Annotated in this window: 58 protein-coding genes, 1 tRNA gene and 1 other RNA gene (2 of these 60 running past the window's edge); 26 read left to right on the top strand and 34 right to left on the bottom strand. The window is 71.3% G+C overall.

Annotation, left to right across the window (positions count from 1 at the left end):
- Positions 1-655, top strand: the 3' portion of a protein-coding gene (locus tag AOM06_RS05585) for an SDR family NAD(P)-dependent oxidoreductase (protein WP_062303839.1). The gene continues 23 nt to the left of window position 1, outside the view; only the last 655 of its 678 coding nucleotides appear in the window; the start codon falls outside the window, past its left edge; it ends in the stop codon at positions 653-655.
- 47 nt (positions 656-702) lie between these two features.
- Here AOM06_RS05585 and AOM06_RS05590 read toward each other — a convergent pair whose 3' ends face one another.
- The gene (locus AOM06_RS05590; protein WP_062303755.1) at positions 703-1,158 is read right to left on the bottom strand and encodes a MarR family winged helix-turn-helix transcriptional regulator; all 456 of its coding nucleotides are present in this window, start codon (positions 1,156-1,158) and stop codon (positions 703-705) included.
- Between the two features lie 91 nt (positions 1,159-1,249).
- Here AOM06_RS05590 and AOM06_RS05595 point away from each other — a divergent pair, with 91 nt between their 5' ends.
- The 4 genes from AOM06_RS05595 to AOM06_RS05610 are packed head-to-tail and all read left to right on the top strand — an operon-like array spanning position 1,250 to position 5,188.
- On the top strand, positions 1,250-2,197 hold the full coding sequence (locus tag AOM06_RS05595; RefSeq protein ID WP_062303756.1) for an SDR family oxidoreductase: 948 nt from the start codon (positions 1,250-1,252) through the stop codon (positions 2,195-2,197).
- Between the two features lie 8 nt (positions 2,198-2,205).
- A complete protein-coding gene (locus tag AOM06_RS05600) occupies positions 2,206-3,090 on the top strand; it encodes an amidohydrolase family protein (protein ID WP_156163594.1) in 885 nt (294 codons plus the stop codon).
- A 49-nt stretch (positions 3,091-3,139) separates the two neighbouring features.
- A complete protein-coding gene (locus AOM06_RS05605) occupies positions 3,140-3,595 on the top strand; it encodes a MaoC family dehydratase (RefSeq protein WP_062303757.1) in 456 nt (151 codons plus the stop codon).
- A 42-nt stretch (positions 3,596-3,637) separates the two neighbouring features.
- On the top strand, positions 3,638-5,188 hold the full coding sequence (locus AOM06_RS05610; RefSeq protein ID WP_062303758.1) for an acyl-CoA synthetase: 1,551 nt from the start codon (positions 3,638-3,640) through the stop codon (positions 5,186-5,188).
- Here the strand turns inward: AOM06_RS05610 and rnpB are convergent.
- The 3 genes from rnpB to AOM06_RS05625 all read right to left on the bottom strand — a co-directional run bounded on the left by rnpB (position 5,182) and on the right by AOM06_RS05625 (position 8,974).
- An RNA gene (gene rnpB, locus AOM06_RS05615) (RNase P RNA component class A) lies at positions 5,182-5,557 on the bottom strand. The two genes, AOM06_RS05610 and rnpB, sit on opposite strands and share 7 nt — an antisense overlap.
- Positions 5,558-5,566: 9 nt before the next feature.
- A complete protein-coding gene (locus AOM06_RS05620; protein WP_062303759.1) occupies positions 5,567-8,299 on the bottom strand; it encodes an HAD-IC family P-type ATPase in 2,733 nt (910 codons plus the stop codon).
- Between the two features lie 24 nt (positions 8,300-8,323).
- Positions 8,324-8,974, bottom strand: a complete 651-nt coding sequence (locus tag AOM06_RS05625; protein ID WP_062303760.1) for a universal stress protein — start codon at positions 8,972-8,974, stop codon at positions 8,324-8,326.
- 112 nt (positions 8,975-9,086) lie between these two features.
- Here AOM06_RS05625 and AOM06_RS05630 point away from each other — a divergent pair, with 112 nt between their 5' ends.
- Positions 9,087-9,860, top strand: coding sequence for a YaaA family protein (locus tag AOM06_RS05630; protein WP_062303761.1), 774 nt, complete (start codon positions 9,087-9,089; stop codon positions 9,858-9,860).
- Positions 9,861-9,885: 25 nt separating this feature from the next.
- Positions 9,886-11,061: an aminotransferase class I/II-fold pyridoxal phosphate-dependent enzyme gene (locus AOM06_RS05635; protein ID WP_062303762.1), complete on the top strand. Its 1,176-nt coding sequence runs from the start codon at positions 9,886-9,888 to the stop codon at positions 11,059-11,061.
- Here AOM06_RS05635 and AOM06_RS05640 read toward each other — a convergent pair.
- Positions 11,054-11,839 carry an SDR family NAD(P)-dependent oxidoreductase gene (locus AOM06_RS05640; RefSeq protein ID WP_062303763.1) on the bottom strand — a complete coding sequence of 262 codons (786 nt, stop codon included), beginning with the start codon at positions 11,837-11,839 and terminating at the stop codon, positions 11,054-11,056. The two genes, AOM06_RS05635 and AOM06_RS05640, sit on opposite strands and share 8 nt — an antisense overlap.
- A gap of 119 nt (positions 11,840-11,958) precedes the next feature.
- Between AOM06_RS05640 and AOM06_RS05645 the strand changes: the two genes are divergently transcribed.
- Positions 11,959-12,810: a formate/nitrite transporter family protein gene (locus AOM06_RS05645; RefSeq protein ID WP_062303764.1), complete on the top strand. Its 852-nt coding sequence runs from the start codon at positions 11,959-11,961 to the stop codon at positions 12,808-12,810.
- A gap of 10 nt (positions 12,811-12,820) precedes the next feature.
- Here the strand turns inward: AOM06_RS05645 and AOM06_RS05650 are convergent, their stop codons facing one another.
- The 14 genes from AOM06_RS05650 to AOM06_RS15060 form a co-directional block, all read right to left on the bottom strand.
- On the bottom strand, positions 12,821-13,168 hold the full coding sequence (locus tag AOM06_RS05650) for a type II toxin-antitoxin system PemK/MazF family toxin (RefSeq protein WP_228372866.1): 348 nt from the start codon (positions 13,166-13,168) through the stop codon (positions 12,821-12,823).
- Positions 13,162-13,407, bottom strand: coding sequence for a hypothetical protein (locus tag AOM06_RS05655; protein ID WP_062303765.1), 246 nt, complete (start codon positions 13,405-13,407; stop codon positions 13,162-13,164). Before AOM06_RS05655 ends, AOM06_RS05650 begins: the two co-directional genes overlap by 7 nt.
- A 56-nt stretch (positions 13,408-13,463) precedes the next feature.
- Positions 13,464-14,294: a histidine phosphatase family protein gene (locus AOM06_RS05660; RefSeq protein ID WP_062303766.1), complete on the bottom strand. Its 831-nt coding sequence runs from the start codon at positions 14,292-14,294 to the stop codon at positions 13,464-13,466.
- A complete protein-coding gene (locus tag AOM06_RS05665; RefSeq protein ID WP_062303767.1) occupies positions 14,291-15,028 on the bottom strand; it encodes a zinc ribbon domain-containing protein in 738 nt (245 codons plus the stop codon). The genes AOM06_RS05660 and AOM06_RS05665 overlap by 4 nt, the downstream gene beginning before the upstream one ends.
- 16 nt (positions 15,029-15,044) lie before the next feature.
- A complete protein-coding gene (locus AOM06_RS05670) occupies positions 15,045-15,857 on the bottom strand; it encodes a Nif3-like dinuclear metal center hexameric protein (protein WP_082105342.1) in 813 nt (270 codons plus the stop codon).
- A 10-nt stretch (positions 15,858-15,867) separates the two neighbouring features.
- Positions 15,868-16,719, bottom strand: coding sequence for a potassium channel family protein (locus AOM06_RS05675; RefSeq protein ID WP_062303769.1), 852 nt, complete (start codon positions 16,717-16,719; stop codon positions 15,868-15,870).
- A gap of 56 nt (positions 16,720-16,775) precedes the next feature.
- Positions 16,776-17,516: a hypothetical protein gene (locus AOM06_RS05680; protein ID WP_156163595.1), complete on the bottom strand. Its 741-nt coding sequence runs from the start codon at positions 17,514-17,516 to the stop codon at positions 16,776-16,778.
- A 204-nt stretch (positions 17,517-17,720) separates the two neighbouring features.
- Entirely contained in the window at positions 17,721-18,149 is a 429-nt protein-coding gene (locus tag AOM06_RS05685) for a hypothetical protein (protein ID WP_062303771.1), read from the bottom strand.
- On the bottom strand, positions 18,146-18,565 hold the full coding sequence (locus AOM06_RS05690) for a hypothetical protein (RefSeq protein ID WP_062303772.1): 420 nt from the start codon (positions 18,563-18,565) through the stop codon (positions 18,146-18,148). Before AOM06_RS05690 ends, AOM06_RS05685 begins: the two co-directional genes overlap by 4 nt.
- On the bottom strand, positions 18,562-19,560 hold the full coding sequence (locus AOM06_RS14720; RefSeq protein WP_169747724.1) for an uL30 family ribosomal protein: 999 nt from the start codon (positions 19,558-19,560) through the stop codon (positions 18,562-18,564). The genes AOM06_RS05690 and AOM06_RS14720 overlap by 4 nt, the downstream gene beginning before the upstream one ends.
- A gap of 60 nt (positions 19,561-19,620) precedes the next feature.
- A tRNA-Val gene (locus tag AOM06_RS05700) sits at positions 19,621-19,697 on the bottom strand.
- Between the two features lie 41 nt (positions 19,698-19,738).
- Positions 19,739-20,392, bottom strand: coding sequence for a hypothetical protein (locus AOM06_RS05705; protein ID WP_062303774.1), 654 nt, complete (start codon positions 20,390-20,392; stop codon positions 19,739-19,741).
- On the bottom strand, positions 20,389-21,009 hold the full coding sequence (locus tag AOM06_RS05710) for a SatD family protein (protein WP_062303775.1): 621 nt from the start codon (positions 21,007-21,009) through the stop codon (positions 20,389-20,391). The genes AOM06_RS05705 and AOM06_RS05710 overlap by 4 nt, the downstream gene beginning before the upstream one ends.
- A 56-nt stretch (positions 21,010-21,065) precedes the next feature.
- On the bottom strand, positions 21,066-21,278 hold the full coding sequence (locus tag AOM06_RS15060) for a hypothetical protein (protein ID WP_062303776.1): 213 nt from the start codon (positions 21,276-21,278) through the stop codon (positions 21,066-21,068).
- Between AOM06_RS15060 and AOM06_RS14375 the strand changes: the two genes are divergently transcribed.
- A complete protein-coding gene (locus AOM06_RS14375) occupies positions 21,279-21,488 on the top strand; it encodes a GrpB family protein (protein ID WP_062303777.1) in 210 nt (69 codons plus the stop codon). It abuts the gene before it with no gap.
- Positions 21,489-21,528: 40 nt separating this feature from the next.
- Here AOM06_RS14375 and AOM06_RS15065 read toward each other — a convergent pair whose 3' ends face one another.
- Together AOM06_RS15065 and AOM06_RS15070 are read right to left on the bottom strand one after the other, a co-directional pair.
- A complete protein-coding gene (locus tag AOM06_RS15065; RefSeq protein ID WP_228372867.1) occupies positions 21,529-21,993 on the bottom strand; it encodes a redoxin domain-containing protein in 465 nt (154 codons plus the stop codon).
- On the bottom strand, positions 21,990-22,415 hold the full coding sequence (locus AOM06_RS15070) for a DUF3052 domain-containing protein (RefSeq protein WP_062303778.1): 426 nt from the start codon (positions 22,413-22,415) through the stop codon (positions 21,990-21,992). Before AOM06_RS15070 ends, AOM06_RS15065 begins: the two co-directional genes overlap by 4 nt.
- A 243-nt stretch (positions 22,416-22,658) precedes the next feature.
- Between AOM06_RS15070 and aceE the strand changes: the two genes are divergently transcribed.
- Positions 22,659-25,373: a pyruvate dehydrogenase (acetyl-transferring), homodimeric type gene (gene aceE, locus AOM06_RS05735; RefSeq protein ID WP_062303779.1), complete on the top strand. Its 2,715-nt coding sequence runs from the start codon at positions 22,659-22,661 to the stop codon at positions 25,371-25,373.
- Here aceE and AOM06_RS05740 read toward each other — a convergent pair.
- A complete protein-coding gene (locus AOM06_RS05740) occupies positions 25,370-26,857 on the bottom strand; it encodes an ICP22 family protein (protein ID WP_156163597.1) in 1,488 nt (495 codons plus the stop codon). The genes aceE and AOM06_RS05740 overlap by 4 nt on opposite strands.
- 251 nt (positions 26,858-27,108) lie before the next feature.
- Between AOM06_RS05740 and AOM06_RS05745 the strand changes: the two genes are divergently transcribed.
- From AOM06_RS05745 to AOM06_RS05770, 6 genes are all read left to right on the top strand, one after another.
- Positions 27,109-28,278 carry a PucR family transcriptional regulator gene (locus AOM06_RS05745; RefSeq protein ID WP_062303781.1) on the top strand — a complete coding sequence of 390 codons (1,170 nt, stop codon included), beginning with the start codon at positions 27,109-27,111 and terminating at the stop codon, positions 28,276-28,278.
- A gap of 78 nt (positions 28,279-28,356) precedes the next feature.
- Positions 28,357-29,271 (top strand): ACP S-malonyltransferase, encoded by a 915-nt coding sequence (locus AOM06_RS05750; RefSeq protein ID WP_062303782.1) that lies wholly within the window; start codon positions 28,357-28,359, stop codon positions 29,269-29,271.
- Positions 29,268-30,269, top strand: coding sequence for a beta-ketoacyl-ACP synthase III (locus AOM06_RS05755; protein WP_062303783.1), 1,002 nt, complete (start codon positions 29,268-29,270; stop codon positions 30,267-30,269). The genes AOM06_RS05750 and AOM06_RS05755 overlap by 4 nt, the downstream gene beginning before the upstream one ends.
- Positions 30,270-30,354: 85 nt before the next feature.
- On the top strand, positions 30,355-30,597 hold the full coding sequence (locus AOM06_RS05760) for an acyl carrier protein (RefSeq protein WP_062303784.1): 243 nt from the start codon (positions 30,355-30,357) through the stop codon (positions 30,595-30,597).
- Positions 30,598-30,646: 49 nt separating this feature from the next.
- The gene (fabF, locus tag AOM06_RS05765) at positions 30,647-31,882 is read left to right on the top strand and encodes a beta-ketoacyl-ACP synthase II (RefSeq protein ID WP_062303785.1); all 1,236 of its coding nucleotides are present in this window, start codon (positions 30,647-30,649) and stop codon (positions 31,880-31,882) included.
- A 187-nt stretch (positions 31,883-32,069) separates the two neighbouring features.
- Complete coding sequence (locus AOM06_RS05770; protein WP_062303786.1) at positions 32,070-33,338, top strand: aryl-sulfate sulfotransferase; 1,269 nt, start codon at positions 32,070-32,072, stop codon at positions 33,336-33,338.
- 37 nt (positions 33,339-33,375) lie between these two features.
- Here the strand turns inward: AOM06_RS05770 and AOM06_RS05775 are convergent, their stop codons facing one another.
- Genes AOM06_RS05775 through AOM06_RS05785 form a run of 3 tightly spaced genes read right to left on the bottom strand, consistent with a single transcriptional unit; the run spans position 33,376 to position 34,852 of the window.
- Positions 33,376-33,957: a TetR family transcriptional regulator gene (locus AOM06_RS05775; protein ID WP_062303787.1), complete on the bottom strand. Its 582-nt coding sequence runs from the start codon at positions 33,955-33,957 to the stop codon at positions 33,376-33,378.
- A gap of 33 nt (positions 33,958-33,990) precedes the next feature.
- Entirely contained in the window at positions 33,991-34,353 is a 363-nt protein-coding gene (locus AOM06_RS05780; RefSeq protein ID WP_062303788.1) for a nuclear transport factor 2 family protein, read from the bottom strand.
- A 1-nt stretch (position 34,354) separates the two neighbouring features.
- Positions 34,355-34,852, bottom strand: coding sequence for a DUF3145 domain-containing protein (locus AOM06_RS05785; RefSeq protein ID WP_062303789.1), 498 nt, complete (start codon positions 34,850-34,852; stop codon positions 34,355-34,357).
- 147 nt (positions 34,853-34,999) lie between these two features.
- Here AOM06_RS05785 and AOM06_RS05790 point away from each other — a divergent pair, with 147 nt between their 5' ends.
- On the top strand, positions 35,000-35,677 hold the full coding sequence (locus AOM06_RS05790; protein ID WP_062303790.1) for an NAD(P)H-hydrate epimerase: 678 nt from the start codon (positions 35,000-35,002) through the stop codon (positions 35,675-35,677).
- 3 nt (positions 35,678-35,680) lie between these two features.
- Here AOM06_RS05790 and def read toward each other — a convergent pair whose 3' ends face one another.
- The gene (gene def, locus AOM06_RS05795) at positions 35,681-36,181 is read right to left on the bottom strand and encodes a peptide deformylase (protein ID WP_062303791.1); all 501 of its coding nucleotides are present in this window, start codon (positions 36,179-36,181) and stop codon (positions 35,681-35,683) included.
- Positions 36,182-36,226: 45 nt separating this feature from the next.
- Between def and AOM06_RS05800 the strand changes: the two genes are divergently transcribed.
- Positions 36,227-36,784 carry a GNAT family N-acetyltransferase gene (locus AOM06_RS05800; RefSeq protein WP_062303792.1) on the top strand — a complete coding sequence of 186 codons (558 nt, stop codon included), beginning with the start codon at positions 36,227-36,229 and terminating at the stop codon, positions 36,782-36,784.
- A gap of 5 nt (positions 36,785-36,789) precedes the next feature.
- Positions 36,790-37,635 (top strand): ADP-dependent NAD(P)H-hydrate dehydratase, encoded by an 846-nt coding sequence (locus AOM06_RS05805; protein ID WP_062303793.1) that lies wholly within the window; start codon positions 36,790-36,792, stop codon positions 37,633-37,635.
- Between the two features lie 3 nt (positions 37,636-37,638).
- Here the strand turns inward: AOM06_RS05805 and AOM06_RS05810 are convergent, their stop codons facing one another.
- Genes AOM06_RS05810 through AOM06_RS05820 form a run of 3 tightly spaced genes read right to left on the bottom strand, consistent with a single transcriptional unit; the run spans position 37,639 to position 39,019 of the window.
- Positions 37,639-38,211 (bottom strand): hypothetical protein, encoded by a 573-nt coding sequence (locus AOM06_RS05810; protein ID WP_062303794.1) that lies wholly within the window; start codon positions 38,209-38,211, stop codon positions 37,639-37,641.
- A gap of 26 nt (positions 38,212-38,237) precedes the next feature.
- Positions 38,238-38,537 carry a DUF1905 domain-containing protein gene (locus AOM06_RS05815; RefSeq protein WP_062303795.1) on the bottom strand — a complete coding sequence of 100 codons (300 nt, stop codon included), beginning with the start codon at positions 38,535-38,537 and terminating at the stop codon, positions 38,238-38,240.
- The gene (locus tag AOM06_RS05820; protein WP_062303796.1) at positions 38,534-39,019 is read right to left on the bottom strand and encodes a gluconokinase; all 486 of its coding nucleotides are present in this window, start codon (positions 39,017-39,019) and stop codon (positions 38,534-38,536) included. Before AOM06_RS05820 ends, AOM06_RS05815 begins: the two co-directional genes overlap by 4 nt.
- 152 nt (positions 39,020-39,171) lie before the next feature.
- On the opposite strand from AOM06_RS05820, the gene AOM06_RS05825 reads away from it, so the two are divergent.
- The 5 genes from AOM06_RS05825 to AOM06_RS05845 all read left to right on the top strand — a co-directional run bounded on the left by AOM06_RS05825 (position 39,172) and on the right by AOM06_RS05845 (position 45,485).
- Positions 39,172-40,887, top strand: a complete 1,716-nt coding sequence (locus tag AOM06_RS05825; protein WP_062303797.1) for a hypothetical protein — start codon at positions 39,172-39,174, stop codon at positions 40,885-40,887.
- A 120-nt stretch (positions 40,888-41,007) separates the two neighbouring features.
- Entirely contained in the window at positions 41,008-41,622 is a 615-nt protein-coding gene (locus AOM06_RS05830) for a 2-oxoacid:acceptor oxidoreductase family protein (protein ID WP_062303843.1), read from the top strand.
- A gap of 1 nt (position 41,623) precedes the next feature.
- The gene (locus AOM06_RS05835; protein WP_082105348.1) at positions 41,624-42,853 is read left to right on the top strand and encodes a transketolase C-terminal domain-containing protein; all 1,230 of its coding nucleotides are present in this window, start codon (positions 41,624-41,626) and stop codon (positions 42,851-42,853) included.
- Positions 42,850-43,845, top strand: coding sequence for a thiamine pyrophosphate-dependent enzyme (locus tag AOM06_RS05840; RefSeq protein WP_062303798.1), 996 nt, complete (start codon positions 42,850-42,852; stop codon positions 43,843-43,845). The genes AOM06_RS05835 and AOM06_RS05840 overlap by 4 nt, the downstream gene beginning before the upstream one ends.
- Complete coding sequence (locus AOM06_RS05845) at positions 43,842-45,485, top strand: NAD(P)-binding protein (protein WP_062303799.1); 1,644 nt, start codon at positions 43,842-43,844, stop codon at positions 45,483-45,485. The genes AOM06_RS05840 and AOM06_RS05845 overlap by 4 nt, the downstream gene beginning before the upstream one ends.
- Positions 45,486-45,498: 13 nt before the next feature.
- Here AOM06_RS05845 and AOM06_RS05850 read toward each other — a convergent pair whose 3' ends face one another.
- The 3 genes from AOM06_RS05850 to AOM06_RS05860 all read right to left on the bottom strand — a co-directional run bounded on the left by AOM06_RS05850 (position 45,499) and on the right by AOM06_RS05860 (position 48,519).
- Positions 45,499-46,884, bottom strand: coding sequence for a nuclease-related domain-containing protein (locus tag AOM06_RS05850; RefSeq protein WP_062303800.1), 1,386 nt, complete (start codon positions 46,882-46,884; stop codon positions 45,499-45,501).
- A gap of 105 nt (positions 46,885-46,989) precedes the next feature.
- Positions 46,990-48,099, bottom strand: a complete 1,110-nt coding sequence (locus tag AOM06_RS05855; RefSeq protein WP_062303801.1) for an acyltransferase family protein — start codon at positions 48,097-48,099, stop codon at positions 46,990-46,992.
- Between the two features lie 216 nt (positions 48,100-48,315).
- A complete protein-coding gene (locus tag AOM06_RS05860) occupies positions 48,316-48,519 on the bottom strand; it encodes a cold-shock protein (protein WP_062303802.1) in 204 nt (67 codons plus the stop codon).
- A 471-nt stretch (positions 48,520-48,990) separates the two neighbouring features.
- Here AOM06_RS05860 and AOM06_RS05865 point away from each other — a divergent pair, with 471 nt between their 5' ends.
- The gene (locus tag AOM06_RS05865; RefSeq protein ID WP_062303803.1) at positions 48,991-50,418 is read left to right on the top strand and encodes a hypothetical protein; all 1,428 of its coding nucleotides are present in this window, start codon (positions 48,991-48,993) and stop codon (positions 50,416-50,418) included.
- A 305-nt stretch (positions 50,419-50,723) separates the two neighbouring features.
- Here the strand turns inward: AOM06_RS05865 and dinB are convergent, their stop codons facing one another.
- A complete protein-coding gene (gene dinB, locus AOM06_RS05870; RefSeq protein ID WP_062303804.1) occupies positions 50,724-51,920 on the bottom strand; it encodes a DNA polymerase IV in 1,197 nt (398 codons plus the stop codon).
- Between the two features lie 909 nt (positions 51,921-52,829).
- Here dinB and AOM06_RS05875 point away from each other — a divergent pair.
- A complete protein-coding gene (locus AOM06_RS05875) occupies positions 52,830-54,560 on the top strand; it encodes a hypothetical protein (RefSeq protein ID WP_062303805.1) in 1,731 nt (576 codons plus the stop codon).
- A 208-nt stretch (positions 54,561-54,768) separates the two neighbouring features.
- Here AOM06_RS05875 and AOM06_RS05880 read toward each other — a convergent pair whose 3' ends face one another.
- Positions 54,769-55,652, bottom strand: partial view of a hypothetical protein gene (locus AOM06_RS05880; protein ID WP_156163600.1) — the 3' portion only. 103 nt of this gene lie beyond the right edge of the window; only the last 884 of its 987 coding nucleotides appear in the window; the start codon falls outside the window, past its right edge; its stop codon occupies positions 54,769-54,771.

Genomic DNA, 55,652 nt, shown 5'->3' on the forward strand with positions numbered 1-55,652 from the left:
GGTGCTGATCGCGGGCGCGACCAGCACCGTGGGGCTGGCCGCGACGCGCACGTTGCTGGCCGCCGGCGCCCGGGTGGTCGCCACGGGCCGCGACGCGGGCCGGCTCGCGCCGCTCGCCGCGCTCGGCGCCCGGACGGAGGTGGTGGACCTTGCGGACGAGGCCGCTGTCGCACGTCTCGCGGAGCGGCTGGGCGGCGACGGCACGGCGATCGACGGCGTGCTGCACCTGGTGGGCGGATGGCGTGGCGGCGGCGGGCTCGCGGGCCAGACCGAGGAGGACTACCGGGTCCTCGAGACGTCGTTCAGCGCGCTCCGCCATGTCTCCCGTGCCTTCGACGAGGACCTGCGCCGCTCCCCCGCGGGCCGGCTCGCCATCGTCTCCTCGACGACCGTCGCACGTCCCCTCGCGGGCGGCGCCAACTACGCGGCGGTCAAGGCCGCGAGCGAGGCGTGGGTGCTGGCGGTGGCGCAGGGATATACGAAGACGGCGCGCGACGCCGGCGCACCCTTGCGAGCCGCCGGCGTCATCTTCCGCGTCGCGAGCCTCGCCGGACTTGAGGACGCTGTCGCGCGGGCGTATGCCGAGCTGTGGGACGCGACCGCCGAGGACGCGAACGGCTCGGTGATCGAGATCCATGGCGACGGGGTTCGATGACCGAGCCTGTCGCCAACGCGGAGACCCTCACCGAGCGCTGACGCGCCTCACTGCAGGTCCGCGTACGCGAGCCTGCGCAACAGGTCGCCCAGCGCCACCTGCTCCTCCTCGGTGAGCGGCGCGTGCGTCTCGCGCTGCGCCCCCGCGATCGCCTCACGTGCCCGCGCGAACAGCGCGAGGCCCTCGGGCGTGGCCACGACGATGCGGGCGCGCCGGTCGGACGGATCGAGCCGGCGCTCCACCAGCCCGCGCTCCTCGAGCCCGTCGACCAGAGCGACCACCTGGCTCGGGTCCAACCGCAGCCTCTCGGCCAGATCGCGCTGGGACGGACCGACCTCGGCAGCGAGCGCGAGCACCGAGTAGGACCGCACCTTGAGGCCGAGACCGGACAGCGCGCGGTTGCCGGCGGTCGCCGCGAGCGCGCTGGCGCGTGCGAGCAGGAAGCTCGTGTCCGCGTCGAGCGCAGGCGAGACGCGCACCGGGGCATCGTCTGCGGTGGCCATGCCGCCATCCTGCCACGAGACGTGAGAAATTCAATCATTGACATTCTCAACGACCGGTGCTGTGCTGAGTCCTGAACAAAGGAGTTCTGCGATGTCCTCACAGCTTGCCCCGCTCGCCGGCCGCGCCGCGATCGTCACCGGCTCCGGCCGCGGCCTCGGCCTCGCCTACGCCCTCGAGCTCGCCCGCCAGGGCGCGTCCGTCGTGGTGAACGACGTCGATGAGACGGCCGCGCACGACGCCGTCGCCGCGATCGAGAGCGCGGGAGGCGCCGCCGTCGCCGTGGTCGCCCCGGTGGGGCCGACCGAGACGGCCGATGCGCTGCTCGCCGCGGCGCTCGACAGCTTCGGTCGCCTCGACATCCTCGTGACCAACGCGGGCGTGCTGCGCGACACCGTGCTGTGGAAGATGTCCGACGACGACTTCGACACGGTGATCTCCGTGCACCTCAGGGGGACGTTCACATGCGTGCGTGCGGCCGCCACCTACTTCAGGGAGAACGGGGTGCCCGGGCGCATCGTCTGCATCGGCTCCCCCACCGGGCAGCGCGGCAACTTCGGCCAGACCAACTACGCCGCCGCCAAGGCGGGGATCGTCGGCATGGTGCGCACGTGGGCGATGGAGCTCAAGCGCGCCGGCGTCTCCGTCAACGCGGTGATCCCCGTCGCCGCGACCGCGATGACCGCGACGGTCCCGTACTTCGCCGCCGCGGTCGAGGCCGATGCCGCGGGCGAGCCGATGCCGGAGTTCTTCCGCCACGATCTCGGATTCGGCACGTCGGACGACGTCGCGGGGCTCGTGGCGTATCTGGCCTCGGACGCCGCTGCGGACATCACCGGGCAGGCGCTCGGCATCGGCGGCGACCGCATCCAGGTGTGGTCGCACCCCGAACCCGTGGCGACCGCGTATCGCGACGGCGGGTGGAGCTTCGAGGCGCTCACGGCCGACCTCCCGGGGCTGCTCGACGGGAACCTCCAGTCGGTGGGCGAGCGCTTCCCCCCGCTGCCCGAGTCGCTCGTGCGGCCGGCGCCCACCGCCTGAGCGCCGCCATGACACGCTACGAGCCCGCGATCGATCTCGATGCGATCGAGGCGATCGACGTCCACGTCCACATCGAGGTCGACGGTCACGGGCACACGTCCCTGCCGCCCGACCTGGTCGAGGCCGCCTCGCGGTACTTCCGCACCGACGGGCCGCGCCCCGAGCTCGAGGCGATCGCGACGTACTACCGCGAGCGCCGCATGGCCGCCGTGGTCTTCACCGTCGACGCCGAGACGCAGCTGGGCCACCCGACGCTCGACAGCGCCGCAATCGCGTCGCAGGCCGCCGACCACGCGGACGTCCTCATCCCCTTCGGCTCGGTCGACCCGCATCGTCCCAATGCGGTGGACCGGGTGACGAGCCTGGTCGAGGACCACGGCGTCCGCGGCTTCAAGCTCCACCCCACCGTCCAGGGCTTCGACCCGTCGGACGAGCGCTGGTACCCGCTCTACGCGGCGATCCAGGACGCGGGCGTGCCCGCGCTGTTCCACACCGGGCAGACCGGGATCGGGGCCGGCCTTCCCGGCGGCCGCGGGCTCCGGCTCGGGCTCTCGAACCCGATGCTGCTCGACGGCGTGGCCGCGGACTTCCCCGACCTCGACATCGTGATGGCGCACCCGAGCGTGCCGTGGCAGGACGAGGCCCTCGCGGTCGCGACCCACAAGCACCGCACCTGGATCGACCTCTCGGGCTGGGGGCCGCGGTACTTCCCCGAGCAGCTGGTCCGCGCCGCGAACTCGTACCTCAAGGACCGCATCCTGTTCGGCACGGATTATCCGCTGCTCACCCCCGACCGCTGGCTCGAGGACATCGGCCAGACCGCGCTCAAGCCCGAGCGCCTGCCCGCGATCCTCAAGGACAACGCCGTCCGACTGCTGAGGCTCGGCTCGTGACAGCGCCGACCCGCCGCATCGTCCCCACCTCCGAAGAAAGGCACCGCCCATGACCACCACCGTCCCCTACGCCGAGGTCCCGTCGCTTGTGGGCCGCGACCTGGGCTGGTCCGACTGGCTCGAGGTCACGCAGGACCGCGTGAACGTGTTCGCCGATGCGGTGGACGACCACCAGTGGATCCACGTCGAGCCCGAGCGGGCGCGCGCGGAGAGCCCGTTCGGGGGCCCCATCGCGCACGGCTTCCTGTCGCTGTCGCTCACCACCAGGTTCTGGACCGAGCTGCTCGAGGTCGACGGCGTCACCACCAAGGTCAACTATGGGTTGGACAAGGTGCGCTTCATCTCCCCCGTGCAGGTGGGCGCGCGGGTCCGGATGAACGCCGTGATCGCGGAGGTGGCCGAGATCCCCGGCGGCTTCCAGCTCACGGTCGACCAGACCATCGAGATCGAGGGCGGCACCAAGCCCGCGGTCGCGGCGCGGGGGCTCTACCGCTTCTACGCCTGAACCACGGCAACACCCCACCCCCATTGCATCAGCGAGGATGACATGAAGAACCAGGGGCTCGGCGACTGGATCGCGCGGCGACGCATCAAGTCCGAAGGCGACACGGCGCTCATCTGGCCGGGCGGCACCTACACCTACGACGAGTTCGCGGACAGGGTCGCGCGGCTCACGCAGGCCCTCGCCGACCGCGGGCTCGCCAAGCGCGACCGGCTCGTGTATCTGGGCAACAACACCCCGGACTTCCTCACCACGTTCTTCGCGTGCGGCGCGCTGGGCGCGGTCTTCGTGCCGCTCAACACGCGCCTCGCACCGCGCGAGCTCGAGTACATGATCGAGGACTCGGGGGCGGTGTTCCTGGTGACGCACGAGTCGGTCCGCTCGCTCGCGCGGGCGGCCGCGTGGTCGAGCGGTATCCGCAAGCGCCTGGTGGTCGACGGGGAGGCCGACCTCCCGGCGGTGGAGAGCCTCGACGAGGTGGTCGCGGCGACGGAGCCCTGGACGCTCGACGTCGAGGTCACGCTGGAGGACCCCGCGATGATCCTCTACACCTCCGGCACCACCGGACGCCCCAAGGGTGCGGTCCTCACCCACGGCAACCTCACGTGGAACGTCATCAACGCGATCGTCGACTACGACGTCACGCGGGACGAGGTCGCGATGATGATGTCACCCATGTTCCACGTCGCGGCGCTCAGCATGGGCGCGCTGCCCACGCTGCTCAAGGGCGGCGCGGTGGTGCTCCACGAGCGCTTCGACGGAGGCGACGTGCTGCGCGCGGTCGCCGAGCACGGCATCACCAGCCTCTCGGGCGTCCCGACGACCTTCCAGTTCCTCTCGGAGCACCCCGACTGGGAGTCGACCGATCTGTCGAGCATCCGCAAGCTCACGTGCGGCGGATCGGCGATGCCGGCGCGCGTGGTCGAGGCGTACGAGGCGCGCGGGCTCGCGTTCTCGAGCGGCTACGGGATGACCGAGGCCTCCCCCGGCGCGACGTCCCTGCCGGTGACCAAGACGCGGGACCACGTGGGCACGTCCGGCCTCGCGCACTTCTTCACCGACGTGCGCATCGTCGGCCCCGAGGGCGATGTGCTGCCGCCCGGCGAGGCGGGCGAGATCCAGATCAGCGGACCCAACGTCATCCGCGAGTACTGGCGTCGCCCCGAGGCGACGGCCGAGGCGCGCGACGGCGAGTGGCTGCGCACCGGCGACGTCGGCCGGCTCGACGAGGACGGCTACCTCACCGTGACCGACCGCCTCAAGGACATGATCATCTCGGGCGGCGAGAACGTGTACCCCGCCGAGATCGAGCAGCTGGTGATGGAGATGCCCGAGGTGCGGTCGGTCGCCGTCATCGGCGTCCCCGACGAGCGCTGGGGCGAGGTGCCGCTCGCGGTCGTCGCGCTCCACGAGGGCGCCGAGGTCACGCCCGACGACATCCTGGGGCACGTGCGCGGACGCGTCGCGAAGTACAAGCTGCCGCGCGCGGCGATCCTGGTGGACGACCTCCCCCGCACCGCGAGCGGCAAGGTCCGCAAGATCGAGCTGCGCCAGCAGTTCCCGGCGCTGCCGGACACCGCGGCGCGGGGCGGATGAGCTGGCCGATACGCCGGGTTCTGTCTCTCGCACCCGTTGCCGGGAACGAGGGGCGACCATCCATCTAGGCCCTGGATTGCTCCAGGGCTCAAGCAACCTACCCGCATGCTCGGGCGAGCAGCCCTCGAACGCATGCTGTCTGGTCTTGCTCCGGGTGGGGTTTACCTTGCCGCTCCTGTCACCAGTCGCGCGGTGAGCTCTTACCTCACCCTTTCACCCTTACCCCGCTCCCTAAGGAACGAGGCGGTCTGCTCTCTGTGGCACTGTCCCGCGGGTCACCCCGGGTGGCCGTTAGCCATCACCCTGCTCTATGGAGCCCGGACGTTCCTCGGGACCCTTGTGGGGTCACGCGGCCGCCTGGCCAGCTCATCCGCGCTCCTAGGGTACCGGCGGCGCGGCCCGCCGCGCACGCGCCCTGATCCACTTCTCGGCGCCCACTACCAGGCTCGCGAGCGCCGCCACCGCGAGGATCCGGACCCATGCCTCCCCGCCGATCGGCACCGTCCCGAACACCCGGTTCATGATCGGCAGGTACGTGAACAGGGCCTGCGCGCACGCCTGAACCGCGATCCCGACCACCACCCACGGGTTCGACAGCAGGCCGATGCGCCACACCGAACCCTCGAGCGAGCGGCAGTTGAGCAGGTAGAAGGCCTCGACCGCGACGAACAGGTTCGCCGCCACGGTCCGCGCCTCGGCCAGGCTCGCGCCGTTGGCCACCTCCCACTCGAACAGCCACCAGGAGCCGCCGACCAGGATCGCGGACACCAGGACGATGCGGGCCATCAGCGTGGGGGTGAGGAGCGCCCGGCGCGGGTCGCGCGGGGGACGCGTCATGATGCCGCGCTCCTTGGGCTCGAACGCGAGCATGAGGCCGAGCGCGACGGCCGTGGTCATGTTGATCCACAGGATCTGGGTGGGCTGGATCGGCAGCGCTGTCCCCAGCAGGATCGCGATGAGGATCACCAGCCCCTCCGCCAGGTTCGTGGGGAGCGTCCACGTGATGAACTTGGTGAGGTTGTCGAAGATCCCGCGCCCCTCCTCGACCGCCGCCTCGATGGTCGCGAAGTTGTCGTCGGTGAGGACCACGTCAGCGGCGTCCTTGGCGACCTCCGTGCCGATGCGCCCCATGGCGATGCCGATGTCCGCGTGGCGCAGCGCGGGCGCGTCGTTGACGCCGTCCCCGGTCATCGCCACCACGTGGCCGCGCGCCTGGAGCGACTCGACCAGGCGCAGCTTCTGCTCCGGGGAGACGCGCGCGAGCACGGTGGCCCGCGCGACGGCGTCCGCGCGCTCCTCGGGGGCGAGCCGCGCGAGCTCCGGCCCGGTGAGCACGGTATCCCCGTCCCGCGCATCGTCCACCAGCCCGACCCGCCGGGCGACCGCCCACGCCGTCTCCGCGTGGTCGCCCGTGATCATCTTGACGTCGATCCCGGCGGTGCGGCACGCGCGCACCGCGTCGACCGCCGCGGCGCGCGGCGGGTCCCACATGCCGTGCAGCCCGGTGAAGACCAGGCTCCCCTCGAGCGCCTCCTCGCTGAACCGTGAGGGCGCGACGTCCGTGAGCACCGCGGTCGCGAGCACGCGCAGGCCCCGCTGGGTGAGGCTCGCGACGGCCGCCTCGACCGCGTCGGCGTCGAGCGCGGCGAGCGTGCCGTCGGGCTCCAGCTGGGCCGCGCACAGGGAGACGATGCGCTCGGCGGCCCCCTTGGCGAGCACCACGTGGCGCGCGTCGCGCTCGGCGGCCACGTGGAGCGTCGCCATGTACTGCCGGCGCGAGTCGAACGCGATGGTCGCCACGCGCGGATAACGCTCCTTGACGTGGCGCTGATGAAGTCCCGCCTTGGCCGCGACCACCAGCAGCGCGGCCTCGGTGGGGTCGCCCACGGCGCTCCAGCGGCCCTCCTCCTCCTGCAGGCCGGCGTCGTTGCACGCGGCCCCCACCAGGATCGACCACCGCAGGGCGCCGTCCCGTCCCAACTGCTGCTCGAGCCCGCCCGCGACCTCGATGGTGCCGCGGTCCGCTGCGTAGCCCGTGCCGCTCACCGCGAGCTCGCCGATGCCGGGCACCCAGATCGCGTGCACCGTCATCTGGTTCTCCGTGAGGGTGCCGGTCTTGTCCGAGCAGATGACGGTGGTGCTGCCGAGCGTCTCCGCAGCGGGCAGGCGCCGGATCACCGCCCCGCGCCGCGCCATGCGCGTCACGCCGATCGCCATGACGATGGTGATCGCCGCGGGCAGGCCCTCCGGGATCGCGCCCACCGCAAGCGCGACCGCGGCGGTGAAGGTGTCACCCAGGTCCTGACCATGCAGCCAGCCCGCGCCGAACGTCGCCGCCGCGAGCGCGAGGATCACCGCCGTGAGGTCGCGGCTGAAGCGCGCGAGCTTCCTGGTGAGCGGCGTCGCGAGCGTCTCGCCCGTGCCGACCAGCCGATGGATCTCCCCGAGCTCGGTGTGCTCCCCGGTCGCGACCGCCACGCCCGTGCCGGTGCCGGTGGTGACCAGCGTGCCCGCGAAGATCATGTTGCGGCGGTCGGCGACGATGGTCTCGACGGGCAGCGTGAGGTCCTCCTTCTGTGCAGGCACGGACTCGCCCGTCAACGCCGACTCGTCCATCGCGAGCTCGGCGCAGCGCACGATGCGCAGATCCGCAGGGGCGAGGTCGCCGGCCTCGAGCAGCACCAGGTCGCCAGGGACCACCTCCTCGGAGTCGACGATCACCGCGGCTCCCGACCGCACCACCCGCGCCCGCGTGCGCACCATCGACTGCAGCCCCCGCAACGCGGCCTCCGCCTTGCGCTCCTGCACGAACCCGACCGCCGCGTTGACGAGCACCACCCCCATGATCACCGTGGAGTCCACCACCTCTCCCAGGAGCAGCGTGACCGCCGCGGCCCCGAGCAGCACGTAGACGAGCGGGTGGTGGAACTGCAGCAGGATGCGCATGACCACGCCGGGCCCCGGCGCGTCGGGCAGCGCGTTGCGCCCGAAGGCCTCGAGCCTTCGCGCGGCCTCGTCCTCGCCGAGCCCGCGCTCGCGGTCAGCCTCGAGGAGCGCGAGCACGTCCTGCGCCGCGAGCCCGTGGTGCGCCTCACCCCACCCCGCCACCATGCCGGACCTCCGTGGGGACCCGCGCTACCGCACGCGCGGCGACGGCACCGCGCGGCCCACGCCGTGCCGCGGCTCCACCACGAGCACCGGCACGTCGCTGTGGTGCACCAGATGGTCTGAGACGGTCCCGAGCACGCGCCGGGAGAGCCCGTGACCCCGCCGCCCGACCACCAGCAGGTCGACGTCGTTGTCCGCGGCGCACCGCAGCAGCGCCTCCCCCGGCGGCCCGGCGAGCACCTCGATGTTGACCGGGGCGTCCGGCGCGAGGGCCCGCGCGCGCTCGAGGTGCGCCGAGGCCGCCTCCATGTCCTCGGGCTCCTCGGGGTCGGTGGCGTCGTATCCCACCACCTCGGCGAGCACCACCTGCCCGCATCGGTCGCCCATCGCCGCCATCGCGAGCTCGAGGGCGCGCTCCGCCTCCGGAGATCCGTCGACGCCCACGAGCACCCGGAGCCCCGGGCTCGCGTCGCGCGACGCGGGCGGGCCGTCCGGCGACGCATCGGCCACGCGAGGCGTGCGCTCGACCCGCTCGAGCGCCATCGGCACGAACAAGGGACCCAGCGCGATCGCGACGACGATCCAGCGACGGTCGTGCCCGCGGCGCACCATCCACGCACCGGTGATGACCCCGGTGCCGACCCACACCGCGGCCGCGATCAGTGGCCATGCGTCCACCTCTCCACACTATGCCGATCCATGCGATGCCGAGCGCCCAGCGTCCGCCGTACGCCGGGCCTGCGACCTCCGTCGGGGGGACCGGTGCCGCGCAGCCCCTACCCTTGTCCCCGTGCTGATCCTGCTCCCGCCCTCCGAGGGCAAGACCGCTCCCCCGTCCGGCGGCCCCGTCGACCTGACCACGCTCTCCCACCCCGAGCTGGCGGACGCCCGCCGCCGCGTGGGCGATGCGCTCGCGAAGGTCAGCGGCCAGCGCAACGCGATGGACGTCCTCGGCGTGGGCGCCTCCCTCACGGCCGAGGTCGAGCGCAACCGCACCGTGTGGGACAACGCCAGCGCCCCGGCGGGCCAGGTGTACACCGGCGTCCTCTACGACGCGGCCGGCATGGCCGCGTGGGATGCCGCGACGCTCGACAAGGCGGCCGGCAGCGTGCGCATCGTGTCCGCGCTCTGGGGCGCCGTCTCCCCCGCCGACCGCATCCCCGCCTACCGCCTCAGCATGGGCACCACCCTGGGCCGCCTCGGCGGCCTCGCCACGTACTGGAAGAAGCACCTGCCGGCCGAGCTCGACGCCCTCGCGGACGGCGGCCTGGTCATCGACTGCCGCAGCGCGTCCTACGTCGCCGCCTACAAGCCTGCGGACACCGCCTGGGTGAGCGTGAGCGTCCAGCGCGAGCTGAACGGCAAGCGGGCGGTGGTGAGCCACATGGCCAAGCACACGCGCGGCCTCCTCGCGGCGCACCTCGTGAGGGACGATGCGCGGCCCGGGTCCGCGCAGGACCTCGCCGACGCCGCGGCCGGGATGATCGGCGAGGCGCTCGTCGACGTCACCCTCACCCCCAAGGCGAAGGGCCCGGACGAGCTCACGCTCGTGATCGCGGGCTAGCCTCGAACCCTGGAGAGGAGCCACCATGCAGCTCTCGCAGCGGGCCGGCACCGTCGAGCCCTTCCACGCGATGGCGTTCAGCGACATCGCCGCCGGGATCGAGCGTTCCGGGCATCGCGTGGTCCGTCTCAACCTCGGCGAACCGGACTTCGGAGCGCCGGCCGCGGTGCGGCTCGCGATGATCGATGCGATGGACGGGCGCCCGCTCCCCTACACCTCGGCGCTCGGCACGCGCGCGCTGCGCGAGCGCCTGTCCTGGTTCTACCGGACCCGCCACGGCGTGGACGTCGACCCGGCGCGCATCGCGGTGACGATGGGCGGCTCCGCGGCGCTCGACCTCGCGGTCGCCGCGACCGTGGATGCCGGCACGGACGTCCTCATGGCCGACCCGTCGTATCCGTGCAACCGGCAGATCGTCACCACGTTCGGCGGCAATCCCGTCACCGTCCCGACGTCTGCACGGACCGGCTTCCAGCTCACCGCGGACCTGGTGCGGGACGCGTGGACGCCGAGGACGCGCGCCGTGATGATCGCGTCGCCGTCGAACCCGACGGGGACCTCGCTGTCCGCGGCGACGCTCGCGTCCGTCTGCGCCGTCGCGCGTGACCGTGGCGCATGGCGCATCGTCGACGAGATCTACCTGGACCTCGCGGACGTCGACCGGGCAGGGCGCCGCCCGCGCAGCGTCCTCGCATGGGACCCCGACGCGATCGTGGTCAACTCCTTCTCCAAGTCCTTCGGCATGACGGGGTGGCGCCTGGGCTGGTCCGTGCTGCCCGAGGCGCTGGTCGACCCCGTCGAGCGGCTCGCGACGAACATGTTCCTCAGCCCGTCCGCGCCGGTGCAGCACGCCGCGCTCGCGTGCTTCACGCCGGGCTCGCTCGCCGAGGCCGAGGAGCGCCGGCTCGAGCTGCTCGCGCGCCGCGCGCTCATGCTCGACGGCCTCGCGCGCATCGGCCTCCCCGTGGCGTGCCCGCCCGACGGCGCCTTCTACGCGTTCGCGGACGTCTCCTCCACCGGCCTCGACGCGTGGACCTTCGCGGACCGCGCCCTGCGCGAGGCGCACGTCGCGATCACGCCGGGCCGCGACTTCGGCGCCACCCACGCCGACACGCACGTCCGGCTGTCCTACGCCGCGTCCCGCGAGGCCATCCTCGAGGGCATCGAGCGGCTCGGCAGGTTCGTCGCGTCGCTCAGGTGAGCGAGTAGCCACCGTCCACCGCGATGGTCTGGCCCGTGATGAACGTGCTCGTCATGAGGAACAGGTAGGCGCGCGCGACCTCGCGGATGTCCGCGGTGCGGCCCAGGGGGATGCGCGACTCCATCTCCTTGCGCATCGCGACCACGTCCGCGTCCGAGTGGTGGCGCCACAGCGGCGTCTGCGTCCAGGTCGGGGCGACCGCGTTGACGCGCAGGCGCGGCGCGAGCAGCACGGCCTTCTCGCGCACCAGCTCCTCGATCTCGGCGTTGCCCGTGACGGCGGCAACGCCGTCGTGCTCACCCGGCCGCCGCGTCGAGCCCGCCGTCAGCACGAACGACCCGCCGTCGCGCACGCTGTGCGCGAGCACCTCCATGAGCAGGCGGTTGTCCTCGACCTTGCGCGCCGCCACCTGGCGGAACGTCTCGTCGTCGACCTCCGGGACGTCGTCGGCGAGCCGCCCCCCGAGGGTCGAGACCACGTGGTCGACCATCCCGACGGCCTCGACCAGGCTGGTGCGGCCGCGGTCGTCGCTCACATCGATCGCGAGCGCGCTCGCCTTCCCGTGCGCGAGCGCGCCCGCCTCCTGAGAGGTCGCATGCGCCTTGGCGCTGTCGCGGCCGACCACGATGACGTCGGCGCCCGAGATCGCGGCGTCGAGCGCCACCTGGCGGCCGAACCCTGAGGATCCCCCGACCACGAGCACGCGCTTCCCGTCGAGCGAGTGGCGGGCCACGATCGGGTCCTCGTAGCTGGACGGCGGCTTCGGCGCGGGCGTCATCATCACTCCTTCTGTCAGGATCCCCCCATGCAACGTCCGGCGCGACCCGCAGGCTTCCCCGCGCCTCGCCACGGCTGAGGTCCCGCGCCGTCGACCCTGGTCTGTGGGAGCCTGGGGCCATGAGCGATCAGAGCGCACTGTTCCCGGGCAAGCAGTTCATCTCGACGGTCTTGGACGCGCTCGAGACCAAGACCGCGATGAGCGGCGGCCTCGCACGCGTCTACCTCATGCGTGCCGCGATGGCCGGCGTGATCATCGGCCTGATGTACCTCACCAACTTCGCCGTCGTCGCCGCGTTCGCCAGCTTCGGCGATGGCGGCCTCACCAGCATCGGCAAGATCCTGGGCGCCCTGATCTTCGGCTTCGCCCTGGTGTTCATCTACTACTCGAAGTCCGAGCTGCTGACCTCGAACATGATGGTCGTCACGGTCGGCTGGTACCACCGCCGCGTCAACGCGCTCCGCGGCCTGCGCATCCTCGCGATGTGCTACCTGGGCAACTTCATCGGCGGCCTCGCGATCGCCGTGCTCGTGCACTTCTCAAGCATCCTCGACGGCGGCGCCGGGGAGCAGTTCGACGCGACCATCGAGCACAAGCTCGCCTACCTCTCCGAGGGGGCGGCCGGGTGGGGCGACCTCTTCGTGCGCGCGATCCTGTGCAACTTCATGATCAACCTCGCGATGATCCTGGTCTACAACGGCATGATCAAGGATGATCTCACCAAGGCGATCGCGATGATCATGAGCGTGTTCGTCTTCGCGTTCGTGGGCTTCGAGCACTCGGTGGCCAACACCGTCGCCTTCACCGTCGCGGCCCTCCAGGGCGGCCTCGACTGGGGACCCGCGCTCGGGAACCTGGCCATCGCGCTGGTGGGCAACTTCATCGGCGGCGGGCTGCTCATCGGCTGGTACTACGCTTACGCCAACGACGACCGCAAGTACCTGCGCAAGCAGCTCGCGCGCGACGTCTAGCCGCGCCGGTCTACACCGCCAAGGCGAGCCGCACCCCGTCACTCACCGCACGCATCACGTGGCTGGGCAGGTGTCCCACCGCGAACGGATCAACGAACTCCCGCCCCACCGGCCCCACCTGCGACACCACCGCGATCGAGTCGCGGTCGAGCCCGCTCGCCGCGCGCGCGACCCGCACGTTGCCGGGGAAATCACCGAGATCGACGTTCGAGGTGAGCGGCACCACCAGCACGGTCGCGATGGCGGTGGCCAGCAGCCAGTCGGCCTGGAACACCACCGCCGGGCGCCTCTTCGCCGGCTCGGAGCCGCGCGGCGACCCGAAATCGACCCACACCACGTCACCTCGAGCGATCACCACTCGGATCCTTCGAGGACGATGCGCTCGGACTCCCGCAGGAAGGGCGCCTCGAGCGCGCGGACGCCAGCACGCTCGAGGACCGAGTTCGCGAGCGCGGTGAGCTCGGAGCCTCCCTCGAGATCATCCGCGAGCCGGCAAGCGGCCACCCGATAGAACTCGGACCGGCTCATGCCGTGCTGCGCGGCGACCCGTTCGAAGCGCTCGAAGTCACCGTCCGGCAAGGAGATCGCAGTCTTCACAACCTCGAGTATAACGAGTTATACCGGCAGGTCGTCGAAGAGATGAGGAATCGACGCTACTCGACCGGGACGCCCAGGCAGAGCAGGTGCGTCTCGGCGATCGATCCGTCCTTGCGGGGCCGCACCTGAAGGATGGTCGACGATGCGGGAGACGGCCAGATCGCGCCCCAGTGGGAGGCGGGCATGCCCAGCGCGACCCCGACCGTGGACTTGATGGCGACGGCGTGCGAGACCATCGCGACGGCGCGGGGCACGTCGCGCCCGCCCATGCACTCGGTCGCGTGCCCGCGGGCCAGGTCCGCGACGGCGGCGAACGCCCTCTCGCCGACCTGCGGGATCGACTCGCCGTCCGGGGCCACGCCCTCGGCACGGCGCCACGCGTGGATCGCGTCGCCGTCGCGCTCGATGATCTCCGGAACGGTGAGCCCCTCCCACGCGCCGAAGTCGACCTCGCGCAGCCGCTCCTCGGTCTCGACGTGCGCGCCGATGCGGCGGCCGATCGCCGCGGCGGTCTCCTGCGTGCGCACGATGGGCGACGCGAGCACGCGCGTCACGTGCGGCAGGTGGGTCCACGTGCGCCGGCCGATGCCGTAGAGGAGGTCGGCGGCCTTCGCCGCCTGGATGCGGCCGGCGGAGCTCAGCGACGGTCCCGGCACTCCCCCGCCGGACATCCGACGGGAGGTCGTCATCTCGGTCACGCCGTGACGGACCAGCACCACGAACAGCGGCGCGACCAGGTCCTCCTCGTCCGGGGAGAAGGGCGACTGGACGCGCGCGTTCGGGGCGGGAGCGGCGACCTCGGCTCCCGCATCGGCGCCCAGGTCGGTGCCGTCGTCGTAGCGGTGGCCGTGGTGCGGCACCGCGGGCTCGACCTGGGCGTCGCTCACTTCTTCGCGTCCCGCACTAGGATGCGGCCGCACTCCTCGCACCGCACGATCGCGTCGGCGGGGCGGTTCTCGATCGCGCGCAGGTCGCCGGGGTTGAGCTGGGTGCGGCACCCGAGGCACTGGCCCTGCGCGAGCGCGGCGGCGCCGATCCCGCCCTGGGCGTCGCGCAGCTTCTCGTAGAGCGCGACCAGGCCCGCGTCGAGGCCCGCCACCGTGGCGGCGCGCTCGTCGGCGATGGTCGCCAGCTCCGCGTCGACCTCGCGCCACGCCACGTCGCGCTCCGCCGTGAGCTCGGTGATCTGCGCGCTGATCGCGTCGACCTGCTCCTTCGCGGAGGCGAGCTCCTGCTCGGCGGTCTCGAGCGCGTCCATGGCCTCGAGCTCGATGTCCTCGAGAGCCTCCTTGCGGCGCGACAGCACCTCGAGCTCCGACTGGAGCGCCTGGAGGTCCTTCGCGGAGCCCTGGCCGGACTCGAGTCGCGCGGTGTCGCGCGCGGCGCGATCACGCACCGTCTGGACGTCGTCCTCCGCCTTCTGCACCGCGCGCTTGAGGTCGTTCACCTTGGTGTTCGAGGCGACGCGTGCCTCGTCGAGGTCGGTGAGGCGCCCGGTGAGCTCCTGGATCTGCACGATCACGGGCAGGTGGCCGCGGCGGTGGCGCGCCTGCTGCGCGCGAAGGTCGAGGTCCTGCACGTCGAGGAGTCGGATCTGGTCTGCTGCGGGTGCGTCGGGCACGTGATCTCCTTGCGCGTCAGAAGCGCGCGGTCCAGGGGTCGGTGGTGAGGGTCGAGACGAGGGTGTCGATTCCGGTCGCGTCGCCGAGGTACTCGGCGGCGGCCTCGAGCCACGTCCACTCGGATGCGTAGTGTGCCACGTCCACGAGGTACGGCCGACCGTCGCCCAGGAGGGCGGCCTCGCGCGCATCCGAGGTCGGGTGGTGGCGCAGGTCCGCCGTGAGGTAGACGTCGGCGCCCGCCTCGCGTGCGGCGGCCAGGAACGAGTCCCCCGATCCGCCCACCACGGCCACTGTCTGGACCACGCCGTCGAGGTCGCCGGCGACGCGCACCCCGTGCGCCGTGGCGGGCAGCACCTCCGCGGCGCGCTCGGCGAAGGCGCGCAGCGTCAGCGGGGCGTCGAGGCGGCCGATGCGGCCGGTGCCCTGCTCCGCATCGTCCCGCAGCGGGACGAGCGGGAGCGCACCCGAGACGCCGAGCACCGTGGCGAGCGCCTCCGCGACGCCGCTGCCCGCGTGGTCCGCGTTGGTGTGCGCGTTGTAGAGCGCGATGCCGTTCTCGATGAGCGCGTGGATGACGGCGCCCTTGGGCGTCGCGGCGTTGACCGTGGTCACCCCGCGCAGGAGCAGCGGGTGATGGGTGACGATGAGGTCGCATCCGGCCTCGATCGCCTCCTGGACCACGGCCATGGTCGGGTCGACCGCGAACAGCGCGCACGTGACGGGCGCATCGGGCCGGCCCACGGTGAGCCCGTTGACGTCCCAGTCCTCCGCGAGGTCCGGGGGGAAGCGCCTCTCGAGCGCGTCCATCACATCGGCCACAGAGGTCATGGGAGACAGGCTACTCGTTGGGAGGTCGCTCGGACCGCTCACGCCGGCGTCCCGCATCGGCAGCCGGCGGAGCCGTCTGATGAGGCAGTCCGGACACCCCCTGCGACGGCTGGACCAGGCCGTCGATCTTGGCCTCGAGGGCGTCGATCCGCTCGAGCAGCTGGGTCCGCGTGACCTCCTCGCGCTCCTGCTCCCGGGCCTCCTCGGCGCCCTGCGTCAGGCTCACGAACCACGCCGCCACCGTCGCGGTGACGATTCCGATGAGGGCGATGCCGATGAGCATGAGAAGCGTCGCGACCACGCGACCCTCGACCGTCACGGGGGCGAAGTCGCCGTAGCCGACCGTCGTGACGGTCACGAGCGACCACCAGATCGAGTCGCCGAAGTTGACGATCTGCGCGCCCTCGTGCCCCCGTTCGGCGTCGAGCATCGCCACCGCCGAGATCCACAGCAGGAGGAGCACCGCGATGACCACCGCCTGCGTGGACTTCACCACGCCCTTGCGGCTCGCGAGCATCGTCCCCGAGGCGAAGACCGAGAGGATCTTGAGCGGCCGCGCCGCGGGGATGATCACGGCGACCACGTCGAGCGGGTGGGTGAGGAGGAACCGCCAGCGCTGCTCGTGGAGCGCGACCCGGATGAGCAGGTCGACGAGGAAGATCAGCCACACCAGGCCCTGGATCGTGAGCAGCGTCGCGCGGACGCTGCCGGGCAGGTGCTCGCGGAACGCGATGCGTGCCGACCACACCACCAGGAAGACGAAGGCGAGCACGGCCATGGCGCCGTCGGCGCGCTTGGCGAAGGCCTCGTACCTCTGGCCCTTCTTCAGCCCGCCCTCGTGCTCATCGAGCTCGAACGACACGTGCGGCTCCCCTCGTCAGGTGTCCCGGCTGGTTCGAGGCTAGCGCGCGACGACGCCTACGAGGCGAAGTCCATCCCGTCGATGCCCGTGATGAGGGCGTCGGCGTGCTCGGGGCACACGGTGAACGCGAGCATCGTGCCCATGAGCTGCGACGTGGCGACGGCCACCTGCGCCTCCATCTCCTCCTCGGTGGCGTCCTCGTCGAGCCCCGTGAAGGCCGCGCCCATCATGAGGTCGGTGAAGGCCTCCTCGAGCAGGTCCTCGACGGGCGTGCCCTGCTCGACGGCCTGGCACGTGTCCCACGCGCCGGTGAGCGCGGCCGCCTCCATCTCGGGCGTCGCAGCGATCCCGAGGTCGAGGCCGTCCAGGGACGCCAGCAGCAGCACCTCGCGCTGCATGCGCGACAGGTCGCTCCCTGCGTCCACCAGGAAGGCGGTGAGGGGATCCTCCCCTGCGGTGGCCGCCTCGCCCTCGATCGAGCCCGCGAGAGCACCCTCGAAGCCCGCGTACACGTCCGGGTCGATCAGCGCCGTACGCTCCTCGGCGGTCATCCCCAGCACGGGCGAGTCCTCGCCGGCCCAGTCCTCGTCGCCGGCGGGTGCGGGGCTGGCACCGTCATCGGTGCCGGCGTCATCCGCGGTGGCCTCATCGGTCGGCTCGACGCTCGTCTCGACGGTCGCGACGGCCTCCGAGGCCGTGCCGGCGGGCTCAGGCGTGGCACCGGAGTCCTCACCGCTGCTCGAGCAACCCGCGACCAGCAGCAGCGCCGCGACGGCGACCGTCATCTTTCCACGCATGTGGTGAATCCCCCCTCGGATCAGGACGCCGCCGAGCGGCGGCTGGCCGTAGCGTATCGCCTGGTCCGCGGTAGTTCCGGTATCGACGCCGGGCCGATGCGGTCATGCGCCGCGCGAGCGTGCGCGTCGCGAGTTGCGTTGATGCCAACCGCGCGATTCTGTCGCACTCCCCAAGCCGCGTTCCGAAACCCTCGAGTGCGACGATCAGGACGTGGCCGCGGCGAGAACCCCCAGTATGTTTGCCGCGAGGAGCCCCCAACTCCATCCCGAGAGCGACACCGCTGTCCACATCGGCGGCCTCGAAGGCGCAGCGCGCGTGGTCGCGAAGATCGTGATGGATACGATCGCGACAATTAGTAGCGCGTGAGCAAGGTCGGACTCAAGAAGGCTCAAGTCAGCGAACGCGACGGCGGTGAGCACCATGGCGGGAAGGTTCGCGGCGACGTCTGTGAGACGTTCAAACCACGACGCCAACACCGCACGCGAGACGCCGTACGGGATGGCTGGCGGTTCGCTGCCGGTCCCGGTGCCAGTGACGCGCCGCTCGTACTCCTTCGCGAATCGGCTCACAAGGCTCGCGTTCAGCAATGACCCGAGCACCACCACGATGCCGGAGACGATGAAGAGTGTCACGTGAGCGGGACGTCCAGCGAACGCACATATGGCTTTGAGTAGGGCATCCGCGCACTCACGGAGTATTCGATCCGGCAAGATCCCGTCTGCATGCCGTCCGGGGCGTTGATCGCAGCCTTGGCGGATACAGGTGCCGTCGAGCCCGTCGCGGTCGTGCCTACGTGGCGCCACTTCTTGCCGTTCGAGATCACCTTGTCGGCGATCGCAGTCGCGGCGTAGGTCTGACCGGCCTCACGCAACTCTGAGGTGAACGAGAAGGTCAGTTGCTCTCCTAGGTGGTTGCGATAGAGCAACTCATGGTTGTGGGTGAGCAGAGTGTGTTCGCATCGCGACTCGGCTGCCGCCTGCCCCTCAAGACCGACAATCGTGATATCCGCACGCACGACTCGGAGCTTGTTCTTGTTGCCGCTTCTCATACGAGGAACTTCCTCCGCCGTCCCGATAGGAGAACTTCGATTGCGCACTGACCCTGCTCAAGCAGGGCGATGTTCCGCATCGTGCGCCGCGCCAGACTGCGTATTGCAGGGATTTCGCCGCGCGGGACGATGACTCCGACCGCGCCGACGAGGTGATCGCGATCGTGGAACCGCTGTTGCGGCGCACGCCACGTAGCCGCGATACCGTCCGACACGGGAATGCGCGCAGCAGTCGCGCGCGTCACGAGACCTCGCGCGGCTAACTCGTGCCACGTTCCTTCGTGATAGGCCACATATGGTTCGTCGACCTCGACGTGCTCCTCCGATGTACCGACGAACGCCGAGGAGTTCAGTTGCTCGACTCCCAGCCCCGCGCTCGGCATAGCCGCAATCAGCGTGTGAAGGTCCATGGCGGAAGACCAGAACGCGACGACCTTGTCGCGCCCAGTTTCGTATGCAAAGTACTCACCACGCGCGTCACGCCAGAGGTGCGCCGGCAGGCTCCTCGTTCCGTACTCGAAGTCCTCTACGTCGCCTCCATCTGCATCTGTCCGCTGCACTGCAGCAGATTTGTAGCGCGTCTCGGGAAGCGCGACTACCGCGATGAGGTCACGGACCTTGCGCACATTGCCCCACATCGCCGCATCTGAACTTGCCCGCAACGACGCACTGTGCGGATGCCTCAGCCCAAGGCTTCTGAGGGCAGCCGATCTCTCCGGTGTTTGACCGATAGCGCTGCGAAGCTGAATTAGCAGCAGGTCACCTTCGCGCCCGACAACTCTGTCGAACCCAGTCTCGCGATCGAGGGGGAGCACGTAGCCACGCGGCAGTACCGATGCACGCGGAGAGATCGCCGCAACAATCTCATCGCGCGCGGCAAGCGTCGAAGTCGCCAACTCAAGCCCCCCGAAATCGCCGTTTACCTCCGCCTGGCGATCGCGGCCCGCCGCGTGCCATGCGTAGAAGTCGAGGGTATAGCCCCTGGAACTTGCCATGCAAGGGCACCAGTAGCGACCATTCGAAGGCGCCCGTTGCAGCAGCATTCGGACGACCAGTGGTGGGCCCTGCCGGACTCGAACCGACGACACCTGCGGTGTAAACGCAGTGCTCTAACCAACTGAGCTAAGGGCCCGCGGACCATTGTGGCAGGCGCGTCGCGACCGCCGTGACAGGTCAGGGGCGCAGCACGGCGACGAGCAGCGCCGCCGCGCCCGCGAGCGCCCAGCTCACCAAGGATCCGACCAGGAACTCCTCCGCGGTGGAGCCGCGGCCGCGGTCGCCGGAGATCTCGGGGAACCGGCCGATGCCCTTCGCTGCCATGAGGCCCACGACCACTCCCTCCGCGCCCACGAGCGCGAGCGCCGCGATGAGCAGCCGCTCGAGCGGGCCGATGAACCGCCCGCCACGCAGGTGGGACGCCACGCCCGGCGGGTCCTCCTCCTCGTCTTCGGGCGCGGTGCGCGCCCGTGCGAGCACATCGCGGCAGACCTCGTTGCCCGTGCGCGTGAGCAGCACCACAGCGCCGAGCCCAGCGATGATCGCCGCGGCACGGTCCGGCCCGCCGTCGGCGAGCACGAGCAGCCCTGCGGCCGCGACGAGGAAGCCCATCGCGATGTCGGCTCCGTAGCGCCACCGCAGGATCAGCCATGCCGCGGAGCCCGCGCCCAGCGCGAACGCCCCCCATGCGCCGACAGCGTTCGCGACACCGGCCGCCACGAGCACGATGAGCAGCCACGCCGCGGACGAGGCAAGGAGCGTCCGGCCGCGGAGGAACCACCGGAGCACCTCGGTGCCGGCGATCATCGCGACGAGCACCGCCGCGGTCATCGCGCGCCTCCCGCGAGCTGGCCCAGCGCCTCGCGCAGCGCGATCGCCCCGGACCGGTGGGCCGACTGCGACACCGCGCCCTGGCTGATCGACTCACGTGCGGCGATGGCCTCCTGGCGCTCGCCGCGGATCACGCCTGCTGCGATGCGCCGCTCGCGCGCCTTCATGCGGCCGAGCACGTGGTCACGGAGGAGCAGCACCGAGGACGTCATGCCAGCATCGTCCCCCGGACCACCGACACACCACGCGCGCACCGCCGTCTGACCCGCATCCTCACGCCGATGCGCCTCCTCGATCGCGTCGCGCGCGCGCCACCACGCGCTCCCGTCGGAGATGTCGCCCTCGACCTCGACCACCTCGCCGAGGCCGATCCCGGTCCGCACCTCGACCTCGTCCGGCAAGGCCAGCACCGCCAGGGTGGTGGCACGGATCGCGTCGGCGACCGTCCGGTACACGCCCTGGAACTCGTCCCCCACCGTCGCGCCGAGCGGGCGCACCGCTGAGACGTCCCTCTCCGCGTCCGCGAAAGCCTCGAGCACCGCGGCCTGGCCGGCGACGCGGTCCTTCAGCTCGCGCGAGCGCACGATGTCCACGATCACTGCGGCGACGTGCTCCATGGGATCCACATTAACACTTATATGTAGAACATATAAGGCTATTCAAGCCCACTCCGTCACCCGGCTGCCGGGTAGCCTCGCACGATGCGCCCGACGCCCCGCCCCCGCCGTCGCCCCGACGTGACCGAGATCGAGCTGGTCGGCGGCGTGGAGAAGCGCAGCATCGTGGTGGCCGACCCGGACCCGACCTGGGCGGACGTGTACGAGGTCCAGCGCGATCGCATCGCCGGCGCGCTCGGACCGGTCGCACGCCCGCGCTCGACGTCCACGTGCACGTCCTCGAGGCGGGCGACCCCGCGGTCGAGAATCACCTGCTCCTGCGCGACCAGCTGCGCCGCAGCCGCGAGGACAGGGCGCTCTACGCGGAGGCCAAGCGCGCGCTCGCCGCGCAGGACTGGCCCGACATGAACGCCTACTCGGACGCCAAGACCGCGGTGATCGAGGAGATCAAGTCCCACGCTCGCGCCTATATCCGATAGATATCAGCGGTTCTGCGGGCCGGCTCCGACCGCTGGGGCCTCAGCCGAGCAGCTGCTGGACCGCGCCGCGATACTCGGCGACGTCCCGCGCCTCGCCCTCGGGGTTGACGATCGCCCAGCGCACCACGCCATCGCCGTCCACCAGGAACGAGCCGCGACCGGCCAGCCCCTTGTGCGGGTTGAACACGCCGTACTGACGCGACACCTCTCCGTGCGGCCAGAAGTCGGACAGCAGGTCCGCCTTGTAGCTGTGCGTGTCGGCCCACGCCTTGAGCGTGTAGATCGAGTCGCAGCTCACCACGATCACCCGGAGGCCGTCGTGCGTCAGCAGGTCCTCGGCCGCCCGCAGCTCGATGAGCTCGTTGGTGCACGTGTCGGAGAAGGCGAACGGCACGAAGACCAGCAGGTACGCGGTGCCGCGCAGGTCCTCGGTGCTCACCACCCTGCCGTGCGTGTCCGTCATGCGGAAGTCGGGGGCCTGATGGCCCACCAGGGGATGGCTCACTTGGAGCGGCCCTTCTCGACCAGGTAGGTCGCGGTCCACCGGGTACCGATCACGAACGTCGACGTCGCATGCAGGCCGGCGACCGAGGCGGCCTCCTGCACCTCGCGCGGCTGCACGTGGCCGGACTGGCCCGCCTTGGGCGTGCACAGGCACACCGCGGCGCCATCGTCGAGAAGGGTCTGCGCGTCCATAAGAAGGTCGGCGAGATCGTCCTCGCCGTCCCGGAACCACACGATCACACCGTCGGTGACGTCCCCATAGTCCTCGTCGACCAGCGCCTCGCCCGTCGCCGCCTCGACAGCGTCGCGGAAGTCCGCGTCGGTGTCGTCGTCGTAGCCGTATTCCTGGATGATCTGGCCCGTCTTCAGCGCGAGCCGCGCGACGACGGCGTCTACCGCCTTCGCGTCCTCCTGTGTCGCCACGGTGGCGGGACCCCCTTCGTCGGTTCGTCGTGCGCGGAAGCGCACGCTTGGCGTCCACACTAGAGGCACCCCGCGCCGGGGGGCAATTGCCCGCGCCGCGCATCGTGCCGGCCGCCGTGCGCAGCACGTGGCGCGTGACAGTAACCTGGTGCGTGGAAACTATGTGGAGCGCGCCTGCGTACACGCGTGGCGCGCCCTCCCCACACCCGGCGCGCCACCGCGCGCCCGAACGGAAGGTCACCTGTGGCACATCACGGCGAGGTTGACAAGGACCCGGGCGAGACCCAGGAGTGGCTCGAGTCCCTGGACGGCCTGATCGAGGCCGGCGGCGAGAGCCGCGCCGAGTACATCGTGGACCAGCTGGTCGAGCACGCGGCCAAGAAGCAGCTCAGCGTGCCTCTCAGCCTCAACACGCCGTACGTCAACACGATCCACAAGGACGACGAGCCCGAGTTCCCCGGCGACGAGGAGCTCGAGCGCCGCTACCGCGGCTGGATCCGCTGGAACGCGGCCGTCATGGTGACGCGCGCCCAGGCCGGCGGCAAGGGCATCGGCGGCCACATCTCGTCGTACGCGTCCGTGGCGACGCTGTACGAGGTGGGCCTCAACCACTTCTTCAAGGGCAAGGACCACCCGAGCGGTGGCGACCAGGTCTACTACCAGGGCCACGCCGCGCCCGGCGTCTATGCGCGCGGATTCGTCGAGGGCCGCTTCGGCGAGCAGGACCTCGACTCGTTCCGCCAGGAGAAGTCCGGCGAGGGCCGCGGCCTGTCGTCGTACCCGCACCCGCGCCTCATGGAGGACGTGTGGGAGTTCCCCACCGTGTCGATGGGCCTCGGCCCCGCCTCCGCGATCTACCAGGCGTGGACCAACCGCTACCTCCACCTGCGCGGCATCAAGGACACCTCCGAGCAGCACGTCTGGGCGTTCCTCGGCGACGGCGAGATGGACGAGCCCGAGAGCCGCGGCATGCTGCAGCTCGCGGCCAACCAGAACCTCGACAACCTCACCTTCGTGGTCAACTGCAACCTGCAGCGCCTCGACGGCCCCGTGCGAGGCAACGGCAAGATCATCCAGGAGCTCGAGGCGTTCTTCCGCGGCGCGGGCTGGAACGTCATCAAGGTCGTGTGGGGCCGCGGCTGGGACCCGCTGCTCGAGCGCGATGAGGACGGCGCCCTGGTCAACCTCATGAACACCGTCCCGGACGGCGACTTCCAGACCTTCCGCGCCGAGTCCGGTGCGTTCATCCGCGACCAGTTCTTCGGCGGCGACCCGCGCGCCAAGGAGCTCGTCAAGGACATGACGGACGACGAGATCTGGGCCCTCAAGCGCGGCGGTCACGACTACCGCAAGCTCTACGCGGCGTACGCGAAGGCCACCACCGAGAAGAACGGCAAGCCCACGGTCATCCTCGCGAAGACCGTCAAGGGCTACGGCCTGGGCTCGAACTTCGCGGCCCGCAACTCGACCCACCAGATGAAGAAGCTGGCCGCGGCCGACCTCAAGGTCCTGCGCGACACGTTCGACATCCCGTTCACCGACGAGCAGCTCGAGGCGGACCCGTACCACCCGCCGTACTTCCACCCCGGCTTCGACGACCCGGCGATCCAGTACATGCTGGACCGCCGCAAGCAGCTCGGCGGCTTCGTGCCCGAGCGCCGCGGCGACCGCAAGGAGATCACGCTGCCGGAGGCGAAGGCCTACGACCTGCTCGCGAAGGGCTCGGGCAAGCAGGAGGTGGCCACCACCATGGCGCTCGTGCGCCTGTTCAAGGACCTGGTCCGCGACAAGGAGTTCGGCCACCGCCTGGTGCCGATCATCCCCGACGAGGCCCGCACGTTCGGCCTCGACTCGATCTTCCCCTCCGCCAAGATCTTCAACACGCAGGGGCAGAACTACCTGCCGGTGGACCGCGAGCTCATGCTCTCCTACAAGGAGTCCGAGTCCGGCCAGATCATGCACACGGGCATCAACGAGGCCGGCTCCGCCGCCGCGTTCCAGGCCGTGGGCACGTCCTACGCCACGCACGGCGAGCCGCTGATCCCGTTCTACATCTTCTACTCGATGTTCGGGTTCCAGCGCACGGGCGACCAGTTCTGGGCGGCGGGCGACCAGCTCACGCGCGGCTTCATCGTCGGCGCCACCGCGGGCCGCACCACGCTCGCCGGTGAGGGCCTCCAGCACGGCGACGGCCACTCCCCGATCCTCGCGGGCACCAACACGTCGATCGTCCAGTACGACGCGGCCTACGGCTACGAGCTGCGCCACATCGTCAAGGACGGCATCGAGCGTTGGTACGGCCCCGACACCGGCCGCGACCGCAACGTCATGTACTACCTCACGGTCTACAACGAGCCGTACGTCCAGCCTGCCGAGCCCGAGGACGTCGACGTCGAGGGCATCCTCAAGGGCATCCACCGCGTGTCCGCGGCGCCCGAGGGTCCCGGCCCCGAGGCGCAGATCCTCGCCTCGGGCGTGGGCGTGCCGTGGGCGTACGAGGCGCAGGAGATGCTTCTCCGCGACTACGGCGTGCGCGCCGCGGTCTGGTCCGTGACGTCGTGGAACGAGCTCCGACGCGACGCCCTCGAGGCCGAGCGCCAGGCGTTCCTGCACCCCGAGCACGGCATCCGCGTCCCGTTCCTCACCCAGAAGCTCCAGGGTGCGGCGGGTCCGTTCATCGCGACCTCGGACTACGACCACCTGGTCGCGGACCAGATCCGCGCATGGGTCCCCGGCGACTACGCGACGCTCGGTGCGGACGGCTTCGGCTTCTCCGACACGCGCGCCGCCGCCCGCCGCTTCTTCAACATCGACGGCGCCTCCACCGCGGTGCGCGTGCTCCAGATGCTCGAGAAGCGCGGCGAGGTCCCCGCCGGCACCTACGCGCAGGCCATCCAGCGCTACGAGCTGCTCGACCCCCGCAAGGGCACGTCGGGCGGTGGTGGCGGCGAGGGCTAAGCAGACCTCACCGGCTCAGGGCCGGAGCCCTCGTCCTCGGACGTGGGCTCCGGCCCTTCGTCGTCCTCGGGCGACTCCTCGGCGACGACGCCGTCCTCGTGCTCCGCGTCCTCCGGGACGATGCGGTCCTCGTCGTCCGCGACGGGCTCGCCCTGCTCTTCGGCGGGCTCGGCGTCCGTGGACCCGGTCTCCCGCTCCTCATCCTCGGGCTCCTCACCCGCGGTCTCCTCGTCGGCGCTGAGCTCCTCGTCGACAGGCTCGACCTCGCCCGTCTCGTCCTCAGGCTCCTCGTCGAGCAGCTCGGGCTCGGCTCCGGCGTCCTCGTCGGCCACGAGCTCATCGTCGGCCGGCCCCTCCTCGCCGCTCGGCGATGCCGCCGCCTGGTCCGAGGACGCCTCGCCCGAGCCCGAGCCGTCGACCGCATCGTCCGCCGCCCAGGCACCGGCAGCGGGAGCGGTGCGGGACGCGCGCGAGCTCGTCGCGGTGTCGTCGGGCCCGGTGCGGGGGGACGCCGACGCGTCCGCACGCTCCTCGCGCGCAGCCGAGGGAGGCGCCGCGATCTCCTCGGCCGGCACCACGGGCTGGCCCGTGCCGGGCGTCCAGGCAGGCGCCGGCGCAACGTGCTCGATGGGACGCGTGTCCTGCTCCTCGAACGCGGCCAGCTCCGCCGCCTCGCGGTCCGCCGTGCCGTTCTCCACCGCACGACGCTCGTCGTCGCGGGCGCGGCGGGCGCCCCGGAAGGACCGCCACACCACGATCGCGGCCCACACGATGAGGACCACCAGCACGGCGAGCGCGGCCCACAGGATCACCAGGGTGTTGGTCGCGAACGCGCCCGCGGGCGCCACCGCGACGTATCCCTCGACCAGGCACGTCACGGAGCCTCCGGACATCTCGCCGTACGCGTGGTAGACGCCGGTGGGCTCGAGCCAGGTGCGGTCCGCGATCCAGTCGACCCCCGCGGCGACGTCCACCTGGCCCGAGATCTCCTGCCCCTCGACCGCACCCTGGCTCGTCACCGTACGGATGGGGATGGCGAAGCCACCGATCATCACCCCCGCGACCCGCTGCTCGACCGAGACGGGCGTCGCCGAGGTCGCGGTCCACTCGACCACCGCATCGGCGGGGACGTCGAGTGGCGTGAGCGCCGCGGTGCTCGCGGGCGCGTAGGTGGTGCCGTCGACCGTGGCCTCGAGCGTGCAGCCGTCCGAGATGGAACCAGCGCTCACCAGCTCGGGGATCCCCGTGAGCGCCACGCCGCCGAGCAGCCCCGCGAGCACCGCGACCGTGGTCACCCGGCCCCGTGCGGCTGCCGCCTCGCGCGTGAGGAGGAGCGTCACCAGGATCATGGCGATCGCGACCAAGCCGAACAGCACGGTGCGGCCCGGATCGATCACCGCGAGCTGCCACAGCAGCCCCACCACGACCAGCCCGAGCAGCAGCCCGAGCACCATCCCGGTCAACGGTCGCGGCCGTGGTGTCATCTCTCCTCCTGAGGGATCGCCTGGTGCCGACGCTACCGGGCACATCCCGGACAAGCGCGACGACTCTCGGAAGCCCCCCATTTCCGACACTCCGAACGGAAGGAGTCCCGGTTGACGCGCGTGTCGCGCCGGTGCCACCCGCCCACGCGGCGTGTCGCGTCCAGATCCGTTGCGGCTGTCGAATGGCGGGATTGTGCGGTGCCCACAACCGCATTGTCTTGATCCGACAAAGGCGCACTACGCTGACCCCCATGGTCAGCCCCGACATGCGCGCCGAGACGCTGCGCCGCCTCCGCGCCGGCACCGGTCGGCTCGCCACGATCGCGCTCAAGACGCTCGACGCGGACTACCCGTGGTTCCGCGAGCTCCCGGCGCAGGAGCGCTCCTGGGTCGGCTCGGTGGCGCAGGCGGGCATCGCCTCGTTCGTCGCGTACTTCGCGGACCCTCACGCGGGCCACCGCGGCACCGTCGAGATGTTCGCCTCCGCTCCCCCGGAGCTCACGCGCTCGATCTCGCTGCAGCACACCCTCACGATCGTCCGCACGTTCGTGTCCATCGTCGAGGAGCACTCCGACGAGTTCGCAGCGCCCGGCGCCGAGGCGCACCTGCGCGAGTCGATCCTGCGCTACTCCCGCGAGATCGCCTTCTCCGCCGCCGAGGTCTACGCGCGTGCCGCCGAATCGCGCGGCGCGTGGGACGCGCGGCTCGAGGCGCTCGTGGTGGACGCGCTCGTGCGCGGCGAGGTGGACGACGACCTCCCCTCGCGCGCCGCCGCCCTCGGCTGGAAGCCCGGACCCACGCTCGTCCTGGTCGGCCAGACGGACGGACCGCTCGGCGAGCTGCAGTCGGCCGAGCTGCGCCGCACGATCCGCCGCGCCGCGCATGGCGCGCTCGTGGGCATCCACGGCGAGGACCTCGTGGTGATCGCGCGGGCGGACGGCGACCGCGAGGAACTCGCGCAGACGCTGCTGCCGAGCTTCGGTCCCGGCCCCGTGGTCGTGGGGCCCCCCGCCGTCACGCTCGTCGAGGTCGCGCGCGGCACCCGAGCGGCGATGCACGGGGCGGCCGCCGCGCCCGCATGGGCGCTCGCGCCCCGGCCCGTCAGCGCCGACGACCTCCTGCCCGAACGCGTGCTCGTGGGCGATGCGGCAGCCAAGGAGCGGCTGATCGCGGTGGCGTACGACCCGATCGCCGCGGCGGGAGGCTCGCTCAAGGAGACCGTCGCGACGTTCCTCGACTGCGGGCGCTCGCTCGAGCTCGCGAGCCGCACGATGTTCGTGCACGCCAACACTGTCCGATACCGCCTGCGCAAGGTCGCCGAGCTCACGGGGTGGGACGTGCTCGCCACGCGCGACGCGCACGTGCTCCAGATCGCCTTCGCACTCGGCCGCCTCCGCGATGCCGCAGCCGCACCTTTGTAGGTTTCACACAAGAACTGGGGCCCGAATCGGTATCTTGATGCCGCAGAGCCCCCTCCGATGTGAGGCAGGCTATAACCCGTGATCGCCATTCTCTGTCCCGGCCAGGGCGCCCAGACGCCCGGGATGCTCGCCCCGTGGCTCGAGCTCCCCGCGGTGGCCGCGTCCCTGTCCGCGCTCTCCGACGCCGCCGGCGTGGACGTGGTGCGCCACGGCACGCAGTCCGACGCCGACACGATCCGCGACACCGCGGTCGCGCAGCCCCTGCTGGTAGCGACCGCCATCGCGACGGGACGCGCCCTGCTCGGCGATGCGGTCCCTGCCGTGGCCGCCGGCCACTCGGTGGGAGAGCTGGGCGCCGCCGCGCTGGCGGGCGTGCTCACCGATACCGATGCGATGCGGCTCGTGGCCGTGCGCGGGGCCGCGATGGCCGCCGCCGCCGCTGCCGCCGAGCCGACGTCGATGGCGGCGGTCCTGGGCGGCGATCCCGCCGATGTCGCCGCCGCGCTCGAGCAGCACAGCCTCACCCCCGCGAACGTCAACGGCGGCGGCCAGGTGGTCGCCGCGGGCACCAAGGCCGCGATCGAGGCGCTCGTCGCCGCTCCCCCGGCGCGCGCCCGCGTCATCGAGCTCCAGGTGGCCGGTGCGTTCCACACCACCTTCATGGTCCCGGCGGTCGCGGACCTCCACGACGCCGCCACGGCCGTGTCGCCCGCCAACCCGCGACGGGTCCTGCTGTCCAACGCCGACGGCGCCCCGGTGGCCGACGGCGCGGACGCCCTCGCGCGCATCGTCCGCCAGGTGGCCAACCCCGTGCGCTGGGACCTGTGCATGGAGGCGATGCTGCAGCTGGGCGTCACGGGCCTCATCGAGGTCGCGCCCGGAGGCGTCCTCACCGGCCTGGCGAAGCGCGCGATGAAGGGCGTTCCTGCCGTCGCCCTCAAGACGCCCGATGACCTGTCCGCCGCCCGCGAGCTCCTGGAGGCCGCCGCATGACCACCCTCAACGTCCGCCGCGGCGCCGAGTTCACCCGCATCCTCGGCCTCGGGGTCGCGCGCGGCGAGAACCTCGTGCCGAACGACGACCTCATCGAGCCGATCAACTCCTCGGACGAGTGGATCCGCAAGATGACCGGCATCGCGACGCGCGTGCGCGCCGGCAAGGACACGAGCGTCATCGACCTCTCCGAGCGCGCCGCCCGTGAGGCCATCGCGCAGGCCGGCCTCGAGCCCGCCGACATCGACGCGGTGATCCTGTCCACGATCACGTTCCCCCACATCACGCCCGGTGGGGCCCCCGTGCTCGCCGAGCGCATCGGCGCGACGCCCGCTGCCGCGTTCGACATCTCGGCGGCGTGCGCGGGCTACTGCTACGGCATCGGCCAGGCCGATGCGCTGGTCCGGTCCGGCGCGGCGCGCCACGTGCTCGTGGTGGGCGCGGAGAAGATGAGCGACTTCGTGGACCCCGCGGACCGCTCGATCTCCTACCTGCTCGGCGACGCCGCGGGAGCGGTCGTCATCGGCGCCTCGGACACGGCCGGCATCGGCCCCACGGTGTGGGGCTCCGACGGCGGCGGCGCCGAGCTCATCGGCCAGACGAGCTCGTGGCTCGACGTGCGCGACAACCCCGGCACCCCGTTCCCGACGCTGCGCCAGGAGGGCCCCAGCGTCTTCAAGTGGGCGTCGTTCAAGATGGCCCCGGTCGCGCTCCAGGCGATCGAGGCCGCGGGCGTCACGCCGGACGACATCCAGGTCTTCATCCCCCACCAGGCGAACGTCCGCATCATCGACCAGATGGTCAAGCAGATCGGCCTGCCCGAGCACGTGGTGGTCGCCAAGGACATCGTCGACTCGGGCAACACGTCCGCCGCGTCCATCCCGCTCGCCACCGAGCGCGTGCTGCGCGACGGCGATGCCAAGAGCGGCGATCTGGCCCTGCAGATCGGCTTCGGCGCGGGACTCGTCTACGCCGCCCAGGTGGTGGTCCTCCCGTAGCCGGGAGGCCCCCGCGTAAAGTTCACAATCGTTCACCACGAACACGGCGCGTCACGCGCCTCACATCCCCAACGAAGGAGCAGCAATGGCACTGTCCAAGGATGAGGTCCTCGCCGGTCTGGCCGAGATCGTCAACGAGGAGACCGACATCGACGTCGCCGAGGTGACCGTCGAGAAGTCGTTCACCGACGACCTCGACATCGACTCGCTGTCGATGATGACCATCGTCACGCTCGCGGAGGAGAAGTTCGACGTCCGCATCCCCGACGAGAAGGTCAAGGACCTCGTCACCGTCGGCGACGCCGTCGACTACATCGCGAACGCGTAAGACACCTCTTCACCGTCCACCCCTCATCTCACCCTCGGGAGACAAGCCCATGAACGTCGTGGTCACCGGACTCGGCACCACCTCGCCGCTCGGCGGGGACGTCGCCAGCACCTGGGAGGGCGCCCTCGCGGCGCGCTCCGGCGTGCGCACCCTGGAGAACGACTGGGCCGAGAAGTACGGCGTTCCCGTGACCTTCGCCGGTCAGCTCGCCGTGCGTCCCGAGGAGGTCCTCTCCCGCCCCGAGACCAAGCGCATGGACCCGTCCGCCCAGATGGCGATCGTGGCCGCGCGCGAGGCGTGGGCCGATGCGGGGCTCTCCGAGGATGCGGTGGACCCCGAGCGCCTGGGGAGCATCGTCTCCTCCGGCATCGGCGGCGTGTGGACCCTGCTGACGGCGTGGGACACGGTGAAGGAGCGGGGCGCCTCGCGCGTCCTGCCCCTCACCGTGCCCATGCTGATGCCCAACTCCCCCACCGCGTACGTCTCGCTCGAGTTCAAGGCGCGTGCGGGCGCCCACGCGCCCGTCTCCGCGTGCGCCTCGGGCGCCGAGGCGATCGGCATGGGCTTCGAGATGATCCAGTCCGGCCGCGCCGACGTGGTGATCTGCGGCGGCACGGAGGCCGCGATCCACCCGCTCCCCATCTCCGCCTTCGCGTCGATGCAGGCACTGTCCAAGCGCAACGACGACCCCGCCGGCGCGAGCCGCCCCTACGACGTCAGCCGCGACGGCTTCGTGCTCGGCGAGGGCGCGGGCGTGGTGATCCTCGAGTCCGAGGAGCACGCCGCCGCGCGCGGCGCGAAGGTCTACGCCCGCATGCTCGGCGTGGGCATGACCGCGGACGCGCACCACATCGCGGCCCCCGAGCCCAACGGCGCCGGCCAGACCAAGGCGATGGAGCTCGCCCTCGAGCGCGCGGGCCTGACTGCCGCGGACGTCGCGCACGTGAACGCGCACGCCACGTCCACGCCGGTGGGCGACATGATCGAGGCCCGCGGCATCCGCGGGCTGCTCGGCGCTCACGCCGATCAGGTGCTGCTGTCCGCGACCAAGTCGATGACCGGGCACCTGCTGGGCGGCGCCGGCGCGCTCGAGTCCGTCTTCACCATCAAGGCGCTCGAGACCCGCACCGCTCCCCCGACCATCAACGTCACCGAGCCCGATCCCGAGCTCGAGGTCGACCTGGTCCGCGACACCCCGCGCGCGCTGCCGGAGGGCCAGATCGCCGCGATCAACAACTCCTTCGGGTTCGGCGGCCACAACGTCGCGCTGGTGTTCGGGGCCTGATCCCAGCCTGACCCGCGCCCACGGCTCCGCCACACATCGCTCGCCCGCGGCTCCGCCACACCAGGCGGACCGCGGGCGCGGCGTTTCCACTGATATCGACGCGACTCGCCGACGCCACGCGAGGACCCGTGTGGCGGAGCCGCGTCGCCGTGTGGCGGAGCCGCGCGCCGGGCGGTTGAATCGGGGCATGAGCCGCCCCCAGGCGATCGGCATCGCCCTCGCGTGCACCGCCGCGCTGACGGCATGCACCCAGGCCCAGAGCACCTCTGCCGAGGAGCTGTTCGCGCCGTACGCGCTCGAGCGGGAGACGGTCGACGCCGAGCTCGCGCAGCAGGCGGTCGCGACCGGCGCGTCGATCTACATCGCGGCGCCGATGCTCACCTCGGGCACGCAGGCGGTCATCGAGCTCTCGGCGGACCTCGAGCCGCTCACGCTCGTGGACGTCTCGGGCGCGTCCGTGGGCGCGCTCGCCGAGACGGGTGGCGAGCTTGCCTTCATCGACCGCTCGTGCATCTCCGACAACGGCGGGTACACCTTCTGCAGCCGGACCGGCGTGGTCAGCACGGACGGCGTCGTGGTCGACGAGCCGACGCGCGAGCTCGACCTGGACTCCCACGCGCTCGCCTACGATGCGGACGGCGCGGGCTTCTGGGGAGTGCGGTACGCCTCGACGCCGTGCGACGGCTCGGTCCACGCATGCACGCTCGCTCCCGAGGACGAACCGCTCGACTTCGTCTACGACTGCCAGGTGGTCCATGTGCGCGACGGCGAGGCCGTGTGGGAGTGGTCCGCGCTCGAGCACACGGACCCCGCGATGCTCGACGCCGCCGTGACCACAGAGATCTACAACCCCGTCGACCCGTTCCACTGCAACTCGGCGCAGCCCGACGAGGCCTCAGGGCTGGTCTACGTGTCGATGCGGCACCCGAGCTCGGTCCTCGCGATCGAGCTCGGCTCGGGCGACGTGCGGTGGACCTTCGGGATCGACCGGTCCCCCGCGGCGCTCGCCGTCGACGACCCCGACGGCCTGCTCGGCGACCGGCAGATCCTCAGCGGCAACCACGACTTCCGGTGGCTCGGAGGCACCCGCTACTCCGTCTTCGACAACGGCTCGGGTGACGTGGGTGCCGCGCGGGCGATCGTGTTCTCCGTCGCGGACGGCACCGCGACCATCGAGAACGTGATCGAGGACCCTGCCGGCGTGAGCTCACGATGCACGGGCTCGGCCCGGCCGCTCGACGCCGACGAGGCCTTCTGGGTCATCGACTGGGGGTGCAGCGCGTCCGGCATGTCCGTCATGACCGCGGCAGGCGAGCCGGTCGCGCACCTCACCCTCGACTACGAACGGGCGGTCGAGATGGACCTGCTCATGGACACCGCCGCGGATCAGCCCGACGTGGGCAGCACGGTGACGTACCACGCGGTGGTCGCGGCGCCCGATCTGCTCGCCCGCTGAGGTGCGGCCCCTCCCCGGGGCACGCGACGCGAGAGGTCTAGGCGATCCCCTGCTCGAGCCTCGCGAGCGCCCGGTCGAGGACGTCGACCAACGCATCGTCCGAATGCTGGGCCCACCACACCGATGCCGCGAGGATGCAGCCCGTGACCGCCTGTCCCGCCGCCCGCGCCTCCACGCCGCCCTCGTCGAGGAGCCCGTCCCGCGAGAGCTGGTGCGCGAAGTCCGACGTCATGACGCCCAGGCCCCGGACGCCGGCCGCGAAGACCTCGTCCGACTCGCCGATGATGCGGAACCGCACCCGGTCCAGATCCGTGCCCGACGGCTGATCGGTGAGCACCTGGCGCACCGCGACGCGGAGCCCCGCCATGCCGGGACCCGTGCCCTCGCTCGCGAGCAGGGCGTCGAGCCGCCCGTAGGCGGCGAAGAAGTCGTGCCACACCAGATCTGCCTTGTTGGCGAAGTGACGGAACAGCGTGCGGCGAGAGACGCCGCTGCGGGCCGCGACATCGTCCATCGACACGGCGGCGTAGCCATGCTCGGCGAACAACGCGACGGCCTCCCGGCCGATCTTCTCCGGGTCGGCGATCTGCGGGCGCCCAGGACGTCGATGCTCAGTCACATCGCCCACCCTAGCGTGCGATGTTATGCGTGCTCAGATGGCGGTCGGTGTGGCCTGGTGGAAGACCAGCCGCCAACGGTCGGTCCGCACCCAGATCGAGGACCGCAACGCGGCGCCACGCGAGCCGTGCACGGGCTCCGATGTGTAGCGGACATGCGCGACGCCTGGCGCGAGCTCAGACGCGCTGAAGCCCGTCAGCGGCAGCCTCACGTCGATCTCGACGGGCTCGAGACCCACCTCGTCGTCGCGGCTCCAGACGCGTCCCGACTGGCCGATCTCGACGTACCCGGGCGCGAGGATCGCGTCCATGTACGCGTGGTCGAACCGTGTCTCCGGGCGCCACATCGACTCCTCCAACGCCTGGAGGGTCAGCTCGTCCAGGTGGTCGAGCGCCATGTCATCCCACGCGGTGCAGCCAGCGCACGGGTGCGCCATGACCGGCGTACCGGAACGGTTCGAGCTCCTCGTCCCACGCCGTGCCGAGCGCAAGGTCCATGGTGCGCTTGACGTCCGCGAGGTTGCCGGCGTTGTCGATCGCCGCGCGGATGCGGTCCTCGGGGACCACCGTGTTGCCGTGCGAGTCGATCACCGCGTGGAAGATCCCGAGCGACGGCGTGTGCGACCAGCGACCGCCATCCGAGCCGAAGGACGGCTCCTCGGTGACCTCGTAGCGGACGTGCTCCCAGCCGCGCAGGGCCGACGCGAGGCTGGCCCCCGTGCCCTGCTGGCCCTGCCACGACACCTCGGCGCGGAGCAGACCTGAGCCGGCGGGCTGATCGGTCCAGTCGAAGGAGGCGCGCGAGCCCAGCACTCCCTGTGCCGCCCATTCGATGTGCGGAGTCATCGCGCGGGTCGCGGAGTGCACGAAAAGAACACCACGGGTGATTGCGGCCATGTCCTTTCCTTCCTGTGAGGTGCGTCTTCCCCTACGACCTCGATGGAACCGTCCATGGCACCGGGTGTGCCACGATTCTGCCTCACCCGCGCGCATATCGCCAGCGACGCGCCCCGAGTGTCGGACCCTTGTGCGAGGGTGGCCCTCATGAGCACCAGCGAGAACATCGTCAGCGTCGCGGGGCTGCGCGAGGCCGAGCGGCGCACCATGCTCACGGTCCCGGAGGACACCCTCATGGATCGTGCCGCCACCGCGGTGGCCGATGCGGCCCAGGCCCTCGCGGCCGAGCGCGGGCTCACCGTCGAGGGCCTGCGGGTCTGCGTGGTGGCCGGGTCCGGGAGCAACGGCGGGGACGCGCTGCTCGCGGGCGCTCAGCTCGCGCGCCGAGGCGCCGAGGTGGTCGCGGTCGTCGCCGCCGACCGCGTGCACGAGCGGGGCATGCGTGCGCTCGAGGAGGCGGCGGGCACGGGCGCCGTCTCCGGGGTGGACTTCCCGCTGGGCCGCGAGCGCGTGCTCGACGCCCAGCTGGTGATCGACGGATTCGCCGGGATCGGCGGGAGGCCCGGGCTTCCGGACGACGCCTGGTCGCTGCTGGGACGCGCGGTCGAGGCCGGGCTGCCCATCGTCGCGGTGGACGTGCCGTCGGGCATCGCGGCGGACTCGGCCGCGCTGCCGGACGCCGTCGACGGCGGGGTCCCCCGCCACGTGGTCGCGGACGTCACGGTCACCTTCACCGCGCGCAAGCGGTGCCTGGTCGAGCCGCCCGCCGCCCTCGCCGCCGGGCGGGTGATCCTGGCGGACGTGGGCGTCGCCCTGGACCCCTGACGGCTACCGCGAGGACTCGAGGGACTCGCGCAGCTCGCGCATCGCCTTGCGCCGGACGTCCTTGCGAAGGCGGTCGAGGTAGAGCTTGCCGTCGAGGTGGTCCACCTCGTGGTTGATGAGGCGCGCCCAGATCTCCTCACCATCGATCTCGACCTTGTCGCCGTTGAGGTCGGTTCCCACGGCGCGCGCGTACGCGGGGCGCTCGCACTCGTACCAGAGGCCGGGGACCGAGAGGCAGCCCTCCTCGCCCAGCTCCTGGAACTCTTCGCTCACCTCGACGATCTCGGGGTTGAGGATGTAGCCGATGTCCCCGTCGATGTTCCACGAGAACGCACGGAGCCCCACGCCGATCTGGTTGGCGGCGAGCCCGGCGCGGCCCTCGTAGTCCACGGTCTCGAGCAGGTCCTCGACCAGCTGTCGCACACGCTCGTCGATCGCGGAGATCGGCTCGCAGGGGGTACGGAGGACGGGGTCGCCGATGACTCGGATGTCGCGCATTGCCATGGCGCCTATCCTCCCATGCCTCGGACGCGGGCGTATCGTCGGGATATGACGCTCGAGACCGCGAGACTCCTGCTACGACCGTTCAGTGCCGATGACGCCGCGGACGTCCACGTCTACGCATCGGACCCCGCGGTGTGCCGATTCACCGATTGGGGACCGAACTCCGAGGAGGACACGCGGTCCTGGCTCGCGCACGCGGTCGAGGCAGGGATCCCCGCCCACTGGGCCATCACGCTGCGGGACGATGCGGTGGGCGGCGCGGGTCGCATCGCCGCCGGCACGGTGGTCGGGGGCATCGGGGTGTACGGACAGGACCGCGGTCCGCTGGACTCCACGCCCGGCGTGCGTGAGCTCGGCTGGGTGGTGCGGCGCGACCTGTGGGGCCGCGGCATCGCGACCGAGGCGGTCCACGCCGTGATCGAGGCGTTGCGCGAGGACGATGCGCTCGAGCAGGTCCATGCGCGCTGCCGTCCCGAGCACAAGGCGTCGGCGAAGGTCATGGCGCACCTCGGCCTCGCGCATTCGCACCGCATCGAGAACGACATCCAGCGAGACGGGCAGTGGATGCACTCCGACCTGTACGTCCTCACCCTCGCCCCGTGAGGCCGATGCGCGTGTGGGAGCGCGACGACGTCGCGTCCGCGTGGCCGGTCCCGGGCGCGGCCGACGACAAGTACTCGCGCGGCGTGGTCGGGGTGGTCGCCGGCTCGGAGGCGTACCCGGGCGCAGCGGCGCTCGTGGTCTCGGGGGCGGTGCGCGCGGGCGCCGGCATGGTCCGGTACGTGGGCCCCACCCGGGCGCAGGACCTGGTGCTCGCGCATCGTCCCGAGGCCGTGGTCCACCATCCGGTCGACGCCGCCGAGCGTCTCCCCCGCGCCCAGGCGTGGGTGGTGGGTCCCGGCGTCGCGGACTATCCCGAGCAGGACGCCGCGATCGGTGCCGTGATCGCCGAGTCGGCGCCGATGGTGGTCGACGCCGGAGCCCTCGAGACCGTGGCGCGTGCGCGTGCGGCCGGGGCGCGTGCGATCGGCGCGGAGCGCGTGCTCCTCACGCCGCATGCAGGGGAGCTGGTGCGGACGCTCGGAGCGCTGCGCCACGATGTCACGGCCGCGGATGTCGAGAGGGACAGGGTGGGCCATGCGCGCCTGCTCGCGGAGACGGCACGCGCGACGGTGCTGCTCAAGGGCGCGCTCACGCTCGTCGTGTCCCCGGGTGGGGGCGCGATCGAGCTCCCCCTCGCACCCGCGTGGCTCGCCACGGCCGGGGCGGGCGATGTGCTCGCCGGGATCGCGGGGGCGCTCCTCGCGGCGGGCCTGCGGGCGGATGTCGCCGGCGCGACGGCGGCGTGGGTGCACGCGCGCGCCGCCGAGCAGGCATCTGTGGGCGGTCCTGTCGCGGCGCTCGACGTCGCCACGGCGCTGCCCAAGGTCGTCGCGGGGCTGCTCGCCGGCTGAGCGTCAGAGGGCCCGGTCGACGTCGGGCCAGGTGACCCACACCATCGCGAGCAGCGCGCATGCGACCAGGACGCACAGGACCGCGGCGATCGCGAAGCCGGTGACCACCGTCTCGGACGCCGCCACGCGCGGCAGCAGCAGGCGCGTGAGCGCGGCGACCGAGGCGCACGGCAGCACGATCGCGATCGCGACGAACGCGAGCGCGGCGGGCTCGTCGCTGCCCGCCGCCACCATGCCCGCGGGGATCAACCCGAGGGTCCCACCCATGAGCGCGAACGCGGCCGAGGCACGCGCCGGAGAGGACCCGGCCGTGCGCGAGTGGAGGCGCCGTCCGATGGTGTGCGCGACCGCCGCGATGCCGACCGCGATGATCAGCGCGGTGACCGTGAGCACGGCGGCCTCGGTGTCGTCGACCCCCACGCGGGCCTCGCCCTCGACGCCGGTGAGCGTCTCCCACACCTGCGCCCCCACGTACGCGCATGCGCCCCCGATGAGCGTGTAGAGCGGGACGTCGACCACCGTCGCGATCCACGCCGCGACGAACGGGTCGCGCGGGCCGGCGGTGGCGTCGTTCACCTCCTCAGCGTCCCATGGGCGGGCCGTCAACCGACCGTCCTGAGCGCGAATGTCGCGGAGGATCCAGGCGCGAGGCCCTCGGCGTCCAGCACCGCGCGCTTGACGGGCAGGATGAACGTGCGCCGTTCCTTCGACGGGAAGACGCTGGTGCGCCACGTGGTGGCACCGACCGTGACCTCGACCCGGACCGCACCGAAGCCGCGCCGCGGTCCGTTCTGCGCGTCCTCGATCTCGTCCGCGACGTCGAACGGGAGGTCGGTGAACACCCAGGCCGCCTGGGTGGCCTCCCACAGGTAGAGCGGGGCCTCGAACTGGTAGGTGGTCACCGAAGCGACGCTAGCGCCGCCTCCACGATCCGCGCTACGGGTTCCGTCGCATCGGCACGGAACCCGTACTCGTCTGCCCCGAGCGGCTCGAGGGTGGCGAACTGCGACGCCACGAGCGAGGCGGGCATGAAGTGGCCCTCGCGTGCGGCGCATCGGCGCTGCGCCTCCGCCTCGTCGAGCGCGAGCTCGAGGAACCACACGTCCGGGGCCGACGCACGGATCTGGTCCCGATACGTGAGCCTGAGCGCGCTGCACGCGACCACCATGCCACCGGGCGCCTCGTGCAACCGCGTGCCGACCCTCTGGAGCCACGGCCACCGGTCGGCGTCGGTCAGCGCGACCCCCGCGGCCATCTTGGCGACGTTCGCGGACGGGTGGAGATCGTCTCCGTCGACGAACGGCACGCCGAGCGCGGCCGCGAGCGCGGAGCCCACCGTGGACTTGCCCGACGAGGTCGGCCCCATCACCACGATCGCCGCCATTCCGCCCCTCCCGACGCCGCATGTTTCCCCGGCGTTAAATCTTCACATTTCGGACACTCGACCCGCCGTGCCGGAACTACCATCACCCCAGGGGATCCTGGGAGACGTCGCGCCGCGCCGTGTTTCCGCGATCAGGGGGAAAGGATCCGCGCATGGTGCGACCTGCGTGGGTACCGGCGACGCGCAAGGGCGCACGCCGCATCGGGGTGATCGCCCTGGCGACCATCGCCGTCACGTTCGTGATGAGCCTGGCCGCAGCGCCGAGCCTCGCCGCGCCCCTCATGGCCGCGACCGACGCGGACTATCCGGCGGCGCCCCCGCGTACGGTGGGGATCCTCTGGGCGTTCGCGCTCGAGGGGCCCGACGGGGCCGCGGGCGCGGGCGGCGCGCTCCATCGCGGCGAGAGCATCACGCTCCGCGCGTCGGGGCTGCCGCCCGGCGCGCGGGTCACGGTCGAGCTCCACTCGACCCCGCTGCCCATGGGCGCGGCTGCGGTCGACGCCGCGGGCGACCTCACGCTCGTCGCGGTGGTGCCGGAGGCTGCGGAGTCGGGGTCGCATGAGGTGGTCGCGACGTTGACGGGCGAAGGCCTCGACCCCTCGACCGCCTCGATGGCGGTCACGGTGGCCGACCTCCTCCCGGCGGTCGTGGCGGCGCCCATCCTGATCGATGTCATCGACCCGGCCCCGCTCATCGAGGTCGAGCCCGCACCGGAGCCCGAGGCGAGCGCACCCGCGGCACCCGCACCCGTCCTGGTGCCCGCCGCCGTGCCCGATCCCGTCGCCGTGAGCACCGAGCCCGCACCCGTGCCGACCGACGGCTACCACTGGCTCGCCCCCACGGTCCCGACGCTCGGCGACCTGCACCTGTCCCCCTTGCGGGTCGCTGCGGCGGTGACCCTCGCCTCGGCGTTCCTGCTGCTCGCGGGCATCCCCGCCGAGCTGCTCCAGTCCACGCTCACCGAGAACTACTCGCGCGCGTTCGGGTGGCTCACGCCACGGCGCCGGGGCCGGCGGCGTTCGTGGGTGCGACGCACGCTCGCGCGACCGTGGCTCGCATGCGGCCTCACCGTCGCCCTCGCGACGGCGATCCTCGGGCTGGGGCAGACGGGCTTCCGGTTCGGCGCCGAGGAGGCGATCACCTACCTCAGCCTCTGGCTCTCGCTGACGATCCTCAACGTCGGGCTCAACGCAGGCAGGCTCCTCGCCTCCCGGCGGGGCCTGCGCGTGCCCGGCAGGCTCATGCCCCTGCCGGGCGCGCTCATCGTGGTGACCATCTCGGTCGTGGTCTCGCAGACCCTTCACATCGAGCCCGCGCTGCTGTTCGGCGTGGTGGTGAGCGTCCAGTACGGCCGCGCCGTGTCCACCAGGCACGAGGGCCGGCTCGCGCTCCTCGGGGTCGCGACGGCCTTCACGGTCGGGCTCGTCGCGTGGATCCTGCTCAGCGCGCTCGAGACCGTCTTCGCGGGCTCGGACGGGGTGGCCGTGACGCTGGCCGAGGAGACGCTCGCGGGCGTCGTGCTCGAGACGCTCGCCGCGCTGGTCGTCGGCCTGCTGCCGTTCACCTATCTGGACGGCAAGGCGATCCACGACTGGAGCAGGCGGGCGTGGGCGGGTACCTACTTCGTCGCGGCGGTCGCCTTCGTCATCATCGCCGTGCCGACCGGGGACGACTGGCAGTCCTCGCAGACCCCCCTGCTCACCTGGCTGCTCATCGTCGCGGGCTTCGGCGCGATCGCCCTGACCGCGTGGGCCGCGTTCCGCTTCATCCCGGACCGCCAGCACGCCCCGGGGCACCGCTCCGTGGCGGCCGAGGCGGCAGGCGAGGAACCCGCCGAAGCCGCCGCCGCATCGTCACCCGGCACCTAGGACCTCGGTCCCGGGTGGGACACCCCTCCGGGCTTAGCGTGAAGGGGTGGAGGTCGTCGGCGACCACCCGTGCCGGGCCGCGCATCCGCGCCGCCGCCGCTCCTCCCGGAGGACGCGCGCATGAGGCAGATACGGATTCACGGCCGAGGCGGACAGGGCGTGGTGACCGCCGCGGAGATGCTCGCCCGCGCGGGGTTCCTCGCCGGACATGAGGTCCAGGCGATCCCCTCCTTCGGCTCCGAGCGCACCGGGGCGCCGGTGGTCTCGTACTGCCGGTTCGACGACGCCCCGCTGCGCACTCGCGAGCCCGTCCTGGTGCCCGACGTGGTGCTGGTGCAGGACCCGACCCTGCTGGCCACTGGCGGCGTGTTCGCGGGCCTCGCGGCGGGAGGGCTCGTCATCGTCGACACCACCACCTCCGCCGTCGAGGTACGCGCGGCCGCGGGCGCCCAGGAGGTGGACGCGACCGTCGTCACCGTGCCCGCGACGCCGATCACGCTGAGGCACCTGGGACGGCCCAAGCCGGCCGCCGCGATGCTCGCGGCCTACGCCGCGAGCGCGTCGGACGTGACGCTCGAGGCGGTCAAGCAGGTGTTCCGCGAGCGCTTCCCCGGTGCGGTCGGCGAGGCGAACGCGGCGGCCGCGGACGAGGCGTTCGCGTTCGTGCGGGACGAGCTCACCGGCACGTCCGAGAGCGAGACGGATGCGGCGGCGCTCGAGGCGAGGGAGGTCTGACATGCGCGAGGTGCTTGAGGGATCGCAAGCGGTCGCGCGCACGGTGGCACGATGCCGACCGGGCGTCGTGTGCGCCTACCCGATCTCGCCGCAGACCCACATCGTCGAGGCGCTGTCCGCCATGGCCCGCACGGGCGAGCTCGCGGACTGCGAGTACGTGAACGTCGAGTCCGAGTTCTCCGCCATGTCGGTGTCGATCGGCGCCTCGGCGGCGGGGTCGCGCGCGTACACCGCGACCGCCTCGCAAGGGCTGCTCTACATGGCCGAGGCGGTGTTCAACGCCGCGGGAATGGGGCTGCCGATCGTCATGACGGTCGCCAACCGCGCGATCGGCGCGCCCATCAACATCTGGAACGACCACTCGGATGCGATGGCGTTGCGCGACTCCGGCTGGCTCCAGCTCTACGCCGCCGACAACCAGGAGGCCGCGGACCTCCATGTGATCGCGTTCGCCGCCGCGGAGGAGCTCGAGATCCCCGCCATGGTGTGCATGGACGGCTTCGTGCTCACGCACGCGACCGACGTGCTCGAGCTGCCCACCGCCGCGCAGGTCGACGCGTTCCTGCCGACGTACGCGCCACGGCAGGCGCTCGACATCGACCACCCGACCACCATCGGCACCATGGCGGGGCCCGAGTCCTTCACCGAGACGAAGTACCTCCAGCACCTGCGCTTCCTCGACGCGGCCGGGGTGATCGCCGCATGGTCGGAGCGGTTCCACGAGGCGTTCGGGCGGGAGGCCGGCGGGCTGGTGTCGCGCTACACGGCCGATGCCCTCGAGAGATCGCGCGACGCGGCGCCCGCGGACGAGGGCGACGTCACCGTGATCGCGATGGGGTCGGTCCTCGGGACCCTCCAGGCCGCGCTGCCCGCGCTGCGCGCCGAGGGCGTGCCGGTGAGGCTCGTGGGGATCGGCTCGTACCGGCCCTTCCCGGCCGAGGCGCTGCGCGACGCCCTGGGCGGCTCCCGCACCGTCGTGGTGATCGACAGGGCCCTCGAGCTCGGCTCGGGCGGCGTCCTCACCGGCGACGTCGGCCGCGCCCTCGCCGGCACGCGATCGCGCGTGCACTCGGTGGTGGCGGGCCTGGGCGGCCGGCCCATCCTCGAGGAGTCGCTGCGCGGCGTGGTGCGCCGCGCGCACGCCGGGGAGCTCGGCGCCCTGGAGTTCCTGGACCTCAAGGAGGGCGGCGTCCCCGTCCCGCACGCCGGCGCGACGGAGGTGCACCGATGAGCATCGTCCACATCCCGTTCCTCCAGACCGGCACCCTCGCCGTGGGCGGGCGCCTGCTGTCCGAGGACGAACGTTCCCTCCAGTCGCAGGCCGATCGCCCCTCCTCCCTCACCAAGGGCCACCGCGCGTGCCAGGGCTGCGCCGAGGCGCTCGCCGCGCGCTGGGTGATGGACACCGCCGTCGAGGCTGCGGGCGGGAGGCTCATCGTCGCCAACGCCACGGGATGCCTCGAGGTGTTCTCGACGCTGTACCCCGAGAGCGCGTGGAAGCCGCCGTGGATCCACTCGCTGTTCGCCAACGCCGCGGCCGTGGCGACCGGGATCGTGTCGGCGCTCCATGCGCAGGGGCGCGACGACGTGCGTGTGCTCGCGCAGGGCGGTGATGGCGGGACCGTGGACATCGGTCTCGCGGCGGTGTCGGGGATGTTCGAGCGCAACGACGACGTGCTCTACGTCTGCTACGACAACCAGGGCTACATGAACACCGGCGTCCAGCGGTCGTCCGCCACCCCGGCGGCCGCGCGCACAGCCACCACCCCGGCGGTGGGCCGCTCCCCCGGCCAGGCGTTCGGCCAGGGCAAGTCCATGGTCAAGATCGCGATGGCCCACGAGATCCCGTACGTCGCGAGCGCGACCCCCGCGGACCTGCGCGACCTCGAGGCCAAGGTGCGCACTGCGATGTCGATGCATGGCGCGCGCTACCTGCACGTGCTGGTGCCGTGCCCGGTGGGCTGGGGCTCCGAGTCGTCGCAGTCGATCGCGCTCGCGCGGGCGGCGGTCCAGTCGGGGATCTTCCCGGTGATCGAGGCGCGCGCGGGCGAGCTCACCGATGTGCAGCGCATCCGCGAGCGCGCCGACGTCGAGGAGTACCTGCGCCCCCAGGCGCGCTTCGCCCACCTGTTCAAGACCGGCGGCGAGGATGCGCTCGCGCGTTGGCGTGCGCTCGCCGAGGCGAACATCCGCCGCTACGGCCTGCTGGAGGCACGCTCATGAACGGTCACGACGCCCCTCCGACCATCGGGCTGTCCACGGGCCCCGCGACGTCGCTCGCGTACCACACCGGCACGTGGCGCACCGAGCGGCCCGTCTACGTCGAGCTGGCTCCACCCTGCTCGCTGGGCTGCCCGTCGGGCGAGGACATCCGCGGCTGGCTCGGCTCGACACAGGAGGGCGAGGCGGGCTTCGAGGCCGCGTGGCGGCGGCTCGTCGCGGCCAACCCGTTCCCCGCCGTGATGGGACGCATCTGCTACCACCCGTGCCAGGAGGCCTGCAACCGCGCCGAGGTCGACGAGGAGGTGGGCATCAACGCGGTCGAGCGGTTCCTGGGCGACACCGCGCTCGAGAAGGGCTGGGCGCTGCCGGCGCCCGCCGCATCGTCCGGGCGCCGGGTGCTGGTGGTGGGGTCGGGTCCCGCGGGCTTGTCCGCCGCGTATCAGCTGCGCCAGCTGGGCCATGCGGTGACGGTGCGCGAGGCCGCGGCCGAGCCGGGCGGGATGATGCGCTACGGCATCCCGGCGTACCGGCTGCCGCGCGAGGTGCTCGCGGCGGAGATCCGCCGCATCGAGGACACCGGCGTCGCGATCGAGTGCTCGACGCCCGTCACGTCGCTGGACGATGCGCAGGCGGAGTTCGACGCCGTGGTCCTCACCATGGGCGCCGGGGTCGCGCACCACGTGGACATCCCCGCGGGGGCCGCGTCGCACATCGTCGACGCGATCGACGTGCTGCGCGACGTGGCCGCCGGGAACGCACCGCTGGTGGGGCGACGCGTGGCCGTCTACGGCGGCGGCAACACCGCGATGGACGCGGCACGCACCGCGCGGAGGCTCGGGGCCTCGGATGCAGTGGTGGTGTACCGCCGCACGCGCGAGCAGATGCCCGCGCACCCGACCGAGCTGGACGATGCGGTGGGCGAGGGCGTACGGGTCCAGTGGCTGTCGACCATCGCTGCCGTCGAGGGTCCGCGCGTCACCATCGAGAAGATGTCCCTCGACGAGGAGGGACGGCCGCACGGCACGGGCGAGTTCGAGGAGCTCGACGCGGACACCGTGATGCTGGCGGTGGGCCAGGACGCGGACCTCTCGCTGCTGGCGGGGGTGCCGGACGTCACGGTGGCGGACGGCGTCGTCGCGGTCGACCCGGTGACGTTGATGACCGGGCGGGACGGGGTGTTCGCGGCGGGCGACGTGTCCCCGGGCTCGCGCACCGCGACGTACGCGATCGGGCGGGGGGCGCGGGCCGCTCGTGCGGTCGATGCGTGGCTGGCCGCACGCGTGCTGCCCGCGGAGCCCGTGCAGCGCGAGGCCTCGGCGGAGCGGCTCAATGCCTGGTACTACTCCGATGCGCCCAAGCAGCACCGCGCGGAGCTCGCGGCGGCGCGGAGGGTCACGGGCTTCGAGGAGGTGCTCACCGGCCTCGACGCGGAGCACGCGGTGTTCGAGGCGCGGAGGTGCATGTCGTGCGGATCGTGCTTCGAGTGCGACAACTGCTTCGGGATGTGCCCGGACGACGCGATCAAGAAGCTGGGCCCGGGCATGCGGTACGAGGTCGACTACGACTACTGCAAGGGCTGCGGCATCTGCGCCGCGGAGTGCCCGTGCGGAGCGATCGACATGATCCCCGAGGTCAGGTAGCCGTAGGCTCGCGCTACTCCTTGAGCTCCGCCTGAATCGCGCGGAACGCCCGCTCATACCCAAGCTGCGTCGCCACTCCGTAGTGGAGTGCGCCGTAGGCCTCGTCCGGACTGGTCACGAGCGCGACCGCCGGATCGTCGCCCTTGGCCCTCACGTCGGGATCGATCAGGACGCGCGCGTCCAGGTAGCTGCGGATGTCCCCGTCGGCGGCCTCGCCGTCGGTCGCTGCTGCGATCTCGCGCGCCGCTTCGCCCGCCGCCATCTGGGTACGGATTCGGTGAGAAGACAGCGATATCCCGTCAACCGCGTAGACCACGTCGACGACTCCGTCGCTCACTGTCCACGAGGTGACGTGCACGTAGGGACTCAGCGCTGCCAACTCACCGACCTCCGCTTCAAGGTCGGCATCCATCACACCGTCGCGCTCCTGCCAATGCCCCGCGTCGATCTGGCTCCTCCCGGCGACGAGGCTCGCCTCGATAAATCGTGCGAGCTCGCTTTCCGAGAACAGCGGCTGCGATACCGCGGGCGCGACCGGGAGCGTGCCGTCTTGAACGGCCGCGCCGCTGGTGGCGGGCGACCGGAAAGGCGATGTTGTGAGAACGTTCCAGAGTCCGATCACCACGATCGCGGCGACGGTCGCCATCACCACGCGCACGAAGCGCGACGGTTGCGCACGCCGGCGGGTTGCCGGCGGTCGCAGTCGCGGCCGCGGCGCTGGGCGGGCGCCAGGTCGCGCCCCCAGCCGTGCACCCGGCTGTGGCAGCGCTCGCGTAGTGACCGGTTGTGCGAGCCACGCATCCGACCAGCGCAGTATCCGGTAGAGCTGGTCGACCTCGTCGGGCGCCAACCGCGAGGGAAGCGCCTGCAAACGTGCTGCAAGCTCGGCGCTCCCGAACACCATGACGTCGCTCGGCGCGCCCTGAAACACCAGCTCGGTTGTACTTCCGGTGACGATCGCGACCAGGGGTATCGCCGGGATGTCTCGCAGCGCGGACATCTGCGCCGTGGCAACGACCACGGCCGCCTGGCGACGCGCTTGGCCGTAGTGCTCGAATGCGGCGCCGTCGACGCGCACGACCTCCGACTCGACGACTACCTTCCGACCCCTGTGGTTCTTCGTGTTGACCACGAACACCCCAGGAGGACCGACCACCAGGTGGTCGACATCGCCGATGCCAGGCAACGGGACCGAGTGCAGGACGTGCCAGCTGTCGCCGGGAAGCGCATCGAGGAGCGCGCCCACCAGGACTTCGCCTTCAAGACCCTTCTCGAACCTTGCGAGCTCGCCAGGGTTCCCGCCGCGCGCCCTCAGTTCCGCAATCGTGATGCCGAGCTGCCCGCCCGCAGGGCGACGAGCGAGATCCTCGCCGGGCTGAAGCCCGAAGTCGTTTCGCATCTTCCGCCCCTCATCGCCTGATGTCGGGCACACCGTATCGCCATCGGGTGTCCTGCTGACCGCGGCTGGCGGGTGAATGGCCCATCGAGCCGAGTGGGCGTTCGCTCAGTCGCCGGGCGAAGGCGTCCGCACCAGGGCAGGCTCCCTCACGCGCCCACGCAGGCGACGCTCGAGCGGCTTCTCGACCCACGTGTACGCCGCTCCTGCCGCCGCGACCGAGGCCACGAGCGCGCCGACGATCGCCAGCAGCGACGGCGCGAGGTCCGTGCCCACCGCGCCAGGCAGCGCCTTGTCGACGACGCCGCTCACGCTCACCAGGATCAGCGAGTGCGCGAGATAGAAGCTGTACGACCAGTCGCCGAGCACCACCAGGCGCCGCGACCGGTAGGGGGACGATGCGCCGTCCTGGTCCGCCGCGGCAGCTGCGGCGATGAGGAGCACCAGCGGGACGAGCGTCACGGAGACGTCGCCGAAGGCCTCCGGCACCGCGCCCGCCGCGAAGTACGCCGCCACGGAGAGGGCGCTCGCTGTGCGCAGCCCGACCGGCGAGCGCCACCCCCGCAGCATCGCGTGCGCGAGCGCCATGCCGATGACGAACTCGGTGATGCGCTGGAGCGGCAGGATGTAGACCGCCCAGCTGCCCACGGGCCCGCTGCCGAGCGCGACCACCACCGCCGGCACCGCGACGATCGCGGCGACCGAGACCACCAGCAGCGCGCGCCGCGGCCGCGCCCGCGGCACGACCACCGCGAGCACGGGGAACATGAGGTAGAAGAAGAGCTCGTCGGCCACCGACCAGGAGACCTGGTTGCCCGCGTGGTAGATCGCGGCGTCGGGGAACCACGACTGGATGCCGAGCATCGCGGGGGTGGCCCGGAGGACGATGTCGGAGATCGCCACTCCCCCGCTGATCGCGAACGCGACCGGGAACGAGGCGAGTTGGGAGAGCCAGTAGACCGGCAGGATGCGCGCGGCGCGCCTGCGGTAGAACGCGCGCGGCGCATCGTCGGGACGGCGCGACCACATGAGGACGAAGCCGCTGAGGATGAAGAAGAACGAGACGCCCACGCGGCCCTGCGTGAGCCAGTCCTGGGCAAAGCGCCCGACCGGGTTGTCGGCCGGCAGCCGCGGCAGGGCGTGGGTGAGGAACACCGCGAGGGCCGCGACGAAGCGCAGACCCGTCAGCGAGTCCAGCCGAATCCCCCCGGTCCGCATGCGGTCACCGTAGCGACGATCTCCACAAATGGCCAGGAAAACGCGCAAAACGGGCGGGGCCTGCGCATCGTCCCCCCTGCACCCCGCTGACATACGGTTGCCCGCACAGCGCTGTGCTGACGCTCATGTGTCAGCGCGACGGCGACCCGGACGCGACGAAGGCCCGCCGCGGCCGCCGTGAGGCGGACCGCGACGGGCCTCCGTCGAGACGCTGAGTTACAGCGGGCGGATGTTCGCCGCCTGCATGCCCTTGGGGCCCTGCTCGGCGTCGAACTCGACACGCTGGTTCTCCTCGAGCGTGCGGTAGCCCGAGGAGTTGATCGCGCTGAAGTGCGCGAAGACGTCGGCGGAGCCGTCGTCGGGAGCGATGAAGCCGAAGCCCTTCTCGGCGTTGAACCACTTGACGATGCCAGTAGCCATGATGCTGTTCCTTCTGTGTTGCTTGACCGCGGTGCGGCCGATGATACGTCGCCGGCGACGCCGACGTGCGTCGATCCCGTCGACCGAGGCCAACGGAAGTCTATGTGGATCCGGTCACGCCGAACAGCGTGGTGACGCTGGCGTGGAGGGACTCGCGATCCGGGCGGAGATGTACACGCCTGGGCGCTGGTGGTGCTCGGAACCCGGGTCCGCCGGGCTCGACGCGCATGCGAGCGGTTGCTCGCGATTGTTCAGTGTACGGCATGGTCGACGCCTGGCCCAGAGACGACGCGCGGGGCGCCTAGGACATCGCCTGCGCGCCGACCACCCTCAGCAGCGCGAGGCGCTCGACGCTGTCCGCGCTCTCGGGGACTCCTCGGATGCCTCCGTGCATCGTGCCGCGAGCCCGGCGAGGCGCCCATCGCCGGCCGATCATGGACCTGCAGGTCGCACCGGGTGCAGGATACAAAGGTGGCCGAAGCGAACGGTTCCGCAAGCGAGGACCTCAGCGCGCCGCAACGACACCGCGCCGACCAGTTGGCGATCCTACGCAGCACGAACCCGCTCGGGTACGTCACCGTCCGTTTCCTCGCGTACTGCACCGTGGTTCTTGCGGTGTCGTTCGTCGTCGACGGATTGGGCGGGCTCTTCGCGCTCGTCGCCACCAACGACCTCCTGCTGATGTGGCTGGCCGACGAATGGACCATCAGCGACGAGGACCGGTCAACCGCTCTCGCCGCGGGCTCCGGGCTCCCGTTCGACGCGGTGAGGGCGGTGCTGATCGTCTCGTTGATCGCACTCCTCCCGGTCGCACAGCTTGCCGCTACACGCAAGATGCCGCAGGGCGTCGAGGCGATGCGCAAGGCCGTGCTCGACGGTCCGCGCTGGCAGGGGGCGTGGCGGGCCGCAGCACGCCACGGGCCCGCGGTCCGCACGGCGGCGATCATCGCGCTCGTCACCGTGCTCACCGTGATCGACCTCCGGCACAGCGCGGCGGCGGGATGGGAGGACTGGTACTGGACGGCGTTCGGCGCGCCGATCGTGCTTCTCCTGGCATTCCTCGTGGATTGGATCGGCCGTGGCGGCGGGTTGATGCTCACGAACATGCTCCCCACCCACCTCGGCATCTCGGGGGACGATGTCGCGCACGCCGAGCGCGATGCCGCGGCAGCCGACGAGGCCGCGGCCCTGCTGCGGTGGCCCGCATATCCCGAGACTCGGTTCGTCACCGCCGCGCGCGTCTTCGCAAGCCCTCCACCGCCGTCAGGGCGCCGCGAACGCCGCCGAGTCGCCACGTGGACGGGCACCCCGACAAGTGTCGAGGCCCTGGCGACGGAGCTCGTGGTGGGCGCACTGCTCGAGGCGCGCGAACGCGGGTACGCGACAGTCAGCAGCGACGGCGGCCAACGCACGCAGGTCACGGCGACGCTCCCGCAAGGCCTTCAACCGGAGGGTCTCGCCGCTCTGGTCGTCGGTCGCCACCCGGAAGGCATGGCACCCGGCCGCACGGTTGACGGCCGCCTCCCGGCGCTGCTCAGCGAGATGGCGTCGGTGGACCCCCACGGTTCGGTCATCCGCCTCGCACTCGCCGATCTCGAGTCCCTCGGGGTCGCGGCACCGCATGGGAACTCATGGGAGCTCTCAGCGGAACTCCTGGCTGAGAAAGAGGCATCAGGGCGATGTGAAGGTGGATCCGTACCGCCGCGCCACGCCCCGCTCGACGGACTCGAGATCGCGAGGCTCCGCAAGGAGGTGGCGCACACGTTGCGCCGCACACGCACTTCCGACGCATACCAGGGCGAAGGACCGGTCGGGATGCTGAGCTGCATCAGCATCAGGATCGATGAGTCGCACCAGCGAAGCGGCTTCCAGCTGCCCGGGTGGACATCGTCTACATGAGGGCCGTGACCGCGCGGCGAGGACCCGTGCGCTGCGCGCGCCTTGCGCTCAGAGATCGCAGGGGCACCCCGCGTGGCCACGACTCGCAATTGACTGTCCAGGGACTACGTCCTGCGGTGGAACCCCCGGCCCATCGCCGTTCTGCGAACAGCCCAATCTAGGCGCGGACTTCCATCCGAGGAGCACGTCTACCAGGAACGATGCTCGGCGCCTGCTCGCGACATGCTACGCCGTTCGAGCGCCGTCACCCCAGACCGCAGCACTGTCCACCGACCCCGCCAGTCCCCTGCCGGCCCTCCACGCGTCTACTCGTGCTCAGGCAGCCGCGGTGCCGACACACCAGGGTCACGACCGATGAGCGCGGCGCGCGTGACGGCGGCGGAGCCGAATCGATCGCGGACCGCATCGAGGGCGGTGTCGATGCGCGCCCCGTCGTGCCAGTCGATCGGAAGCTCGGGCTGCAGCGTGCCGGCGCTGGTGAGGTGCGCGAGCGAGACGCCGATGAGGGTGACGCCCCGGCCAGCGATGTCGGGACCCGCCGCAGCGAGCAATCGCTGGGCGACGCCGAGCAGTACCTCGGTGCGATCGGTAGGCGCGCCGAGCGTGCGCGATCGGGTCGCCTTCGTGAAGTCGCCGTAGCGAAGCCTCAGGACCACGGTGGCGCACGCCGATCCGCGATCGCGCAGACGCTTCGCCAGACCGTCGACGATCTGAGTGAGGATCAGCCCGAGCTCACCGCTGGTGTACGACCGATTGCCGAGCGCGCGCTGCGAGCCGATGGACCCGTGGCGCTTGGTCGCCTCGACCGGCCGAGGGTCCCGGAGCCGGGCGAGCGCGTGCAGATGCGCGCCGGCCGCCTTGCCGAGCCACCGCTCGGCGGTCGCCGCCTCGAGCTCGGCCAGCTGCCCGACCGTGTAGACGCCGTTGCTGTGCAGCTTCTCCGCGGTCACCGCGCCGACGCCCCAGAGCCGTTCGACGGGGAGCGGATGAAGGAACGCCTCCTCGTGGTCCGGCGCCACCACGAGGAGCCCGTCGGGCTTGCTGACCGCGCTCGCAACCTTCGCGAGGAACTTGGTTCTCGCGACGCCCACCGAGATCGGGAGCCCGACCTCGGCACGCACGCGTTCCCGCAGGCGCACGGCGATCCCCTCGGGAGTCCCGGCGATGCGGCGAAGCCCGCCCACCTCGAGGAATGCCTCGTCGATCGAGACTCCCTCCACGTACGGCGTGGTGTCGTGGAAGATCGCGAACACCGCACGGCTCGCCGCGGAGTAGGCCTCCATACGGGGAGGGACGATGATCGCGTCGGGACAGAGCGCACGCGCCCGCTGCACGCCCATCGCGGTGCGCACGCCCCGGGCCTTCGCCTCATAGCTCGCGGCCACCACCACGCCGCCGCCCACGATCACGGGCCGTCCGCGCAGTGCGGGCTCGTCGCGCTGCTCGACCGAGGCGTAGAACGCGTCGAGGTCGGCGTGGAGCACCGTCGCCTCTCCGCGCATCCCTCACCTCCCGTCGCCACACGCTCTTCCAGGAATGGTCTCACCGGCGCCAGACACCGCGTGGGCGCGCCCCAGTGTTGGTCGACGTCGATCAACACCGGGGCAGACGCCCTTCGAGGCGTTCTGCCGCGGCTCATCACACCCGCCGCGCGGCACCAAGCTCCGCACGGGCACGGCCAAGGCAGCCCGATCCGCTCGAGCACGACGGCTCACCAGACATCGAACGAACAACGAGTGGACGAACGCCCGCATCACGAGTGCGCGCACAGTGGCGAAGACTCGGAATTGACTGACCAGGAGGTATGCCGTACTGCCCGAGTCCCCAGTCCATACCTGTTTTCCGTACAGTCCATCCGGAACGATCCCACCCTCGCAACAGTTACGTCTACCAGCCACGACGCCGACGGCGAGTTCGAGGCGTGGCACCATCTTCCCGGACCGCCACGCGGGGCCTGAGCGCAGTCCAGCGATCTCGCCTCGCCCGCGTCGACTGCCGAGACGCCCACGACGCACCATCTCCACGCCGGAACGAGAGTCCTCGTCCCGTGAGTCACACCGGCTGATCGCGAGGCCGCGACATCCCGGGTCGCAGGTCCACCTCTCCCCCGATGCTCAGCGGGGACGCCCAACAGTGCCGGGCACCCGGCTTGGAGGAGCGTCGGTCCTCGGTCCGGACCCTCGCGCGACAGAGTGTCAGGAAACTCTTGCGCCGGAGCCAGCACGCACCGCTGCGAGTGCGCCTGCGGCAAGTTCAACGTCGGGGGGCAGCGCGTGCATCACCGGTCCGCAATCCCTGCTGCGGCGACCGGTGATTGACCGTGGTCGGCCACCGGCGTCGCGGTGGTGCGGAATGGACAGCCGCCGCCGCCGACACTTCCGCCTCGGGGCTGCCGCTGATTGGATGGCCGCATGCTGCAGATCGCGAGTGGGATGTACTTCACCGAGCAGGACTGTCACGAGACTGTCCACCGGCGGGTGGTCTATAGCAATGGCATCCGCATGAACGCCGATGACATCGAGCTGCCCATCGGAACTCTGCGGTTCACCAACGCGCTCGGCTCGGTGGCCCCATTAACCGTGGAGGCGACTGACCGGCTGCCGAAGTTCAACCCCGACGGGACGGAGTCTTTCCACATTGCGACGAGCGGTGACGAGCTGATCGACGACATGGTCGACGTGGTCGCCTTCGGCTTGGACATAGTGGTGCTGTCGGACTCGGTGCTTGTCGAGAGCCTGGTCGCGGGCACGCGCCCGAGCGGCCCCGCTCGTGGGAAGCGTCTACGCCGTGTCCTCGAGCCTCAGCGGACAATCACGGACGATGAGATCACGTCGCTGCGTCATTTCTGCGCGCAGCTGCTCGCGCTGCGCCGGCCGGAGTTCGAGGCCGCGATGCGCGCGATCCGCAGGGTGTCGGACGCGATTGCGATGTCGTCGAGCGACGTCACGCTCTCGTACACGTTGCTGGTCGCGGCGCTCGAGTCGCTGTCGGCAGCCGCGGAGGTGCCCGACACGCCTTGGGAGAACTACCCGAACGAGAAGCGCAGGCTCATCGAGGCGGCCACGAACGACCTCACTCCCGAGCAGCGCGATGCGGTCCACGCGGCGGTACTGGAGGCCGAGAAGTTCGGCGCGACAGCGAAGTTCAGGGCGTTCGTGATCGATCACGTAGGCGAGGACTACTACCGCTCGGGTGCGGTGGGCGCCACACGCCCCATCCGAGATGTCGACCTGCGCAACGCGCTGAACTTCGCCTACAAGGCGCGCTCGCAGTCACTTCACGAACTGCGTGACCTTGCTCCAGAGCTCTGGGTGCTACCGGACGACGAGGACACGACGTGGCACCGGGGCACGATCGTCCTGACGCTGGAAGGGCTGCACCGCCTGTGTCAGCACGTGATTCGGGAGTTCGTCGCTCGCGCGTCGACAGAGTTCGACGAGAGCTTCTGTCACAGGTACGGCGACTCGCTCCCCGGGATCGTCAAGGTGCGATTGGCAACTCAGTACTGGATCCACCTCGAGCGCAACTTCGATGCAAGCGCAGTCCCGCGGCTGTTCTCGGCGCTCGTCGAGATGGTCACGGCGACGATTGGAGGCCAGACCGAGGCCATCGCCGACATGTCGAATCCGCTGGGGCGCATCGAGGAACTGCTCCCTGGCGAGAACAAACCTGCCAACCAACTTCCGATGATCGCCACGTACGTCCTGTGGCAATTGGTGATGCGACCCGAGCATCGGCGGGACGACCCGGGCGGGTTGTGCGAGAAGTTTGCGCCACTTCTCAACGAGCCCAGCATCTACTCCGCGGCGGTGGGGATCCTCACTGGCAACGACCTTCCGTGGGGTGACGATGAACTCGCAGCACTGGTCGACAATCGCGAGAAGTCGCTGCGCAGCACCAGCAACTCAACGCTCGAACTGCCGCCACGCCTCGATGCAGCACTCCAACTCGAACTTGCACAACGCGCATTCGCGGCCGGCAACCAGGTCACCGCAGAGACGAGGATCGCGAAGGTGGTCGAACTGATCCCTGGCGACGAAGCGCTGATGGCGCTCGAGGCAGACATGCACTCGGGGGCATTCGAAAAGGTCGGCCTGCGCGATTTCGTTCGAGGCCACATACCCGTGCCGCCGGAAGCGTAGATCTCAAAGAGTCATGCTCACGTGACCCGCGACGGAGGCCACCGTCGCGAACGCGAGCGCGCTGGAACGCAAAGCCGGCACTTCGATCCAGAGTCGAACGCACGCTGGGCTCGCCCCCGGCGCACCACCCGGGCACCCGACTTGAGGCGCGGCGGCATCGCTCGGGTGACGTCTGAGCCGTCTCATCACCGCTGACGCGGCATCAGCCCTATCTGGCAAGGCCCGGCGCGAGGAGTTCGGCCATTGGACGGCTGCCGTCGTTCAGAGCGCGCTCCATTTCGTCGAGATCCCGCAGCGTAAGGACTCCCGACAACTCAAGTGTGGCCGTGAAGTGGAGTCTTGCACCCGCACGACGGATCGCATCGTTCAGTGCCCCCAGGGCGGTCTCGCGGAGAGCCACAATGAGACGTTCGAATTGAATGGCGCGCCACGCCTTCTGGGGGTCAAGTAGATCCTCGGCATAGAGCGACCTCGCGGTCCAGCCAGTGTCACGGGTCGAGCGAAGGACAACGTCGCTGGTCTTCCGCTTCAGGGTTTCAAGGTCGAACCCGCTGTTCGCACCGTGCCGCCCCGTCGTGAAATCCATCATTACGGACACCTCATCGCCGGAGGCGCGGATTGCCGCGAGGGCTCGATCGAGGTGCCGTCGCAAGGCCTTCGGTGGACGCACAACAACGAGCGTCTCCTTGTCGATTGGCTCGTCTACGATCCGCGACCTGCCATCCGAGTCAACGTGTCTTGCGCGGTAGTGGTAATGACCGAATCGCCTCGATACAAACTCACGCTCAAGGATGTGGACTTGGAACGCGACCGGGTCAACAACTCCCTCGTCTTGACGAAAGTACTCAATCTCGAGGTACATCTCGCCTTCGCCAAGCCGCAAGAGCGCGGATTGGATGTAGTCGTGGAAGGCCTCGTGGAGAGTTCCGTGACGGTAGCCAACGACCGGTAGCGCATCAGTGATGAGTCTCGTTGCGGTGTCGTCAGCTGGTTCTACCGTGAGCGCGAAGCCGCGCCCCGCAGAGTTTCGATACGGCAGGGCGTGCGTGTGGAGATCGTCGAAGAACATGTGCTCGTGCCCGACCCGCTCGG

Source organism: Demequina subtropica (assembly GCF_000971235.1).
Taxonomy (GTDB): Bacteria; Actinomycetota; Actinomycetes; order Actinomycetales; family Demequinaceae; genus Demequina; species Demequina subtropica.

Coding starts and splice junctions, on each gene's coding strand:
- AOM06_RS05590 (WP_062303755.1), bottom strand. CDS start 1,158: ATGGCCACCGCAGACGATGCCCCGGTGCGCGTCTCGCCTGCGCTCGAC.
- AOM06_RS05595 (WP_062303756.1), top strand. CDS start 1,250: ATGTCCTCACAGCTTGCCCCGCTCGCCGGCCGCGCCGCGATCGTCACC.
- AOM06_RS05600 (WP_156163594.1), top strand. CDS start 2,206: ATGACACGCTACGAGCCCGCGATCGATCTCGATGCGATCGAGGCGATC.
- AOM06_RS05605 (WP_062303757.1), top strand. CDS start 3,140: ATGACCACCACCGTCCCCTACGCCGAGGTCCCGTCGCTTGTGGGCCGC.
- AOM06_RS05610 (WP_062303758.1), top strand. CDS start 3,638: ATGAAGAACCAGGGGCTCGGCGACTGGATCGCGCGGCGACGCATCAAG.
- AOM06_RS05620 (WP_062303759.1), bottom strand. CDS start 8,299: ATGGTGGCGGGGTGGGGTGAGGCGCACCACGGGCTCGCGGCGCAGGAC.
- AOM06_RS05635 (WP_062303762.1), top strand. CDS start 9,886: ATGCAGCTCTCGCAGCGGGCCGGCACCGTCGAGCCCTTCCACGCGATG.
- AOM06_RS05640 (WP_062303763.1), bottom strand. CDS start 11,839: ATGACGCCCGCGCCGAAGCCGCCGTCCAGCTACGAGGACCCGATCGTG.
- AOM06_RS05645 (WP_062303764.1), top strand. CDS start 11,959: ATGAGCGATCAGAGCGCACTGTTCCCGGGCAAGCAGTTCATCTCGACG.
- AOM06_RS05670 (WP_082105342.1), bottom strand. CDS start 15,857: ATGACCTCTGTGGCCGATGTGATGGACGCGCTCGAGAGGCGCTTCCCC.
- AOM06_RS05680 (WP_156163595.1), bottom strand. CDS start 17,516: ATGCGTGGAAAGATGACGGTCGCCGTCGCGGCGCTGCTGCTGGTCGCG.
- AOM06_RS05690 (WP_062303772.1), bottom strand. CDS start 18,565: ATGAGAAGCGGCAACAAGAACAAGCTCCGAGTCGTGCGTGCGGATATC.
- AOM06_RS14720 (WP_169747724.1), bottom strand. CDS start 19,560: ATGGCAAGTTCCAGGGGCTATACCCTCGACTTCTACGCATGGCACGCG.
- AOM06_RS05705 (WP_062303774.1), bottom strand. CDS start 20,392: ATGACCGCGGCGGTGCTCGTCGCGATGATCGCCGGCACCGAGGTGCTC.
- AOM06_RS05710 (WP_062303775.1), bottom strand. CDS start 21,009: ATGGAGCACGTCGCCGCAGTGATCGTGGACATCGTGCGCTCGCGCGAG.
- AOM06_RS05740 (WP_156163597.1), bottom strand. CDS start 26,857: ATGACACCACGGCCGCGACCGTTGACCGGGATGGTGCTCGGGCTGCTG.
- AOM06_RS05745 (WP_062303781.1), top strand. CDS start 27,109: ATGGTCAGCCCCGACATGCGCGCCGAGACGCTGCGCCGCCTCCGCGCC.
- AOM06_RS05755 (WP_062303783.1), top strand. CDS start 29,268: ATGACCACCCTCAACGTCCGCCGCGGCGCCGAGTTCACCCGCATCCTC.
- AOM06_RS05760 (WP_062303784.1), top strand. CDS start 30,355: ATGGCACTGTCCAAGGATGAGGTCCTCGCCGGTCTGGCCGAGATCGTC.
- fabF (WP_062303785.1), top strand. CDS start 30,647: ATGAACGTCGTGGTCACCGGACTCGGCACCACCTCGCCGCTCGGCGGG.
- AOM06_RS05770 (WP_062303786.1), top strand. CDS start 32,070: ATGAGCCGCCCCCAGGCGATCGGCATCGCCCTCGCGTGCACCGCCGCG.
- AOM06_RS05780 (WP_062303788.1), bottom strand. CDS start 34,353: ATGGCGCTCGACCACCTGGACGAGCTGACCCTCCAGGCGTTGGAGGAG.
- AOM06_RS05785 (WP_062303789.1), bottom strand. CDS start 34,852: ATGGCCGCAATCACCCGTGGTGTTCTTTTCGTGCACTCCGCGACCCGC.
- AOM06_RS05790 (WP_062303790.1), top strand. CDS start 35,000: ATGAGCACCAGCGAGAACATCGTCAGCGTCGCGGGGCTGCGCGAGGCC.
- def (WP_062303791.1), bottom strand. CDS start 36,181: ATGGCAATGCGCGACATCCGAGTCATCGGCGACCCCGTCCTCCGTACC.
- AOM06_RS05800 (WP_062303792.1), top strand. CDS start 36,227: ATGACGCTCGAGACCGCGAGACTCCTGCTACGACCGTTCAGTGCCGAT.
- AOM06_RS05805 (WP_062303793.1), top strand. CDS start 36,790: ATGCGCGTGTGGGAGCGCGACGACGTCGCGTCCGCGTGGCCGGTCCCG.
- AOM06_RS05820 (WP_062303796.1), bottom strand. CDS start 39,019: ATGGCGGCGATCGTGGTGATGGGGCCGACCTCGTCGGGCAAGTCCACG.
- AOM06_RS05825 (WP_062303797.1), top strand. CDS start 39,172: ATGGTGCGACCTGCGTGGGTACCGGCGACGCGCAAGGGCGCACGCCGC.
- AOM06_RS05830 (WP_062303843.1), top strand. CDS start 41,008: ATGAGGCAGATACGGATTCACGGCCGAGGCGGACAGGGCGTGGTGACC.
- AOM06_RS05835 (WP_082105348.1), top strand. CDS start 41,624: ATGCGCGAGGTGCTTGAGGGATCGCAAGCGGTCGCGCGCACGGTGGCA.
- AOM06_RS05840 (WP_062303798.1), top strand. CDS start 42,850: ATGAGCATCGTCCACATCCCGTTCCTCCAGACCGGCACCCTCGCCGTG.
- AOM06_RS05845 (WP_062303799.1), top strand. CDS start 43,842: ATGAACGGTCACGACGCCCCTCCGACCATCGGGCTGTCCACGGGCCCC.
- AOM06_RS05850 (WP_062303800.1), bottom strand. CDS start 46,884: ATGCGAAACGACTTCGGGCTTCAGCCCGGCGAGGATCTCGCTCGTCGC.
- AOM06_RS05855 (WP_062303801.1), bottom strand. CDS start 48,099: ATGCGGACCGGGGGGATTCGGCTGGACTCGCTGACGGGTCTGCGCTTC.
- AOM06_RS05860 (WP_062303802.1), bottom strand. CDS start 48,519: ATGGCTACTGGCATCGTCAAGTGGTTCAACGCCGAGAAGGGCTTCGGC.
- dinB (WP_062303804.1), bottom strand. CDS start 51,920: ATGCGCGGAGAGGCGACGGTGCTCCACGCCGACCTCGACGCGTTCTAC.
- AOM06_RS05875 (WP_062303805.1), top strand. CDS start 52,830: ATGCTGCAGATCGCGAGTGGGATGTACTTCACCGAGCAGGACTGTCAC.